The following is a 52,695-nucleotide window of genomic DNA, read 5'->3' as shown; positions in this document are numbered from 1 at the left end:
GGGGGGGGGCCGTGGCGCCGCCCCCCCCGCCCCACCCCCCCCCGGGGGCCCCCCCCCCGGGGGGGGCGGCCCCCCCACCGGCGCCCTATGCTGGCACCGCGCGGGGCCCCGGGCCCCCCCCCCGGGCCCCACGGCCGTTCACCATCGAACTCAGAGCTGCTCGTGCGTGCCGATCAGCGTCGCGCGCCCGATCGCGTTCAGGAACAGATTGAACCCCAGGTACGCCGGGGACGCGTTCTCATCGACCTCGAGCCGCTCCACCCCGACCGCGTGCACGACCACGAAATACCGGTGTGCGCCGTGCCCGGCGGGCGGGAACGCGCCGGTGTACTCGGTCAGCCCCGCGTCGTTGCCCAGGGTGACCGCACCCGCGGGCAGTGTGCCGCCCGCGCTGCCCTGCCCGGTCTCGAGGCTCGTGGTCGTGACCGGGATGTTGGCCACCGCCCAGTGCCAGAATCCCGAGGCGGTCGGAGCGTCGGGATCGAACACCGTCACCGCGAAACTCTTGGTCTCGGCCGGGAATCCGGACCAGCTCAACTGCGGGGAGACATCCTTGCCCCCGGCTCCGCCCAGCGCGCTGACCTGATCCAGGTGCAGCGCCTGACCCTCGGTGATGTCGGTGGAGGTGAGCGTGAACTCGGGCAGCTGCGGCAGCGCGGCGTAGGGGTTGTACGAATAGTCGGGCACGAGAAGTCCTTTCGAGAACAATGGAGGTGCGAGTGATCAGCTGTTCAGCAGGAAGTGTTCCAGCACGCTCGTCCCGAACTCGAGCGATGCCACCGGAACCCGCTCGTCCACCCCGTGGAACAGCGCGGTGAAGTCCAGCTCCGGCGGCAGCTGCAGCGGGGCGAACCCGAAGCAGCGAACACCCAAGCGCGCGAACGCTTTCGCGTCGGTGCCGCCGGAGAGCATGTAGGGCACGGTGCGGCCCTGGGGGTCGTGGGCCAGGATCGCCTCGTTCATGGCATCGACCAGATGGCCGTCGAACGTGGTCTCGTAGGAATCGAGTTTGGTGATCCACTCGCGCTCGACATCGGGGCCGATCAGCTCGTCGACCTCCTTCTCGAACTCGGCCTGGCGCCCCGGCACCACCCGGCAGTCCACCACCGCCTCGGCGGTCTGTGGAATCACATTGGCCTTGTACCCCGCCTGCAACATGGTCGGATTGGCCGTATCGCGCAGGGTCGCGCCGATGATGCGGGAAATGGTGCCCAGCTTGGCGAGCTGGCCCTCGATGTCCGGGCTCGCCGGATCGAACTCGATACCCGACTCCTGCTGCACCGCGGCCAGGAACTCGGCCACCGAATCCGAGACCACCAGCGGGAAGGTATGGGTGCCCAGCCGGGCCACCGCCTGAGCCAGGATCGTCACCGCGTTGTCCTCGTGCAGGAACGAACCGTGACCGGCACGGGCCTTGGCGCGCAAGCGCATCCAGCCCAGTCCCTTCTCCGCGGTCTCCACCAGATACAGCCGGCGTTCGGTGCCGTCCGGGCGCGGCACGGTCAGCGAGAACCCGCCGACCTCACCGACCGCCTCGGTGATCCCCTCGAACAGATCGGGGCGATTGTCCACCAGCCAGTGCGAACCCCACTTCCCGCCGTTCTCCTCATCGGCCAGGAACGCGAACACGATGTCGCGCGGGGGCACCGTGCCCTCGATCTTGAACTGGCGGGCCACCGCCAGCATCATGCCGCACATGTCCTTCATGTCGACCGCGCCGCGGCCCCACACGTAGCCGTCCTGGACCGCCCCGGAGAACGGGTGCACGCTCCAGTCCGCGGCCTGGGCCGGCACCACATCGAGGTGCCCGTGCATCAGCAGCGCGCCCCGGCTCGAATCCGCGCCCGGCAATCGCGCGAAGACATTGCCGCGCCCGGGCGCCCCGGATTCGATGTATTCGGTGGTGTACCCGGCCTGCTGTAATTGCTCGGCCACCCAGAGCGCGCAGTCGCGCTCACCCTTGGTGGTCTCCAATTCGCCGGTGTTGGAGGTGTCGAACCGGATCAGCGCACTGACCAGGTCCACCACCTCGGAAACGGCACGGGATGCGCGAGGTTCGCCAGTTTCGGACACGTCCCCTTTCCTACCACCTCCGCGCGTGCGCGCGGACTCCCGCCACCGCGCCCGCACCCGTGCCGCCCAGGTGATCGCACCCGCGCCCAATTCGAATCAGCCCTCGCCCAAGCGATTCCGGGGGTCACCCGGATACCGCACGGCCGCGGGGACCGTGCGCGCGCCGCTGCTCGTGAGCGATGCGAGCGCGACGCCCGGCGTCCACGACCGAGGCCCGACCCGAACACACTCCCCCGATCAGCGCAGCAGCCGCAGCGTCTCGGTCAAGGTGGTCAGCAGCGATTCCAGGCGCTGATCGGCGATCCGCCGCTCGAGCAGCGGCAGCTCGAGGCGGGTGGCGGTGGCCCACAGCTCACCGATGCGCGCCTGCACATCCACATCGGTCGCCGACAGCACCCACAGCAGCGGCGGCCACAGGCGCGCGGCCTGGGCGATGGCGGGCAGCATGATCAGCGTCGGGGTGTCCAGCTCGGCCAGGCGCAACCCCGCGCGCCGGCGCACCTCGGCGGGCGTGCGCGCCAGCGGCTCGAGCACCCCGCGCCACAGCCCCAGCTCGCTGGTGCCGTCCACGGTCGCCACCAGGATCTCCGCGGTCTCCCCCAGGACCGGATTCAACGCGAGTTTGGTCAGCGCGTGCGGGCTCAGCTGGCCGATGAACCGCAGCATGTCCTCGGTCGCCCCGGCATTGATATAGGTGGCGACCAGATCACCGATCGCCGAGGGCGGCGCGACCTCGAACAGAACATCCCCGACCGCGCCCACCACATCGGGCGCACAGCGCGCGAACACCGACAGCGCCGCCAGCCGCAACTCCTTCGACCCGTCCACCACCGTGCTCAACAGCCGCGGAATCCGCCCGCCCGGACCCGAAAGCAGTTGGCGCACAATCGCGCTGATACTCTCCCCGGAATAGGCGTAGGACGCCGAGCGGATCACGCCCTCGTCGTCCTCCACCCCGCTCTCGACCGCGTCGATCAGCTCGGGGGTCGCGTACGCCAGGAACGGGCCCGCGGTCACGTAGTCGCGACGGCGCAGCAACTCGTTCACGATCTCGATCACCGGCCCCGGCGGGGCGTCGTCGGCGAGCTGGCCGACCGTGCGCGGATCCAGATACGGCGCGCAGTCCGCGGCGTAGGAGACGTTCAGGCGCAAGAGCGCGTCGATGGCCTTCTTGCGATGCAGCACCCCCACCGCCCCCGCCGCGCGCCCGGTCATCGCGGGCGGCACCACCCGCTGCACGATCGGCAGCGAGATGCTCAGCGGCACGATCGGCACCAGCGTGCTGATCCGTTCGAACATCGGCGCGTGCTGATCGAAGAGCGTGCCCGACATTCGCTGCTGCAACTCGTGCAGCCGGTGCGCGCCCAGTCGTTCCAGGTGCGCGATGCGCTCGACGGGAACGCGCAGGGTTCGCGCCAGCAGCGCCAGCTGGGCGCCGGTCACCAGATCGGTCATAGGCCGGTCCGGTTCGAAGGTCTGGAACCGAATCCGACTTCGTCCGTGGCGGACATACGTTCCCCTTTTCTCCGGCGACGCGGCCGAGCACCCCGCGATCGACCGCCCATCATAGAGGCGGGAATATCGCAAAAATCGCAAAAACCCCAGCCGTGCTGACCTTTCACAACGCGGGCCGGCCCGCCGCCGTGCGCGATGACCGCACGGGCATCGAGGGGGGCTCCCCCGGCACAGCGGCCCCTCGGCCGAATACTCCCGGCCGCACCAGGATTCGCCCCCGCCCGCCCAGCAACCGGCCGGGCGGGGCGCTCTATTCCTCCCGCAGCGCTCGCAGCGTGCGCTCGGCGACCTGCTCGACCGTGCCGTCGGCGTCGATGGTGACCACCCGGCCGGCGTAATGCTCGAGGACCGGTTCGGTCTGCGTGCGGTACAGGTGCTGGCGGTGGCGGATCACCGCCTCGGTGTCGTCGCCGCGCCCGCGCGAGAGCAGCCGGGTCAGCGCGATCTCGTCATCGAGGACCAGCTCGAGAACCCGGTCCAGTTCGCGGCCGTGCGCGGCCAGCGCGGTGTCCAGGGCGCGGGCCTGGGTGCGGTTGCGCGGGTAGCCGTCCAGCAGCGAACCCGCGCGCGCGTCCGGCTCGGACAGACGCCGGCGCACGATCTCGTTGGTGATGGTGTCCGGGACCAGGGCCCCGGTGGACAGGACTCCGGCCAGCTCACGGCCCAGCTCGGTGGACGCACCGGCCAGCGCGCGCAGCAGATCGCCGGTGGAGATGTGCGGGACGGCCAGGGTCGCGCTCAACCCCCGTGCCTGGGTGCCCTTGCCCGCCCCCGGCGGGCCCACGAGTACGACGTGCATACGGCGCGACGACCTTTCCGATCAGTGTTGCCCCGATACCCAGTGTCGCAGAACATGTTTGGATACCGGCCCGCTTGGGCCGCAACGGCCCGCGTCCCGGTGGCCGGGACTGACGTTTTCCAGTCCCGGCCGGGGCTGGTTCCGTTCGCACCCGGGGCCAACGGAAAGGACGACGCGGTCATGACCGAAGCGCGATGGGATATCGAAACCGATGTCGTGGTGGTGGGTTTCGGCGGCGCGGGCTGCGCGGCCGCCATCGCCGCGCACGACGCCGGAGCACGGGTACTGATCCTGGAGAAGATGGACGCCGACGCCGCCGGCGGCAGCACCCGGGTCTCGGGCGCGGTGTGGTTCGACAATCAGGATCCCGAACGCGCCGCGGTCTACCTGCGCAGCCTCAGCGCCGGCCTGCCCGTCCCCGAACCGGTGGTCCGGACCTGGGCGCGCGAAACCGCGCGCAACTCGGACTGGATGCGCGGGCTGGGCATCGAGGTCGGCCTGGCCGTGCCCGCGCCACCGGAATATCCGGACCTGGACGGCAGCGACGTCATGCGCGGCTGGATCGGCGTCGAGGGCGTCATGGGCGGCGGAAAGCTCTGGGCCGCACTGGCCGGAGCCGTGCGCGCCCGCGGGATCGAGGTTCGTCTCGGCGCACCCGCGCGCGAACTGATCCAGCACGCCGGTGCGGTCACCGGCATCATCGCCGCAACCGCGGACGGCGCCCTGCGGGTGCGCGCCCGGCGCGGAATCGTCCTGGCCACAGGCGGATTCGAAGGCAACCCGGACATGGTCCGCGACCACCTCGGCCTGCCCGACCCGGTCGTGTGGGGCACCCCCGCCGCCACCGGCGACGGGCACCGCATGGCCATGAAAGCCGGCGCGGACCTGTGGCACATGTCCAACATGATGACCCTGCCCGGCCTGCGCGCCCCCGGCTACACCGCCGGTTTCTACACCGCGTTCCCGCACGCGCGCGGCTACCTCTACCTCGGGCGCGACGGGCGCCGCTGCTGCAACGAAACTGTCGCCCTCGGTCACGGGCACGCCCGCATCCACGGCACCTACCAGCTGTTCCCCGTCGAACCCATGCACATCCTGTTCGACGAGGCCACCCGGCGCGCGGGCCCGATCGTGCCCGGGCGCGACGTGCTGGCGGTGAGCTGGGCCCAGCAGATCGAAGGCTACGACTGGAGCCCGGACAACGCCGTCGAAATCGGTAAGGGCTGGATCCAGCGCGCGGATACCCTCGCCGAACTCGCACCCCTGATCGGGATGGACCCCGGCGCGCTCGAGGACACCGTCGCGCGCTACAACGCCGCCTGCGCCGCGGGCAGCGACCCCGAATTCGGCCGCCACCCCCGCACCCTGATCCCCCTGACCGAGGCGCCCTACTACGCCTTCGCCTCCGCGCCCCTGCTCGCCTGGAGCAACGGCGGCCCCCGCCGCGATGAGAACGCCCGCGTCCTGGATCCTTTCGGCGCACCCATTCCCGGCCTCTACGCCGCGGGCAACATCAGCTCCACCTACTCCCGCTGCAAGGACGGCGGCTTCCACATCGCCGACGCCCTCGCCTTCGGCCGCGTCGCAGGCGCACACGCCGCCACCCACTGACCGCGTGGGGTGCCAAGGCCGAATTCGCCGGGCGCGGGACGGTTCTCAGGCCGGCACGTGCACCCGCTCGGCCCCGATGCGCGCGATCCGGCGCTTACCCCACGCGCCCAGCTCGCGCAGCGCGGCGTTGAGCGCCGCGCCCTCCTCGGTCAGCGAATACTCCACGCGCGGGGGAATTTCGGCGAAGATCTCGCGATGCACCACGCCGTCCTCCTCGAGCTCGCGCAGGTGCTGGGTCAGCATCTTCTCCGACACCCCGGGCAGTCCGCGCCGCAGCTGCCCGAACCGCCGCGTCCCGTGCGCGTCGAGCTCCCAGAGAATGAGCGACTTCCACTTGCCGCCCAGCACGTCCATGGCCGCGTCGATCCCGCAGAAGTATGGCCCGAATCTCTTCTCACCCATCGCTCACCCTCGCTAGCTGGACACACACTTTTCGGTGCGTATCCCTCGGACATAGTGCGTACTTGTCGGCCAACGCGCACACCGGCACTGTCGATTCCACCCCGCTGCACCCGGCGGCGGCAAACGATCGAAGGAGCTCCCGCAATGACGACCACCCCCGTCGGCCCCGTCACCGTGCTGGGCCTGGGCGAGATGGGCCGGGCCCTGGCGTGGACCCTGGTGAAAGCCGGTGCGCCGACCACGGTCTGGAACCGCACCCCCGGCCGCGACACCGATCTCGTGGCAGCGGGCGCACGGGGTGCGAACACCCCGGCCGAGGCCGTGCACGACGGCGGCCTGCTCATCACCGTGCTCCTGGATCACGCCTCGGTCCACGACACCCTCGATCCCATCGCCGGCGCCCTGACCGGCCGCCGGTGGCTCAACCTCACCAGCACCTCCCCCGAGGAGTCACGCGAACTCGCGCGCTGGGCCGCCGACCACGGTATCGACTTCCTCGACGGCGGCATCATGGCCGTCCCGCCGATGATCGGCACCCCCGCCTCGGCCCTGCTGTACAGCGGTTCACGCACGGTCTTCGACGCCCACCGTCCCCTGCTCGAACTCTTCGGCGCCGCCGAATACTTCGACACCGACCCCGGCACCGCCGCCCTGCTCGACTTCGCGCTGCTGGCGAACATGTACCTGATGTTCGCGGGCTTCTTCCAGGGCTCGGCCATGGCCCGCACCGCCGGTTTCACCGCCGCCGACTTCGCCGCCCGCGCCGTGCCCTGGGTCACCGCGATGGCCCAGGGGCTGCCCGAATACGCGCGGGTCATCGACTCCGGCGACTACACCGCCGAGGTCCAGCACCTGGCCTTCCAGAAGGCCGCGCTCGATGCCATTTCCCGCGCGGCCACCGACGCGGGCGTAGGCGACACGCTGATCGCACCCCTGGCGGCCCTGGTGGATCGCCAGGTCGCGAAAGGCAACGGCGCCTCCGCCTTCGCGCGGGTCACCGAGGAATTGCACTGACCGCCATCACCATTGGCGACACCCAACCGCGCTTCCGTGCAGCCGCGACCGACCCCGGCCCCAGCAGACCAGGCAGTCGGTGGCAGCAGGCCCGCTAGCGCGGCAGCCGCAAGGTCGCGGCGAACGAGGTGAGCGCCTCGGCCCGATCGGCCTCGGCGAGCCGCTGTTCCAGCTCCCGCCGTTCGTCCTCGGGCAGCCCCGACCAGACCTGGCCGATCCGCGACTGCGCGTCGGGTTCGGCGGCGGCCAGCACCCGCATCAGCGGCGGCCACAGCGCCGCGGCGCCCAGGGTGGTGGCCAACCGCCGCAGCGTCTCGGGTGCGAAGTGCGAGAGGGTGCCGCCCACTCGCCGGGCCGCCGCGTCCACCCGCTCGGCCAGCGCCAGCAGCCCACGCCAGTCCCCGGCCTCGGCGTCCTCCGCGAGCGCCCCGGTCAGCGTCTCGAAGACCGCCGGATCGGCGAACACCCCGGTGCCCGCGACCGAATCCGCCGCGTCCGCGGTGAAATGCCCGACGAAACGCAGGGTTTCGGCGAACGCGCCCGCGTCCAGGAACGTCGCGAACAGCGACCCGAGCTCGTCACCCGAGGCCACCTCGACCAGCGCGTCCCCGATCCCGGCCGCCACATCCGCGTCACAGCGCGCGAACACCGACAGCGCCGCCAGCCGCAGCTCGGTGGACCCGCCCACGACGGTGCCGAGCAGCCGGGGAATCCGCCGCTCACTGCCCGCGAGCAGCTGCCGCACGATCAGCGACACGCTCTCGCCCGAATACGCGTACGACGCCGAGCGGATCAACCCCTCGTCATCGTGCACGCCCACCTCCACCGCGCGAATCAATTCCGGTGTGGCATAGGCCAGGAACGGTCCCGCGGTCACGTAATCGCCGCGGCGCAGGATCTCGTTCACGATCGCCACCACCGGTGCGGGCGGTGCGATCTCGGCGAGCTGTCCCACCGCGTGCGGATCCATGAACGGCGCGGCCTGCGCGGCGTACGCGGGCTCGAGCATCGTGGTCGCCTCCACGGCCTTGCGCGGATGCTCGACCCCCAGCGCCCCGGCCGCGCGCCCGGCCATGACCGGCGGCACCACCTTCTGCACCAGCGGAATCGAGATGCTCAACGGCACGATCGGCACCAGCAGCGTCAGGCGTGAGAACACCGCGGCGTGCCGGTCGAAAATGACCCGGGCGGCGTTCTCCTGGAGTTCGTGCAGACGCCGCGCACCGAGTTTCTCCAGGTGCCCGAGCCGTTCGACCGGCACGTGCAGGGTGCGCGAGAGCAGGGTGAGCTGCGCCCGGGTGACCAGATCGCTCATCCGAGCTTGTTCCCGAACATGATCTTCTTGGCCGCGGTGCTCAGCGGCCACGGCAGCGCGCCGACCGTCTTGTCCACCGCCTCGACCATGTCCGCGGCCTCGGTGCGCTGGGCCTGGCGGAAGATCTCGAGCAGATCCGCGGTCTCGGCCTCGGACAACCCGTCCAGGGCGGCGACCGGCCCGCCCAGTTCACGCTCGAGTTCGGCTCTGGAATTCACGATTGGCCCCTGTCCCCGAACTGAGTCGGATCACCCCATTTTCTCTCACCAGGTGTACCAAGATCACCGAATCGGCGCCAGCCCCGAAATCGAATGCCGATCGGCGCAGAATCGGTTGCCGCTCAGCGCAGCTCGGCCGCGATCGCCTCGGCCGCCCGCAACGCCATGGCCATGATGGTCACCTGCGGATTGACCCCCAGCGAGGTCGGCACCACCGAACCGTCGGCGATGTATAGCCCGGTTGCGCCGAACACCCGGTGCTCGAAGTCCACCACCGCCGTGCGCGCGTCCACGCCCATGCGCGCCGTCCCCAGCGGATGCGGGCCCATCATGCGGAATCGCCGTGCCCCCACAGGGGTTTCGGCCACCGCCCGCGCCTGCTCCAGGGTCCGGATCGGCGGCATGCCCGCGATCGGCAGCGCCACCGCCTGCGCGCCGCCGTGCAGGAACAACTCCGCCAGCCCCGCGCACGCGTGCTGCAGCGCGGCCCGCACCCGCGGGGTCAGGCTGTACCGGATCAGGGTGCGCCCGCCGGGCCCGATTCCCACGCTGCCCACCCCGGTATCGCGCACCATCGCCCCGAACTGCTCGGTGTGCGCCCACCGGTTCATCCACTCGGTCAGGCGCGCGCCGTGGAACGGCAGCACCCCGGCCGCGAACTGCGGCGGAATCGACACCCCCTCGAACGTGCACAACTCGTCGCCCAGCCCGTGCACGTGATAGCCCTGGGGAATCGCGTTCCAGGGTGTGCCCGGCTCGGCCATCATCGCCACCGCGCCCAGCGACGGATGCACCGACAGATTGCGCCCCAGCGCGGGCAGCTCGATACCGTTGCGGCGCAACAGCAGCGGGGTCATGAGGGTGCCGGTCGCGATCACCACCGCCCGCGCCCGGATCTCGAGGGCGCGCGGCGCGCCGTGCGAGTCCTGGCCCTCGGCCAGCACCCCGGTCGCGCGCCGGTCGTTCAACAGGATCCGGGTCACGCTCAACCCCGTGTACAGCTGCGCGCCGCTCTCGAGCGCGCGCGGCACCCAGCTGACATTGGCGCTGCGCTTGGCATCGGTGGGACACCCGTACACGCACTGTCCCTGCCCGTCGCAGCCCGCGGCGTTGCGCGGCAGCGGACCGTGCTGGGCCCCGAGCGCGTCCGCGCCCCGCCCGATGACCTCGGCGACCCGGCCCAGATATGCGGTCTCGGCGTAGGCGATTCCCAGCTCACCGGACACCTCGTCGAGATAGCCGCGGAACGCGTCCGGCGCGAAATCGGCCGGAAAGCCCAGGTCGAGCCATTCGCCCAGCACCGCGTCCGGGGTGCGGAACGCGGTGCCGGAATTGATCGCCGTGGTGCCCCCGACCAGGCGGCCGGTGCTCACCCCGAGCACCGAGTTGCCGACCGCGAGGTTGTATCCGCCGTCGCGCCAATACTTCTGAGTCCGATCGTGCGGTTCGCCGGTGAACTCCGCGCGCCCGGCGTAATCGCCCTCCTCGACCATGACCACGCCCAGACCTCGCTCGGTCAGGCGTGCCGCGACCGCCGCGCCACCGGCGCCGGTGCCGACCACCACCACGTCGCACTCGATCAGGTCACCGGCCGGCAGCTCGTCCGGGGTGCTGACATTGGCCATCCATCCCGGCCGGCGTTCGAGCACGGGCGCGCCGTAGCGTGGCATGCCGATCGCGTCGAGATAGCGCCGGTCACTGAAATGCGCTATCCGCAAAGGGGTTTCGATCGCGGCGACCGCGTGCTGCAGCGGCGGATTGTGCCGCGCGGACTCGACCACCGCGGCGCGCGCGGGCGCGTCCAGCCCCGCGAGCCCGCGCCCGTGCCGGGTGCGGGCGGCGGCGTCGAGCCCGCGCAGGGCCACCCGCACCCCCGCTTGCATGAGCGGGGTCATATTGCCCACGTACTCGTCGAATCGATCGAGGGTGTCCGCCGCCACCGGCGGCACCACCCCGCCCGGTTCGATCAGCGCCCCGGCCAGTGCGTCCAGGGTGGCGCGCTGGGCCGCGCTCAGCATGCCCGCCGGATGCGATCCGTCCGGCAGATCCGCGCGCAGCGAGGTCCACGGCTGGAACGAACTCAGGAAACTCGGGTAGTCGTTGGCGAAGAATTGCACGGTGCCCGTGGCGATGTCGCGACCCTCGCAGGACAGCACGGTGGCCAGATGAGTCAGGCTCGCGTGCGCGCGCCGCACCCAGCGCACATCCTTGCGCCCGCTCAAGTGCCACGCCCGCCCGCGCTCGTCCCGGAAGTCGATCTCGTAGCTCATCAGCCGCTTGGTCACCGGCAGCGCGATCAGGGTGCCGGTCACCGCGGCCCCGTCCACCCACGGGGTCGCGCGAACGGTGCCGGTGATGCGTGCGCGGCCGTTGGTCACGAAGCCGCGCGCCCGCCCGGATTCGCAGCGCAGATCCAGCGCCACGTGATGGGCGTGCCCGTCGGCGTCGAACAGTTCGCCGCGCATGGTCTCGAAGAAGGTCAAAGGCATATCGGGAAACTCCGCTCAGACGATCGGCTGCACGTCGGCGCGCGGGCGCGGCGCCAGGAACTCCAGCGCGCCACCGTGTTCGCTGCGCAGGGTGAAGGCGTTGCCGTTGACTGGGGCCACGTGCACCGACACCGCCGCGGTCTTGGAATTGAGGCAGTAACTGGTCTCGCGCGCGGGATTGCGGTAGGCCAGGCACACCATCTGCGCCGGATCCGCGCTCATGCGCACCTCGGCGCTGCCGTCACGCCCGCGCATGCGCAGGGTCCAGTGCGGAAAATCCAGCTCCGGGCGCTGACGCCACAGATCCAGCACCCGATCGAACCGGAACTCCTGCGCGCCCCGGCGCACCACCAGCATCGACAGCAGCGGGGACACCCTGCCCCCGACCCGGGTGCGCCCGGAGGCGCCCTCCATCACAGCGAACGGCTCGCCGCTGCCGGAGTCGGTGAAAACGCAATGGCCCCAGGCATATTCGGGACTGTGCTCGGCGCCCCAGTTGTGGCCCTGCATGCCGTGCCAGCCGGTCAGGTCCCAGCGTTCACCGTCCCAGTCCACGAACCCGGTCATCGCGGCCACCGGGAACGGGGTCACCAGCTTGTTGCGCGGAAGCTTGGCCCCGAGGAGCTTGTCGCTGGGCAGCATCGACAGCGGCGCGCCCGCCACCTCGGACCGGGTGAACCCCAGATCCCACAGCACCGTGGAGTGCTCGTCGCACAGGGTGCCCTGCGAATCGCCGCCGCGCCCGTGCAGGGTCATGAACAGCGGACCCACCGCGATCTCCTGACCGAGCGCGTTGTCCTCGAAACGCGCCGCGGGCAAGTCGATGTCGCGGCACCAGGCGCGGGTGCGTTTGCCGTCGAACATGCTGCACCAGGCCTGGGCGATGGCGGTGCCGTCGCGGCCGGTGAGAATGGTGGCCTTGAGCCACAGCGCGCGCGGGGAGTGCGGGTCGTTGGCGCGGATGAACCACGATTCGACGTGATCGGTCCCCGGGCGCAGGCGCGGGGAGTTCTGGGCGGTGGCGATCATGGTGTGGTCCTCAGAGTTTCGGGGTGCGGCTGAGCATGGTGAGCAACTGGTGCCCGGCGCGGCCGTAGCCGCGCAGGCGGGTGCCGAGCCGGGGTTCGGCGATCGCGGCGGCCAGCGCGCGCATCGCGTCCTCGAGTTCGGGGGCGTAGGGATACCACCACGGGCGTTTGGGGCCGAAGGCCGGACCGCGCGGGGTGTCGATGACCTGCACCCAGGCCGCGTCCAGTAGCGCGTCGACGCCGTGTGAGCGCCCGAAGCCCGAGCGTCCGACCCCGCCCCACGGATACTCCGGGGTCGAATACATGGTCGCGGCGACATCGTTGACCGCGACCGACCCCGCGTGCAGCCGCCCGGCCAGGGCGCGGGCCCGGTTCACGTCGGCGGAGAACACGCTCGCGGTCAGCCCGTACTCGGTGTCGTTGTGCAGGGCCACGGCCTGCTCGTCGGTGTCGAAGGGCGCGATCGCGACGACCGGGCCGAAGGTCTCCTCGAGCCACACCGTGGACGCGGTGACGTCGTCGCCGCTGATCAGCGCCGGGGTGATCTTGCGCCCGGGCAGCTCGTCGCCCCCGCGCACCTCGAGCCCGCACTCGCGCGCGGCCCGCACGTGCTGCCGCCAGATCTCGCGCTGCCGGTCATCGATCGCGGGCGCGAGATCCACGCGGGTGTCGACCCGGCGCAGCTTGTCCTCGAGCCGGGCGCGGAACGCCTCGAACAGATCGGTGTGCACCAGCACCCGCTCGATCGAGCAACAGGCTTGTCCCCCATTGAATGTCGCGCCCCACGCCACCGCCGAGGTGGTGAACTCGAGATCCGCGTCCGCCAGCACGATCGCGGCGTCCACCCCGCCCAGCTCCAGGCCCACCGGAATCGGGAACCGCGCCGCGGCCGCCATGACCCGCTGCCCGGTGGCGACCGATCCGGTGAACAGCACCTTGTCCGGGCGGGCCCGCACCAGCGCGGCACCCAGCGAGCCGTCGCCCGCGGCCAGTTGCAGCACACCCTCGGGCAGTCCGCAGTCGGTGATCAGTTCCACCAGCAGCTCGGCCACGCGCGGGGTGAGCTCGGAAGGCTTGAGCACCACACTGTTTCCCGCGATCAACGCGGGCAGCACCTGGCTGAAAGGAATGAGGAACGGCAGGTTCCAGGGGGCGATCGCCACCACCGCGCCGTAGGGGCGATGCGTGCGCACCGCGCTGCGATAGGGCGCGGTCGGGGAGGTGATTCGCGACGGTCCCAGCGTTCTCACCGCGACGTCGAGATGGTGCCGAGCCACCGCGATCGCCGGAACCACCTCGTGCGCAAGGGCTTCGGCGCGCGGCTTGCCGTTCTCGGCCACGATCGCCGCCGCGATGCGGTCGATGTTGTGCAGCAGCACCCCGGGCAGTCCCGCCAGCACCCGAACTCGCTCACCGACCTCGAGCGCACCCCAACCGGCCTGCGCGGCCCGCGCCCGCGCGATCAACGTCGCCGCCACGAGATCGGCGGTCTCGGCCTCGGCCGCACCCGCCACACGCTGCACTTGCTCGAGGGGCATCATCGCCATCCCGCCTGTCCGCATCGAAATCTGGCCAAGTGGCCAAGTGGTCAGACCACTATAGGCACAAGCGGTGGCGAGTCAACAGGGCACGTCCCGCACTTCCCCGCGATCGCTCGACCGCCGAGCGCATCGACAAGCTCGCCGATGAGGTGCTGATCGACTTCGAGGCCCGGACATCCTGGTCGACGACGCGGGCCGCTCGATCCGGCGTTCGGCCGCCGAATCCGGCCCGAACGGGCCGTGGGCGCGTCCCGGGCCGTACGAACGGGCGGTGCGGGTCCACCACCCGACGGTGAGCGCTCGTCCCGGGCGCCGCGACCCGGCCGGGACGAGCGCTCAGGCCGAGACCAGCTTCTCCAGCATGCCCTTGACCGCCGCGGGCCAGGTGAACTGCTCGGCGCGGGTGCGGGCGGCGTGGCGGCGCTGGGTGGGCGGCAGCGCCAGGACGCCGGTGACCGCGTGCGCGAAAGCCGCCGGATGATCGGCCGCGACCGCACCGCAATCGGCGGTGACGATGTCGGCCAGCGCCGAAGATCGACTGGCCACCACCGGGGTGCCCGCGGCCAGCGCCTCGAGCGCGGCCAGCCCGAACGTCTCGTGCGGACCCGGAGCGAGGGAGACATCGGCGCTGGCCAGCAGCGTCGCCAGCGCGGTGCGGTCGTTGATGAACCCGGTGAACCGCACCGCGGGCCGCCCGTCCGCCAGCGCGGGCACGGTGCGCGCCCGGCGCTCGAGCGCCTCGCGGCGCGGCCCGTCCCCGGCCACCACCAGCCGCGCGGGCACCCCGTCACGGCGCAGCGCCGCAACGGTTTCGATGCTGCGATCGACCCGCTTCTCCACCGAGAGCCGCCCGCAGTGCACCAGCAGCGGATACCGCTCCGCGCCCAGATCCGCGCGCAGGCGCCGATCGTGCCGGCGCGGGCTGAACATGTCCAGATCCACCCCGAGCGGCACCAGTGCCACATTCGGCGCGTCGATCCGCTCGAACTCCTGGCGCGCGAATTCGGTTGTGCAGATGACGATGTCGTACTCCCGGGCGGTGCGCCGATTGGCGATGTCGGCCGCACGCCGGGCCGCCGGACCGGGCAGCGCCTGGCCCAGCAGCCGATCCAGGCGCTCGTGCGAGATCATCACCGCGGCCACGTTCCGCCGCCGCGCCCAGCGGCCGAAACCCCTGAGCGTCAAGCGATCCGAGACCTCGAGGGCCTCGGGTCGCACCCCGCGCAGCACATCGGCCACCCGGCGCGGATCCGCCGCCCGGTACCCGCCGGTCCCGGGAATGCGCGGCGCGGGCACCGTGATCCGCAGGACCCCCGAGTCCAGCAGCTCCTCGGCCCGGCGCGCGCCCGGCACGATCAGCACCGTCTCGTGCCCCGCCGCGGCGTACCCCGCGCCCAGATGGTGCAGTGCGGTACGCAGTCCCCCGGAGCGCGGACCATAGAAATTGGCCAACTGAACGATGCGCACCCGGCTGATCGTGCAGGGCGCCGGGTGACCGGCGGCGCCCCGGTGACGAACACCGGGTGAACTCCCCCGGAAGAACCGGCCAACCCCGGCCACTGGTCTGGCCGCTTGACCTCTCGCACACCCGCCCCTAGCGTTCCGATCATGGCAATCAAGCGGATCGACCGCCGAACGGTGCCCGATACCGTCTTCGAACAGCTCGTGGACGAGGTCCTGGACGGCGAATTGCCGCCCGGCTCGGCCCTGCCCGCCGAACGCCAGCTCGCCGAAACCCTCGGCGTCTCCCGCCCGACCGTGCGCGAGGCCCTGCAGCGCCTGGCCCACAGCGGCCTGGTCGAGGTCCGCCAGGGCGGATCGACCACCGTGCGCGACTACCGTCGCCACGCCGGCATGGACATGCTCCCGCGCCTGCTGCTGCGCAAGGGGCAACTCGACCCCGAGGTCATGCGCTCGATCCTCGAGACCCGCCGTCTCATCGGTCGCGAAGCCGCCGGCCTGGCCGCCGAACGCGCCGGCGCCGAACTCGCCGCGCCCCTGACCGAACTCGTGGAAGCCCTTGCCACGACCCAGGACCCGATCGCCCGCCAGCTGCACGCCCTGAATTTCTGGGACCTGCTGGTCGACGCCGCGGACTCGACGGTCTTCCGCCTGCTCTACAACGACCTGCGCGCGGTCTACGAACCCGCCCTGGCCGCGCTCGCGGTCCTGATGGCCGCCGAAGTGGGCCGCGCCGACCTCTACCGCGCCCTGGCCGAGGCCGTCCTGGATGCCGACGCCCCCGCCGCCCGCGACCTGGCCGAATCCCTGCTGAACCTGGCCGCCACCGAGTTCGCCACCGCCCTGTCCGGCGAGTCCGCCTAGCACAGGCGGCACACACGCGCCGGGTGCCGGTCGCGCCGCGCGCCGGGGTCAACGGCCGACTGCGAGCGCCCCGGGGTTCGATGTTCCGGCGGCGCTGCTGCCCTCGGCGTGTCACACCGGTGAGTCCGCGATCGTCCCCGGCCCGCCCCGAATCCGCTGTGCTGCGTTCCTGTTTCACTCTCGCCGTACCGGTGGCACGCGCACCGCCCGGTACCTAGAATTCACTCTTGCGGCCATCTCTGCGAGAAGGGGACAGCCCCAATGGATTCGGTACCGTCACACCCCGCCGTCGCCGCCGCGCTGGCCGTGCTCGCCACCCTCGCCGACGACTTCCGCCCCCTCGCCCTGGTCGAACGCGGTGACGCCGCCGTGGCGATCCTGCTGGAGAGCAGGGACTTTCGTGTCGTCGTCATCGTCGAGCACCGCCCCGCGGGCTGGACCGCGCCGGCCATGATCACCGGCACCCCGCGCCGCCCCGCCCCGGCCCGCCAGTTCCGCACCCTGGAACACCGCCCGCTGCTGCGCATGAGCCGAAAACGCTTCACCCCCACCAACGGCGGCGGCGCACCGGCGTCCACGAGCTGGTTCGCGGTGCTGGGCAACGCCGCCGCCGACGCGGCCACCCTCACCCTGGCCTCGAGCATCGACACCCACACCACCTCGGTGACCGCCTCGGGCCTGGCCTTCGCCCTGGTCCGCACCCCCACCCGCGAACAGCCCCGCATCCACCTGCGCACCCTGGACGGCCGCCTGATCCCGGTCGAACAGTAACCGCACGCGCCGACCACCGGCTCCGCCTCAGCGATCGACGGACCGCGTCCCGAGATGCGAAAGGCCCCCGGCACCGTGCACCGGGGGCCTTCGACAGCGACGAACCGCGTCGCCCGTCAGGCTTTGACGTCGCTCGAATCGTCGGCCGCGTCCACGGTCGGCTCGGGCAGCGGCGCGGTCTGCAGGTCGATCTGTTCCCCGATGTACCGCAGGATCACCGCGACCACCGCGACCACCGGCACCGCCAGGAACGCCCCGACGATCCCGTACAACGACCCGCCGACCGTCACCGCCAGCAGCACCACGACCGCGTGCAACTGCATGCTCCGGCTCTGCAGAACCGGTTGCAGCACATTGCCTTCGAGCTGCTGCACCACCACGATGATGGCCAGCACGATCAGCGCGGTGGTCACGCCGTTGGCGACCAGGGCCACCAGCACCGCCAGCGCGCCGGCCACGAACGCGCCCACGATCGGGACGAATCCGCCCAGGAAGGTCAGCACGGTCAGCACCGCGGCCAGCGGCACGTGCAGGATCACCAGACCGCCGCCGATCAGCACCGCGTCGATCAAACTCACCAGCGCCTGCGTGCGAATGAATCCGCCGAGGGTGACCCACACCCGGTTGAGCACCTCCTCGATGTGCCGGCCGCCCTTGCTGCCGATGATCGAGTGCAGCCACGGCAGCAGCCGGGGGCCGTCCTTGACGAAGAAGAACGCCAGCACCAGCACCAGGAACAGCGTCACGATCGCCGAGGTGGCGGTGCTGACCCCGGTGAACACTCCGCCCGCGATGCGCTCGGCACTGGACTGCAATTTGTCCACGATCGCCGAGACACCCGAATTGAGTTGCTCCTCACCCACATTCAACGGCGGACCCTGCAGCCAGTCCCGCACCCGGTTGACGCCCTCGGTCGAGCGATCGGCCAATTCGGGAGCCTGATCGACCACCGACGGCACGATCAATCCGATGACCCCGGCCAGAATCGCGATGAACCCCAGCACGGTGATCGAGGCCGCCAGCGCGGGCTTCAACCCGCGCTCGGTCAGCCACCGGGTCGGCGGCCACAGCACGGTGGACACCACGATAGCCAGTGCGACCGGCAGCAGAGCCACCCAGAACTTGTCGACCAGGAATCCGAGTACCCACGCGCCCGCGGCGATGGCCACGATCGCCAGCGACCACTTCGCCAGCCACAGCACCCCACGCCCGATGACGGTGCCGCGGTCGGGCTTGCCGCCGGGCCGCTCGGGCTTCTCGGTTTCGGTCACATCGTCTTTCACGTCCACAGTCTGGCATGTAACCCGAAACAAACCCGGCAATCAGGATCCGGGCAATCGATCGTGAGCACGCGTCGCCGCGGGCCACCGGTAACCTTGCTTTTCATGAGTGCAGGCCTGTTCGGACTACTCGACGATGTTGCGGCCCTGGCCCGACTCGCGGCAGCGTCCATCGATGACATCGGCGCGGCGACCGGTAAGGCGACCGCCAAAGCCGCCGGCGTGGTGATCGACGACACCGCGGTGACCCCGCAATACGTACACGGCATCACCGCCGACCGCGAGATTCCGATGATCAAGAAGATCGCCCTGGGCTCGCTGCGCAACAAGCTGCTGTTCATCCTCCCGGCGGCCCTGATCCTGAGCCAGTTCGCGCCCTGGGCGCTGACCCCGATCCTGATGCTGGGCGCGACCTACCTCTGCTTCGAAGGCGCGGAGAAGGTCCTGGGCCGGTTCCTGCACCACGAGAGCGCCGAGTCCGCGGACAAGGGTCCGGCCGACGAGAAGTCGATGACCGCCAGCGCGATTCGCACCGACTTCATCCTCTCGGCCGAGATCATGGTCATCGCCCTGAACGAGGTGGCCGACCAGTCCTTCGTCCCCCGCCTGATCATCCTGATCGCCGTGGCCCTGGTGATCACCGCCGCGGTCTACGGCGTGGTCGGCATCATCGTGAAGATGGACGACGCGGGCCTGGCCCTGGCCCAGCGCTCTTCGAAGTTCGCCCAGTCGGTGGGCCGCGGCCTGGTCTCGGCGATGCCGAAACTCCTGTCGGTCCTGTCGACGGTCGGCACGGTGGCGATGCTCTGGGTAGGCGGCCACATCCTGCTGACCGGCACCGACACCCTCGGCTGGCACACACCCTACGGCTGGGTCCACGACGTAGAGGAGGCGATCCGCGACGCGGTGGCCGGCGTCGGCGGCGTCCTGGCCTGGCTCGCCAACACCACGGTCTCGGCGATCATCGGTTTCGTCGTCGGCACGATCGTGGTCCTGATCGTCCAGTTCCAGCCCTTCGGCACGAAGAAACACTGACAACCGGCCGCCTGTGTGGCGGTCAACGGACGACGAGGCCCGTGGCAATTGCCACGGGCCTCGTCTGTTGTCCGGGTTGTGCCGCCGAGGCCTGCCGGTGTGGTCCGGTCGGATACTTCAGCGAGCCGATCGAGGCGTTCGCCGCGCGAACCACCGGCCCCACCACGGGTACCCAGAAAACCGACTGACCAGCACTAATCTGGTCTTCTGCACGAGAACGGCCCCCAACATCGAGGTGGGAAGGCGGACCCGGTCGAATGTGTACGCGAGTGATGTGGCCCGACGCGGGCGGCGCGGTCCTGGTGGGCAGGAACATGGACTTCGCGCGCGATCTGATGACCAATCTGTGGAAGCAGCCGCGCGGGGTCGAGCGCGACGACGGCGTCACCGGGTCGCTCACGTGGACCTCGAAGTACGGCAGCGTCATCGCCGCGGCGTTCGACATGACCTCGGTGGACGGCATGAACGAGCACGGGCTGGCCGGGCACATCCTGTGGCTGGCCGAGTCCACCTACGGCGACCCGGACAGCTCGCGGACCCAGCTGAGCCAGGCCGTCTGGTTGCAGTACTTCCTCGACAACTTCACCACCGTCGCCGAGGCCGTCGCCTGGATCGCCGAGACCGATGTGCAGGTCGTACAGATGGAAGACCCCACCGGCGGAGTTCCGCCCGGCCTGCACCTGGCGCTGGACGACGCGACCGGCGACTCGGCGATCATCGAGTACCTCGACGGGCGGCCCAGGGTCTACCACAGCGCGGACTACCGGGTGATGACCAATTCCCCCACCTTCGACCAGCAGCTCGAGCTCGTGCGGCGCTTCGAGGGACTCGGCGGCAGCGATCCGCTACCCGGATCGACGCTGGCCACGGACCGCTTCGCCCGCGCCTCCTATTACTCCGGCCGCCTGCCCGCCCCGGCGAGCCAGGTGGCGGCGATCGCGGCGATGTTCTCGGTGATCCGCAACGCCGCCCAGCCCTTCCGCATCCCGGACCCGGGCAAACCCGATGCCTCGCAGACCATTTGGCAGGTGGTCCTGGATCTGACGAACAGGCGCTACGTCTACGAATCCACCACCCGCCCCAACATCGTCTGGACCGACCTGGCGGACCTGGATTTCACCGCCGGCAGCCCGCAGCTGAAACTGGATCTCATCGGCGCGCTGGCCGTGCACGGCGGAATTGCCGGCAACGTCAGCGACAAGTTCGAGGACAGCGGGCCGATGACGTTCCTGTCGGCCCCGAAGACATAGGCGGGCGGGGAGCCCGCAACCGTTCGACCACGGCCGGGACCGACCACCCCCGGCACTGCCCGGACAACAAAAAACTCGCCGGATTCTTTGTCCTGCAAAGAATCCGGCGAGTGTCTGTGTCGAGAGGGGGACTTGAACCCCCACGTCCCTAAGGACACTAGCACCTCAAGCTAGCGCGTCTGCCATTCCGCCACCCCGACCGGTGTGCTCCGCAAGATTATCGGATGGGACCGTCCAGAACAAAATCGGCCCATTTCGGGTGGTCCGCGGTGTTGCGGGCGGTTGCCGCCGGGCTCTGACGCGAGCCCGGTCGGCGACCCCCCATCAACTCAGTTGGTCAACGCCTCCAGCAGAGCGGCGCGCTGGCGAGAGCCCAGACCGCCGATCCGGCGGTCGGCGGGAATCTCCGCCTCATCCATCAGCTTCGCGGCCTTGACGGGGCCGATACCCGGGAGCGCCTTGATCACGGCCGCCACCTTCGTCTTCTTGACCAGGTCTTCCTTGTCTGCGCGCTTGAGCACCTCCGCCAGACTGACCGATCCCTTTTTGACCTGCGCGATCAATTCCGAGCGGGCCTTGCGAACCGCGGCGGCTTTGGCCAGCGCCTCGGAGCGTTGTTCGGGGGTCATTGTGGGCAGAGCCATATGTCCTTACCTTTCACTCGTTCGCTGGTACGTCGGCGTCGAGTAAACATGACGCTTGCGCTGTCGCAGGTACGACACACCGCGTGTTTCGGTGCAACACGTCGAGCGACCTGCTGAAAACTGTCCAACATCCCAGGTCAAGCGTCCAGCCGGTGTGCGTCGAAGACACCTGGCAAATACGGGGTTCATCGGGGCGAATCAGGGCTACGGTGGGCCCGAAACGCACCCGAGCACCGGTGAAAGGCGGGGCAGATGAACACGTCGTTTTCGGATGCCACCTCGACAGTGACCGACACGCTCCCCGCCCTGCCCGACCTACCCCTGGCCGCCCGATACACCGGCGCCGAGCCCGTGACCTGGAACGGAGCCAAGGTCTACCCGGTGCATTCGGTCCCGCTCGGCGTCTCCCCCGCCACCGTCACGCTCACGCTGCGCGCGGCCGGACCCCGCCGCGGGGTGCACGGGCTCGGCGTCGGACTGAGCGTGGAGAGCGGCCACGTGCTGCTGGCGGGCCGGCAGTTGCGGGGGGTTGACGTGTGGAGCGATGCCATGGCCGACGGCGTATCGCTGCGCATTTGCCCCGCCGACGCCACGGCCGCGATCACCCTGACCCCGGTCTGGGTGGACGATCGCGGCGAGATCATCTCCTGGACCGGCAACTACGGCATGCTCATCACCCGCGAACGCGCCTGCACGGTGCTGCACTGCAGCACCGGCGTCGGCCCCGCGGACTTCACCGAGCTGGTCGTGGAGCTGAGCACCGCGCCCACCCCGCCGGACCCGGTCCAGCCCGCGGACGCGGGTCGCTACAGCCGCGCGCTCTACGACCTCGGCGTGGCCATGCACGGTCGCGGCGAAGACGGCCAGGCGTTCGAATTGTGGATCCAGGCAGCCGATCTCGGGCATCCGGCCGCCGCCTACGACCTGGCCGTGGTGCTGCTGCGCCGGGGCGATCTGCCCGAGGCCGAACGCTGGTGGCGCATCGCCGCCGACCACGGGGACACCCGCGCGATGGCCGGGCTCGCCGAGGTCCTCGAACGTCGCGGCAACACGAGCGAGGCGGGCCGCTGGCGTGCCGCGCTGGCCGAACATCACTCGCGCTGAACCGGCGCGAGTGCTGTCCGACGGCCCCGGCGCCGGGGCCGAGTCACCGGTGTGCGGTGGCGCGAATTGCAGTGCGTGCCACCGCACACCGGCCGCTCATCCGCGAACCGCCGCCCCGTCCTTGTACAGCCGCAGGTACTGCCCGGTCAGCGAGTCCGGATCCCGCAGCAGCTGCGCCGGGGTCCCGGTGAACACGATCTCCCCGCCGTTCTTGCCGCCGTCCGGTCCCAGGTCGATGACCCAGTCCGCGTGCGCGACCACGTCGAGATTGTGCTCGATGACGATCACGGTGTTGCCGCGTTCGACCAGTCCGTCCATGAGCCGCAGCAGGGTGTCCACATCGGACATGTGCAGGCCGGTCGTCGGTTCGTCGAGCACGTACACGCTGCCGCTGTTCTGCAGCTGCGTGGCCAGTTTGATGCGCTGGCGCTCACCGCCGGAGAGCGTGCTCATGGCCTGCCCGAGGCTCAGATAGTCGAGCCCGACCTCGATCATGGTGCGCAACTTGGCATTCAGCGCCTTCTCCGGGAAGAACTCGACCGCGGTCTCGGCCGACATCTCCAGTACGTCGGCAATCGACTTGCCGCGCAGGGTGAGTGCGAGCACCCGCTCGGAAAAGCGCCGCCCGTCACAGGATTCGCAGTGCGTGGTCACCGGGTCCATGTAGGCGACCTCGGTGATGATGACCCCGCGTCCCTCGCATTCCTTGCACGCGCCGTCGGAATTGAAGCTGAACAGCCCCGCGGCCTCGCCGGTGGCCTTGGCGAACAGCTTGCGGATGGGATCCATGAGCCCGAGGTAGGTCGCGGGCGTGGACCGCGAGGACGCGGCGATGGCGGACTGGTCCACGAACACCGACTCCGGATACCGCTTCATGAACTCGGCCCGGATCAGGCTGCTCTTGCCGGACCCGGCGACGCCGGTGACGGCGGTCAGTATCCCGGTGGGAATCCGCGCGCTCACGTTCTTGAGATTGTGCGAAGTGGCGTTGTCCACCGCCAGCTCGCCGGTGGCGGCCCGGAAGATCTCCTTGACCGCGAACGGCCGGCGCAGCGCCTGCCCGGTGAGGGTCTCGGCCCGGCGCAGCTCGTCGAAGGTGCCGGTGAACATGATCTCGCCGCCGTGCGCGCCGGCGCGCGGTCCGACATCGACGATATGGTCCGCGATCTGGATGACATCGGGATCGTGCTCGACCACCAGCACGGTATTGCCCTTGTCCCGCAGGGCCTCGAGCATGTGGTTGAGCCTGCCCACATCGCGCGGATGCAGACCGACGCTGGGCTCGTCGAAGATGTAGGTCATCCCGACCAGAGTGCTGCCCAGATGCTTGATCATCTTGAGCCGCTGGCCCTCACCGCCGGACAGGGTCGCCGTCGGCCGGTCCAGGCTCAGGTAGCCGAGCCCGATGTCGACCACCCGGCCCAGTGCCACCCGGGTGGCGTCGATCAGTCCCCGCGCCGCCGGATCGGTGACCTCCCCGAGCACCTCGAGCAGATCGGTGATCTGCAGCCGCGTCCACTCGGCGATATTGCGCCCGCCGATCTCGGTGGCCAGGGCCTTCTCGTTGAGCCGCGCCCCGTTGCACGCCGGGCACACGCCCTCGGTGAGGTACTTCTGGATCTGCTCGCGGGTCTTCTCCGACAGCCCCGAGGTGTCGCGCTTGACCCGCGAACGGGTGAACTTGTCCGCCAGCCCTTCGTAATTCGCCTTCCAGGTGCCCTTGTTGAAGGTCAGTTCCACCTTGCCGCCGGTGCCGTGCAGCAGGTCGTGCCATTCCTCGTCGCTGTAGTCGGCCAGTTTCTTGTTCAGGTCGAAGCGCCCGGAGTTGCCGTAGAGCTGCCAATCTCCGCTGCCCACCGCGTATCCGGTGAGCAGGATCGCGCCTTCGTTCAGCGATTTGCTGCGATCCACGAGCTTGTCCGGGTCGACGGTGACGCTCATACCGAGCCCGTCGCATTCGGGGCACATGCCCTGCGGGGTGTTGAAGGAGTAGTCGTAGACGAGTCCGGTCGAGGGTGATCCGAAGCGCGCGAACAGCGCTCGGATGAGGGCGTAGATGTCGGTCATGGTCCCGACCGTGGATCGCGGGCCGCCGCCGACGGCCTTCTGATCGATGATGACCGGCGCGGTGAGGTTCTCGATCGCCTCGGCGTGCGGTCGTTCGTAGCGCGGCAGGAAGTTGAGGATGAACGCCGGGAACGTGGCGTACAGCTGCCGCTGCGATTCCACGGCGATGGTGTCGAACACGATGGAGGACTTGCCGGAGCCGGAGACGCCGGTGAAAACGGTGATCTTGTTCTTGGGGATCTCGATCGAGATGTTGCGCAGGTTGTGCTCGCGGGCGCCGAGCACCCGAATGATGTCCGTGGCGGGAGTGGGCATACCCACCACCATGCCCTACACACCCCCGAAAACATGGGCACGTGTGTGACGCAAATCACATCGAATCGGACAAATCTCAGGGTCGAGTCCGGATTGCCGATCGATCGCGCCGCTCTACGCTGACGGGCGATCGCGGCGGTCCGAATCCGCCGCGCGCGACAGCGGTAAGCGAAAGAAGGATCGATCATGAAGACCCTGCGATGGACGGCCGGCGCGGCCGCCGCCCTGTTCGCCGTGACGGTGCTGTCCGGCTGTACCGAAGTCGAGCGCGCACTGAACCAGGGCGGCGATACCAAGTGCAGTGAGTACCTGAGCCAGCAGCCGGATTCCCAGCGCATCACCGTCACCAAGTTCATCAAGCAGCAAACCGGCAACGACAACGAACCCACCGGCACCTCAGTCGATTTCACGATGAGCACCGTGCAGGCCCTGTGCCAGGTTCAGGCCAACAGCGAGACCCCCATCAAAAAGGCTGACATCGCAGGCATTTTCATGAATAAGTAGCCCCTGACCAGCCGATTTCTCATCCGGGCGAAGGCTCGGCTACTGTAGTCGAGCACCACCGGTCGGGGTGGCGGAATGGCAGACGCGCTAGCTTGAGGTGCTAGTGTCCTTAGGGACGTGGGGGTTCAAGTCCCCCTCTCGACACAGACTACGAAGGCCCCTGGCAAACGCCAGGGGCCTTCGCTGTATTGCCCTGCCGCACACCTTCTCTCGCGCGCGCAACCGGATCACGGGCCGGGGCGGAAGCCCCTATTTCCTTGGGGTTGAGTCAATTATGCTGCAGCATAATGCTTCTCGGCGACGCCAAGCATTCGCTTGGGCGTTGGGAGAATAGAGAGCGCTAATGACGATGAGAAGATTCGCCGCCGTCGCCGCCCTGCTGGTCGCCGGCCTGGGTGTCGTCGCGGGTCCGTCCGCCACCGAAGCCAACGCCGACAGCAAGTTCGGCTGCAACTACCCGTACGTGTGCTTCTACAAGACGGGCAACGACGTCGCCACCAACCACCCGACGGCGATGTACCAGGACATGAACTACTGGCAGACCCTCGGCCCGAACAGCCGCGGCGCCCTTCGTGTGGTCAACACCAGGAACGACGACGGCGCCCTGCTGAAGTTCTCCGACAACTCGACCCAGTGCATCACCCCGAACTACGCGACCCTGCTCTACAAGACCGTCACCCAGATCAAGATCATGAACAACCCGAACTGCTGAGTGCGTGGCCGGAGGGCAGCCGGCCACGCTGCGACCGGTAGGCGGAATCGCGGCGGCCGATCGCCTGTGCAGTGCTACAGCATCGGCGATCGGTGCCGCGCCCGGGCCGGGTACGGCGCTCCACAACGCGGCAGCGGGGTCAGCCGATCGGCTGACCCCGCCGTCGGCCGAACCGCGAGCGCATTCCATCCGACGCGTCGATGTGCCGTTCGCCCCGAGTCCGCAGCATGGAGTCGACAGTTTTACCCGTCGAACGGAGCAGTGGACATGAGCACTGGACACCGGCGTGGGCTCGCCTACGGCATCGCACTGCTCAGCGGCGCGGTCCTGCTGACCGCGTGCACACCCGACCCCGGCGCCGACCTGGCAGAACGCCGGTCATCGAGCGAGTCGACCACCGGGCCGAACAGCGCATCCCGCGAGTCGCCCGCCACATCCCCCGACCCGCTCGCCATTCCCGTCGCGCAGAACCGCGCCCTGCTCCAGGCCGCGAACGACCACGATCCCGCCGCGGTCCGCGCCGCGCTCACCCGGGGCGCCCAGGTCGACACCCGCGACACCGGCGGCCGCACCCCGCTGATGCTCGCCGTCCTATCCGACGATCTTTCCGTCGCGCAGGTCCTGCTCGAATTCGGGGCCGACCCCGACGCGAAGGACGCTCGCGGCGAAACCCCGTGGGTCAACACGGGTGTCACCGGCAGCGTCCCGATGATGGAGGCCCTGCTCCCGCTCGATCCGGACCTGACCCTGCCCAACCGGTTCGGTGGCAACGCGCTGATCCCCGCCGCCGAGAAGGGGCACCTGAACTACGTCCGGGAGGTGCTCCGGCAAACCGGTATCGACATCGACCATGTCAACGACCTGGGCTGGACCGCGCTGCTGGAAGCCGTCTACTACGGCGATGGCGGTCCGCGCTACCGCGACATCGTCCGCGTCCTGGTCGACAACGGCGCGGACCTCACCATCCGAGACGCCAACGGCCGCACCGCCTTCGACCACGCGGTCCGCCGCGGCTTCACCGACATAGCGGCCCTCGTCGATCCCCGCTGACCCATTCCCTTAGCCTCGATAACTATGCGGATCTTTCTGGCAGGCGCCAGCGGCGTCCTCGGCGCCCACCTCGTCCCCCTACTCGTCGCCGCGGGCCACGAGGTGGCCGGCATGACCCGCTCTGCGGACAAGGCCCGGATCCTGGCCGAAGCGGGCGCTCAACCGGTGATCTGCGACGCCTTCGATCCGGCGGCCCTCACCAGCGCCGTGGTCGCCTTCGCCCCCGACCTGGTCATGCACCAATTGACCGACCTCCCCGACAACGCCGCCGACCTCCCCACGGGTCGCTCCGCCAACGCCCGCATCCGCCGTGAAGGCACCACCAACCTGCTCGCCGCCGCGCACGCCGCCGGCGCCCCCCGGTTCATCGCCCAGAGCGTCGCCTGGACCATGACCGGAGAAAGCCTGTCCGCCAAGGACTTCCTGGAATCCGCCGTCCTGGCGGCCGGTGGCGTAGTCCTGCGCTACGGCCAATTCCACGGCCCCGCAACCTATTACCCCGACACCCTCCCGCCGTCCCCGCGCATAGCCCTCGCCGACGCCGCGATCCGCACCGCCGCATCGCTCGAACTCGCCTCCGGCGTCTACGAACTGACCGACGAAACGAGTTCTCCGTAGAGTCGATATGTGCCCTCCCGAGACCCGCGCAGCTATCGCGACCGCGCGAACGCCGCGCCCGACTCGGCAGCCGGCTCGCACCGGCCCTACGACGCGGTGCTCTGCGATATCGACGGCGTCCTGCGCATCTGGCCACCCGCCGACCACATCGAACGCGAAAACCAGCTCCCCCGAGGCGCACTCGCGGCCAGCGCCTTCGCCCCCGCCCGCCTGCTGCCCGCCATCACCGGCGAGATCACCGACGGTGAGTGGCGCGCGGCGACCGCCGCCGACATAGCGGTCCGCTTCGGGTCCCGCCAGCGCGCCCACGCCGCCGTCACCGCGTGGTCGAATCTGCAGCCGCGCATCGACACCGAAGCGGTCGGCCTCCTGCGCGCCGCCCGCGGGAACGCCCTGGTCGCCCTGGTCTCGAACGGCACGACCCGCCTGGAACAGGACCTCCGCCGCCAAGGCCTGCACGATCTTCCCGACCTCCTGATCAACAGCGCCCGGGTGGGCCTGACAAAACCCGATCCCCGCCTCTACCTCCTGGCCACCGAACGCCTCGCGGTCCCGCCCCGGCGCTGCCTGTTCGTCGACGACACCGAGTCCAACGTCGCCGCGGCCCGCAGTGTCGGCATGACCGCGGTCCACTATCGCGATGTCGAAGATCTCCGCGGCGCTCTCGCTGGGCCGCCACCCCACCTCTAGCCGCGATCTTTACGGTCTACGGATCAGGTCGCGTTCGGCTTTCCGGAGCTGTACCGGCGCTTGTCTTTCCGTGCACTGCAGGAAAGCCGGACTGGCCGAGTGGTCGCGCGCGAGCTCGTGCGCGGCGACCTTAATTCCACCTGCCCCGACAGCGCGACCTTGCCCTGGGGAGATCCCAAGCTCTTCACCCGCCCAGGTCTGCGTGAAGTGCACGATGCGCTGGGAAAGTACACCGACTAACCAGTCGACGCCGCCGATCACAGGCATGTATTTCAGGCCCATATGTATCCGGTACTGTCAGTAACACCAACAGTGGAGGCGGCAATGGACAGCGTCACGAGCATCGAGCGGATCGCCGGGATCATCAACCGGACCGGGGGCCGCAACGGGCGGCCGTTCGACCCGGCCACCTCCATGTCCACGCCGAGCGGGCGGCTGAAGAACTGGGCGCACTACGGCGTCATGGTGCCCGATCTGCCCGCGCCGCACCGATTCTTCGGGGTCATGTCGATTCTCGGCACCCCGGGGGTGGCGATCTTCGCCAACGACCACGCGATCACCTCGACCCCGGCGGACACCGTGTACGTCAGCTCGGCGACCGGGTCGATGACCGACGGCCAGTTCTTCGTCCACGAGATCGTGAAGGACTGTGAATTCCGTTCCGACGGATCGCGTTTGAAGTTCGGTGACGAGCTCCTCATCGAGGGCGCCTACCCGAAGTTCGCGCTGCGTCGCCGGCACCCGGAGGTCGAGGTGGACCTCGAGATCGACGCCACCGACGTGGTGTCGCACTTCGCCCACATCCCGGGGCTGTACGACCACTGGAGCGTGCTCGCCCGCTGCCGCGGCACCATCACCGACCGGCACGGCGTCCTTCCGGTCGACACCCTGTGCACGGTCGAGTACGCCACCGGCGTCGGCCTGCACAGCGTCGCTCCCGGCACGCGGGCCAACATACCGGTGCCGTTCTTCACCTACCACGTGCTGAACATCGACGAGCGGACCCAGGTGCTGCTGGTGCAGGTCCTCGGACCGGCGGGCCTGCCGATCCAGCGACGGGTCTACGTGCGCGGACTCGGCGACCACGGCAGCGTTCACACCCGGGGTTTCGAGTTCACGGTCGGCCGCCACCTGGATCGGACCACACCCACCGGTTCGATCATGCGCCTGCCCGAGCAGCTGAGCTGGCGGGTCGCCGACGATCGGGGAAACCCGCTGATCTCGATCGACGGCGTGAGCAACCACGACTACAGCTACGGCCTCGGGGCCGGTTTCGTCGGGAGCTACGACTACACCGGGACATTCGCCGGGCGGGCGATCGCCGGGACCGCGTACATGGAGTACATCGACCGCCGGTGAGCCCCGCCGAAAACCCTTTGGCCACCCCAACCCCGCACTGCTACCCTTCTGCTCGACCGTGCGAGAGAACAGGGAGGTGATACCCGTGAACGCTGTATCGACATGGGTGCTCCCCTCTCGGGTCATGGTCGGGCGATAGGTCGTCCGGGAGCGCCACGCACTCCCGAAAGGCACGACCATGCACTTCATTTCCGAGAACCGGCTCGACGGCGTCATCGAGCGCGAGTTCACCCTCGGCGAGATCCCCGGCATCCTGTGGACTCCCGAATCCGATTCCACGCCCAGGTCGTTGATTCTCATCGGCCATCCGGGCGGCCTCCGCGCGATGTATCCCCGCGTGGCCGGCCGAGCCCGCGATGCCGTGGCGAACGGCTACGTCGCGGCCACCATCGAGCTGCCCGGCGCCGGCGACCGCCCGCGTTCCGAATCCGCCGACCAGGCTCGCGCCGACCTGCGCACGGCACTCACGGCGGGCGATCCGGTCACCGACGACATCGTCGACCGGCTCGTCCTCCCGCTCGTCGACCAGGCGGTCCCGGAATGGCGGGCCCTGCTGGACGAGCTGCTCGCCCTGCCCGGCATCCAAGGCCCGGTCGGCTATTCCGGCGGGGTGATCGCGCTCGGCCTGCGCCTGGCGGCGGTCGAACCCCGCATCGCCGCCGCACTGCTCTTCGCGGGCAGCTACGTACCGCGTTCGATGTTCGAGGAGGCCGCTCGGGTCAGCATCCCGTTGCAGGTGTTGCTGCAATGGGACGACGAAGGCAACGACCGGCAGATGGCCCTGGACCTGTTCGACGCCTTCGGCTCCAAGGAGAAGACGCTGCACGCCAACATGGGCGGGCACACCGGCGTCCCGGCCTTCGAAGGCGAGGCGGGAAACCGCTTCTTCGCCCGACACCTGAAATGAGAGTGTCAGTGCCGCAAGGTGTCTGATCACTCCGACGGTGGGTGACCCACCCGCGGATTGCCTGCAATCAGCTCGCTGACCCCGGAGGACACCGTACGCGGCTGCGCAGCCGTTCCGATCTGTTCCGACAGGTCGGGACGGCTGCGCGCGGCACCGATCCGAGATCCAGGCACCGGGCGGCAAGGCCCACGCCTATGGCGTGGCATTATGCGCATAGAGGTGCCCGCAACCACACCGAGGTCCTCGACGCCTTCGAACGCCACGCAACCCCCGCCCCGAACCTCGAACCGCCACCTTCCACACACCGGCTCGGGTCGCTTGTTCCCGGAGGTAGCCAGCAACAGAACCTCCTCGAAAGGCGTTGTTCGTGAATCGCTTCGACAGAATTCTCAGAGTGTGAATCGCTTCCCTTTGCCCGCCCAGAGGACTCGCCCACGGTATGTCGCGGACCAGCCCACCCCGACGTCGTACTGAATCAGTCCTCGCGACCGCAGTCGGTTCGTGACGCGACGCGCGGATTCGAGATTCAGCGAAGGGCTCGGACCGGCCTGCGGAAGCGACACGACTCTCACGATTTCGTCGATGCTCAGCGGCGACTCGGACAGGTTCAAAGCGCCGAGTACCGCGAAGTCCGGCATCGTGAGGGGTGTCAGGCCGGCCATGTATGGAACACCCCTCGCGCACGCGTGAAAGTCATTCGGGGAGTGACGACTTCGACATCGCATATGTCCACGACCCGATCGACCGCCGAGCTGTTCAGATGCAGCGGGGACGGCACCAGCACCGCGTCGACGTCTGCGCCACGCGCTTGATCTGCGAGCGCTATCAGTGAATGCCCCGAAGGCCAGACGAGCGCGTATCCGAGTCGAGCCGCGAGACGGCACACCTGCGCCCGGTCCCAGTGCACGGCGCCGCCCGACACATCCTCGTCGACATACCCGAGTGCTGTCGGAAGCATCCTCATCGCGAGTGCCCTCCCGGTCCGAAGTCATCCCCTTGTCGGTTCAAGAAGACCGCGCCCGAGCCATATGCGAGAAGGTGGCAACTAACGGAAAGAGCGACTTGCCACCCCGGCGGATCACCGAGAATGTGGGAATGGACCGCGGTGACGATGAGTGACCCACATGCCGAGTACGAGCGGAGTTCGGCGACCATCGCCGACCGATTGGCGCGCGAAATCAAGACCCGCCGGATCGAGGCGGGTTTGAGCCAGAGGGTGCTCGCAACCCAGATCGGCTACTCGCGTCAGTACGTCTCGATGACCGAATGGGAGGACTCGAACCTCCCCTCCGTCGAATTGATCGCCGCCCTCGATGCCGCGCTGGGAGCACGCGGTGAGTTGGTCGCTATTCGCGCTCAGGCCAACGCGCCACGGCTGTCGTTCGAAAAGCATGTCGTCACAGGGGAAGTCGGGCTTGATGCATGGGACGAGCGTTCGGACGCGGTGCCACTGACGCTCGATCCGGTCGAGTCGCTCGTCCGATCAAAGGCAATCACCGAGCAGACGATCGCGAGCTTCACCGCGGTGACCCGGCTGCTGGCGAGCCAGCGTCAGAGCATCGCGCCCGAGGCTCTGGTCGGCTTGATCGCGACGCACCGAGATTCGGTGGCCGAACTGTTCCGCGCCGCGGGTGACGACCGAACGAGAACTCGACTCGGAACACTTCTGGGCGAGACGTCCATCGTTGCCAGTCGCCTGTGGAGTGCCGTCGGCGATCGGCCGATGGCGTTGGCCAATTGCGTCTATGCACGGCGATTGGCCGACAGACTCGGTCATCGGTTGCTCAGCGGGGTAGCCCGGATCTTCGAAAGCAACCTGCGTTCGGATGCAGCCACGTTGATCGGCGCGGAAGGCGACCTTGTCAGTGGTCTCCAACTGCTCCGGGACGCGGCCAAGTTCAGCGACAGTCTGCCGCCCGCCGCGCGAGCCAGGATCGCTGCCGAACAAGCTCAGCACTACGCGGTTCTCGACCTGCGAAGTGAGTGCGAGAACCGCTTGCGGGTGGCCCGCCGAGCGGTGGACGACATCGACGACACCGCCACATCCGGCCTCTTCAGTGACTGGAATTCCACCCGCCTCAGGGTCTATGAGGGAACCTGCCGGCTGTTCCTCGACGAACCACGCAAGGCGATCGCGGCGTTGGAACCAACGGTTCGAGACACCGACCCCGGAAATCTGAATGTCCGATTGGCGGCGCAGGTCGACCTCGCGAGCGCCTACGCGCTGAACCGTGAACTGGAGGAAGGCTGCCGGTTACTCGGTGAGACGTACGGGAGTCTGGCAGCGATGGGAAATCGACGCGGGTTGGAGCGGGCGCGCCGGGCCGTCGAGCGGTTGGAGCCGTGGCGGACAGAAAGGCCGGTCCGCGAACTTGCACAGCGTGTAGCCACCTACGCGCGACGCTGAGGCCGATGCCTACCCGAAGAGTTCTTCGACAGTCTTGACCACCGTATCCGGTTGCAGCGCTGTAACTATGGCGTCGGGCGCATGGCGAGCAAGGTCCTCCCGGCCGGCCCGGTGCGTCACGACCACAACGTGAAGGCCCGCGTGCCGGGCGCACGCGATGTCGTTCGGCGCATCGCCGATGATGACGGTGCGTGTGGGATCGAACAGGGTTCCGTATTCGGCCGAGTAACGTCCGGCGATGATCGCGGGGAGGTCGAAGCGGTCTCGGGCATCGGATCCGAAGGCTCCGATGCCCAGGTCCAGGTGCGAGTTCAAACCGGTTACGCGGAGTTTGATCTCGGCCGCCGATCGAAGGTTTCCGGTCAACACGGTTTGAATGTGGCCCCTGTCGTGCAGGGCCTGCAGTGTGGCCTCGGCACCGGGATAAGCGGCCTGGTCGCGTGCTAGCTCTCGCTCCCCCGCGGCCATCACCCGAGCCAGTTCGGCCGCGAACCGCTCGATCCCGTTTTCCGCTGCCTCTGGTGAAATGCCGGACGCCACAGCGGTATCCACCACGATCGACTCGTCCGTGTACCCGTGCACGCGGGCGCCGGGGAATACGACATCCGCTTCGGTCAGCCCGTACGTGCCTGCCACGGCTCTGCGGAGCCATCGCAGATCGGCGGGAATGAGGGTGCCATCGACGTCCCACACGATGAGGCCGCCGCCCTGCTCGCTCATGGGATGCATTGTCGCAGAGTCAGGTTTTCGACGCGCACAGGCGGAGGCAGAGGGTTACCGCTATCGGGGCCAGCACGTAGCCGGTGACGAACAGGGCGGCGGAGGGGGTCGTCCAGGTGGGGGCGGGGGTGGTGCGGTGGGTCAGGGTCAGGACCGCGGCGGGGAGGGCGGGCCAGGCGCCGAGGAAGGCCGCGGTGGACAGGGCCTCGGATTTCGCGGCCGAGAGGAACGCCGCGGTGGTCAGGGCGCAGACCAGGACCGCGTAGCCGGCGCTGACGGCCGAACCGGGGGTCAGGGACAGCCAGGACGGCGGCTTCGCGGGGGTGTCCACGAAATAGTGGGTGGCGACGTACATCAGGTAGTTGCCCCAGATCACCGTCGTGACGAGCCAGGCGGCGGGCAGGCACAGCAGGAGGGCGGCGGACAGCAGGCGCAGGGCCGCGCGCAGGCGGCGGGGGCCGGTTCGCAGGGCGGTGACCGTGCTCGTGCCCTGCGTGGCGGCGCGGTGCGTGGCGACGATCAGGATCGTCCAGCTCAGGAGGCCGGCCAGCAGGATCACCCAGGGGTTGTCGCCGAACAGGTCCCGGATCAGACCCCACAGGCCGGGCGAGTTCTCGAAAGTGGGAGGTTGGTCGGTGGCTGCGTTCATGGGTGCTCCCCCGGATGCCACGCGTGCGGACCGGCGGACGCCGTCCCGCCCGTTCAGGATGACAGCTCCCGGGACCGGATCAGGGGCGTTCGGTCCCGATCGCGCGCACCGATACCCCGAGCATGATCACCGGATATGCCGCGAGCCGGCCGCCCCCGAACGGGACGCCCGACTCGCGCGAAAACCGGTACCGCAGCGCAGGAATCGATCCGCCTACCGGGCGGGAGCATTGACCTCCTCACCCACATACGCGGCCCAGAGCCGTTGGTACGGACCGTCTTCGGCGAGCAACTCCGCATGCCGCCCGGTCTGCAGCAACCGCCCCTCGCCCACGACCACGATCAGATCGGCGTCGGCCGCGGTGGCCAGCCGATGCGCCACCACCACCGTGGTGCGCCCGGTGGTCAGCACATCCACCGCCGCCCGCACCCGCGCGTCGGTCGCCAGATCCAGTGACGCCGTGGCCTCGTCGAGAATGAGAATGTCCGGCTCGACCAGCTGGGCCCGGGCCAGCGCCAGGAGCTGGCGCTGCCCGGCCGACAGGCTCGCCCCGTGCGCGCCGATGGGCTGGCGGTACCCGTGCTCGAGCGCCGCGATCATCTCGTGCGCGCCGACCGCCCGTGCCGCCCATTCGATGTCGGCGGGCGTGGCATCGGTCTTGCCGTACGCGATCGCCTCGTGCACCGTGTCGCCGAACAGGAACGGTTCCTGCGGAACGACACCGAGCCGCTTGCGATAGTCGCGCAGCCCGTACCGCCGGATGTCGACGCCGTCGACGAGCACCGCCCCTTCGCTGGTGTCGTACAGGCGCGCAAGCAGTTTCACCAGCGTCGACTTGCCCGCACCGGTCTCACCCACCACCGCCACCTTCTGACCGGGCTCGATCCGCAGGTCGATCCCGGACAGCACCCGCTTGCCCGCGGGGTCGTAAGCGAAACCCACGGAACGGAATTCGATCGCACCGGCCAGCCGTTCCACCGCGACCGGCTCGTCCGCGTCCGGCGTCGCGACCGGCTCCCGCATCAGCACCGCCAGCCGCTCGACCCCCACCACCGCCTGCTGGTAGCTGTCGAACACCTGCGACAGCTGCTGAATCGGCGCGAACAGCAGATCGATGTACAGCAGGAACGCGATGAGCGTCCCCGCGGTGAGCGCGTCGTCCCGCACCTGGTGCACCCCGACCGCCAGCACCGCGACGGTCGCGATCACCGACATGATCTCCACGAACGGGAAGAAGATCGCCATCAGCGTCTGGCTGTGCAGCCGCGCCTGCCGGTACCCCCAGGAGCGCCGCTCGAACTCGCGCTGATTCACCGCCTCCCGGCGGTAGGCCTGGGTGACCGCGATGGTGTCGACGTTCTCCTGCAGATACGCGTTCGCCGCACTGACCTGCTCGCGCGCCAGGTTGTACGCGGGCACCGAGGCCCGCCGGAACCACACGGTCGCCACCACCAGCACCGGCAGCAGCGGCACGACCACCAGCGCCAGCCCGGCATCGATGACCACCAGCGCCACCAGCACCCCGGCTATGGTGAGCGAGCTGGTCAGCGCGACCGCCAGCCCGGTCTGCAGGAACGTGGACAACCCGTCCACGTCGGTGATCATGCGGGTCATGATGCGCCCGGACAGTTCGCGCTCGTAGAACTGCAATCCCAGCCGCTGCAACTGTGCGAACACCTTGACCCGCAGCCCGTACAGCAGCCGCTCCCCGGCCCGCCCGGTGACCCGCACCTGCGCGACCGTGATCGCCCAGTCCACCGCCACCACGACCAGCGCCAGCGCCGCCGTGATCAGCAGCACGTCCCGCGCCCCCGCGAGCACCCCGTGGTCGATGCCGTAGCGCACCAGGAACGGAATCAGAATCTGCGCGAGTGCGTCGAGCGCGACCAGCCCCAGCCCCGCCAGCAGCGGCAGCGCGAACGGCCGCAGCAGACCACGCAGATCGAACCGCGTATCCGGCGTATGCGAAAAATGCTCGGGCACTTCGGGTTCCCCGGACACCGGCGGCAGCCCGTCGATGAGCGCCCGCACGTCCCCGCTCGGCGGCGCGCTCGACATCATCCCACCGCCGACCTGCCCGCCCATCGGCCCGGGCGCACCGGCGGCCCGCTGGGAGAACGCCTTGGCCATCTGCTCCAGGGTCCGCGATTCGTCACCGTCGGCCTCGGTGTGCGCCCACAGCCCGGCGGTCGGCACACCCGCCCGTCCGGTGTCGAGCTCCTCGGCGATGCCGACCGGATCCGGCGGGGTGAACAGCGTGCGGAACAACTCGCCCGAGCGCTGCAGGTCGTGCAGCGTGCCGAGCTCGGCGATCCGCCCGCCGTCGAGCACCGCGACGCGATCGGCCAGCGCGAGCGTCGAAATACGATGCGCCACCACGATGGTGGTGCGCCGGCGCACCTCGGCCGCGATCCGCGCGAAGATCTGCTCCTCGACCTGCGCGTCGATGGCGGAGGTGGCGTCGTCCAGCACCAGGATCGGCGCGTCGGTGATCAGGGCGCGCGCCAGCGCCAGTCGCTGGCGCTGACCGCCGGAAAGCCGTTGCCCGCGTTCGCCGATCATGGTCTCGAGCCCCTCGGGCAGCGCCGCCACGAACTCGTCGGCCGCCGCGAGGCGCAGGGCATGCCAGACCTGCTCCTCGGTCGCGTCCGGCACACCGTAGGCCACGTTGGCCCGCACGGTGTCCGCCATGAGCGCGGGATCCTCGAACACCATGGCGACCTGCGCCCGCAGCTCGGGAATCGCACGAATATCGATGCCGTCCAGCGAAATCCGCCCCGCGTCCGGATCGAACAGGCGCGGCAGCAACTGCACGAGCACCGACTTCCCGGACCCGGCGGTGCCCGCGATCGCCACGGTCTCCCCGGGTTCCACCCTCAGATCCAGCCCGTCCAGCACCGGCGGCTGATCCTCGAATCCGAAACGCACACCGTGGAATTCGATGCGTGGCGCGCCATCGGCCGCCGTGGTCGCTCTCGGCTCCCCCGCCGGCCGCGATTCCGCCGCGACCGGCGTCTCGATCACCTCACGCACCCGATCCAGCGAAGCCTTCCCCTGCTGACTCACCGTCAGCAGCATGGAGAACATGCGAATCGGATGCACGAACGACCCCAGATAGGTCATGAACGCCAGGAACGTGCCCAGCGTGATCGACTGCTGCAACGCCAGCAGCCCGCCGACGATCAGCACCAGCGCCTGCCCGACCGCCGGAATCGTCTGCAGCGCCGGGATGTACCGGCTGGTGATCCGCGTGATCCGCAGCCGCGACCGGTAGAGATCGCGCGCCGAGGCGGCCAGCCCGTCCAGCTCGTGCGATTCCTGCCCGAACCCCTTGACCACCCGCACCCCGGTCACCGCGGCCTCGACCCGCATGGCGACCTCGGCGGCCCGCGCCTGCGCGTCCCAGTTGGCGGGGAACAGTTCGCGCTGGCTGCGCTGGGTGATGAACCACAGCGCCGGTATCACCAGCAGCGCGATGGCGGTCAGCGCCGGGGACATGGTCGCCATCAGGATCAGCGAGGCCGCCAGCAGCACCGCGTTCCCGCCGACCATCGGAACCAGTTGCAGGAACATCTGAATCAGCGTCACGTCGGTGATCGCCCGGCTCACCACCTGCCCGGTGTACAGCCCCGAGCGCTGCCGCCCGTTCAACCGCAGCAGCGCCGCGAACAGATCCCGCCGCAGATCGTGCTGCACATCCAGCGACAGCCGCGACGACCCGGTGCGGCGCGCGTAGCTGGCCGCGAACCGTCCGGCCCCGACCCCGAGCAACAGCAGTGCCCACGGCAGCACCGACGCCGCGCCCACCGTGAGCGTGTCGACCACGTGCCGCACGATCAACGGCAATCCCGCCGTCGCGATCGCGGCCAGCACCGCACCGACGATGGTCGTGACCACGGTCCGCCGATGTTCGGCACACCGCCGCAACAAATACCGAATCCAGCCCGGCCCCTGCGCATTCGCGCCGTCCACTCCGGGCACGCTCAACTCACCGTTCTTCACACCAACCCGCTAACTTCCGCACCCGACCCGGCGCTGCTATCCGATACCGCGCCACCCGGCCCGGCGTTCCTGCTGTCTGACATCGGTGTGCGGCCGGGGGCGTCGCGGGCGCGCGCCGCCGGAAACCGCGGCGGGATCTGCGCGTTCCGTACACCCGGACATCGTTCCGGCGCAGCCGAACTCACCGGCCCCGCGAACGCCGAAGCCGCGGCCTCCAGGACGGAGGCCGCGGTATCGAGACAGTCGGAGTCCGGACTCATCCGGCGACCGCGAGCGGTTCGGCGACCGGCGGCACGACGTCGTACTGGTTCTCGGGCCGTTCCAGCCCGTAGTGCCCGCGCAGCGTCGACGCGCTGTACTCGGTGCGGAACAGCCCGCGCTGCTGCAGGATCGGCACGACCTCGTCCACGAAACGATCCAGTCCCGAGGGCAGCACGGCGGGCATGATGTTGAACCCGTCGGCGGCCCCGCGCGTGAACCACTCCTCGATGATGTCCGCGACCTGCACCGCGGTTCCGGCGAAGGTCTTGTGCCCGCGACCGCCGCCGAGCCGCCCGATCAGCTGGCGCAGCGTGAGGTTCTCGCGCCGAGCGAGATTCACGATCAGCGTGAACCGGCTCTTGGCGCCCTGGATCTCGTCCTCGGACGGCAGATCGTCCGGCAGTTGACTGTCCAGGTCCAGGTTCTCCACCGGAATCCCCCACACCTTGGCCAGCTGCCGCTTGGCGTACTCGGGCGAGATGAGTCGCTCGAGTTCGGCGTCCAGCTCCCGGGCGTGCTCCTCGGTGTCCCCGATGACCGGCACGATTCCGGGCAGGATCTTGATCGACTCGGGATCGCGCCCGAACGCCGCGGCCCGGCGCTTGACGTCGGCGTAGAACTCCAGCCCGTCCTCGAGGGTCTGCTGCGCGGTGAACACCGCCTCGGCGTAGCGGGCGGCGAACTCCTTGCCGTTCTCCGACGAACCCGCCTGCACCAGCACCGGATACCCCTGCGGGGAGCGCGGCAGGTTCAGCGGCCCGGCGACCTTGAAGAACCGGCCCTCGTGCTCGATGGCCCGCACCTTGGCCGAATCGGTGTGGATGCCGGATTCCTTGTCGGCCAGCACCGCGTCGTCGGCCCAGCTGTCCCACAGTTTGGTCGCGACGTCCACGAACTCCGCGGCCTTCTCGTAGCGCAGCTTGTGGTCCGGCACGTCGTCGAGCCCGAAATTACGGGCGGCGTCCGCTCCGGCGGTGGTGACGATGTTCCAGCCGACCCGGCCGTTGGACACCCAGTCGACCGAGGCGAAGCGGCGCGCCAGATTGAACGGGTCGTTGTAGCTGGTGGAGGCGGTGGCGATGAGCCCGATACGCGAGGTCTGCACCGCGATGGCGGTCAGCAGCACCGTGGGCTCGAGCTTGCCGCTGGGCCGGCGGCCGGTGTCGCCGAACAGCACCGGGCTGTCGGCGAAGAAGATCGAATCGAGCTTGCCGCGCTCGGCGATCCGGGCCAGATGCACGTAGTGCTCGATCTTGGTGTTCGAGTGCGGGTCCGATTCCGGGAGCCGCCACGAGGCCTCGTGGTGTCCGGTCGACATCAGGAATGCGTTGAGGTGCAACTGTTTCGACATGTAGGTCCTTTCACACACCGGCCGGGACGACGCCCAGCGCGGTCAGCAGGGTGCGGCGGATGCGCTGGAATTCCGGGTCACCGGGATCGCGGTCGCCGCGCAGTTCGATGGGCAGATCCACGGTGAGTCGGCCCGCGTCCAGCACCAGCACGCGTTCGGCGAGCGTGATCGCCTCGTCCACGTCGTGGGTGACCAGCAGGACCGCCGGGGTGTGCCGGCGCACCAGATCACGCAGCAGCTCGTGCATGCGGATGCGGGTCAGGGCGTCCAGCGCGCCGAAGGGCTCGTCGGCCAGCAGCAGATCGGGTTCGCCGACCAGGGCGCGGGCCAGTGCGACCCGCTGCTGCTCGCCACCGGAGAGCTCGTTCGGCCAGGCCCGTTCCCGGCCCGCCAGCCCGACCTCGCCCAGCAGCGCGGTGGCCGCGGCGCGCCGCGATCGCGGCTGCCCGAACAGCACGTTTGCCAGGACCCGCTGCCAGGGCAGCAGCCGCGAATCCTGGAACACCACAAAGGTTTTCGACGGCACTCGCAGCGATCCCGAGCCGTTCACGTCGTGATCGAGCCCGGCCAGCGCGCGCAGCAGCGTGCTCTTGCCCGACCCGCTGCGCCCCAGCAGGGCCACGAACTGTCCCGGCGGGATGGTCAGCGTGATGTCGTCCAGAATGGTCCGGTCACCGAAGGATCTGGTGAGATCCCGGGTCTGGACGCCTAATTCGCGATCGTTTGACGCCATGACAGCACCTTGCGCTCGAGCAGCCGGATGGCGGCGTCGGAAACGAGTCCGAAGACGCCGTAGATGACCAGGCCGACCAGGATGACATCGGCCTGACCGTAGTTCTGCGCGCTGTACATCATTTTGCCCAATCCGTCTGTGGCATTCACGGATTCGACGACGATGAGCGAGAGCCAGGCCCCGGTGACCGAGAGCCGCAGCCCCAGGAAGAAGCCCGGCAGCGAGCCCGGTATCACCACGCGGACGATGAACTCCGCACGCGAAACACCCTGCACCTCGGACAGTTCCACGAACCGCTTGTCGATGGTGGTGAGCGAGGCGTGCGTCTGGATGTACATGGCCACGATCACCCCGAAGGTGATCAGCACGATCTTGAACGACTCACCGATGCCCAGCCACAGGATCATCAGCGGGATCAGGCCCAGCGTCGGCACCGCGCGCTTGAGCTGCAGCGGCCCGTCGACCAGGGATTCGCCGAACCGGGACAGCCCGGCGATCAATGCCAGCACCGTACCCACGACCACGCCGATGCCCAGCCCGATCAGCGCCCGGCTCAGCGAGGCGGACACGTTCTCGGCCAGGCTGCCGTCGCGGAACAGTTCCCAGCCGGTGGTGAGCACGGTCCACGGCGCGGACAGTTTGCGCTCGTCCAGCAGTTCGAAGTGGGATCCTGCCGCCCACGCGCCGACCAGCACCGCGACCCCGAGCAACCGGGCGAAGGGAACGGCCTTGCGCAGCCCGAGCCGGCGCAGGCGGCGCCGATCGACGAAGCCGTCGCTCGCGGGGGCGGAGGCGATCGAAATCCGGGGAATCGCGAGCGTCATGACCGCACCTTCTCTCGGTAGGTGGCCGGAACGGCGTCGGTGGCGAGACCCTCGAAGCGTCGGTCGAACAGCGTCGCGGCGTCGAAACTCTTACCGAAATAGCCGGAGCCCGTGACGAGGTCGACCGTTTCCTGCTCCCACTTGATGGCGTCATCCCATTTCGCGGGGTAATACGGGCGTTCGATGTTGCCGATGATGCGCTTGGCTTCTTCGGGCGAAACCTTCTGGTCCTTCACGTAATACGCGTCGGCCCATTCTTCGGGATGTTCCCAGGTCCAGATATCCGCGCGTGCCCAGATCTTCACGAATTCGGTGACGGCGGCGAGTTTCGAGGAATCCTGCAGGACCGCGGTCGGGGCCCACAGCACGGTCAGCGCGTCCACGGCGGGAGTGACGACCGCCTTCGCGCCCTGATCACCGTACTGGTTGATGTATTTGGTGAGCTGCGGCTCGAACAGCGGGGCGACATCGATCTGATCGCCCTGCAGCGCGGTGAGGAACTGGGGGCTGTTCAGTTCCACCAGCTGGACGTCCTTGGGGGTGAGCCCGGCGGCCTGCAGGGTGCGCAGTACGACCACGCCCTGGGCCTGGCCGGGCGAGAACCCGATCTTCTTGCCGCGCAGGTCCTGAATCGAGTTGATACCCGACTTGGGCGCGGTGGCCAGCTTGTATGCCGGTGTGGTGCGCACCTTGACGCCGACGATCTTGGCATCGACGCCGGTGGCCCGGGCGTGGATCGGCGGGATGCCCGCGTTGCTGGCCACGTCCACCGAGCCGCCCCGGAAGGCCTGGATCACATCGGGTCCGGCCGAGAGCGCGGGCCAGTCCGACACCGTGAAGGGCAGCGAGCCGAGCTGCCCGGAGGCCTGCAGGGCGATGCGGGTGGTGTTTATCGAGATCGAGAGTTCGGTGTTCGGCGGCACCTGGGTCGGCAGGGCGGCGGTCAGCGCGGTGTCGCCGGTCTCATCGGTGGCGCAACCACTGGCGAGCAGGACCGCGGCGGTCGCCGCCAAACCTATTCTGCGAAAGGTGGTTCGCAATGTTGTCTCCCTGATTGAAATCGCCGGAAAGTTTCGCGGAAATTCGGGCGGCATCGACAATCGAGGAATTCGTATCGACCGGCGGGTGCGTGCATTTCCATGGTGAGACTGTCCTGGAAGACGCTGCGATCGAGCAACATTCGTTCGACTTAAAATTACTCGGAATCAAAGGACGGCCACCTCGGGTGTGGCGACGACGGCCAGCGGATCGCTGTACAACTGCTGCAGAACCACTGCTCCGGCCGCCACTTCCAATACCTTGCCCAGGAACGAGGATTCGGTGACGATCTCCTCGGGCCGCTCGCACGAGGAGTACCGCCGGACGGTGTCCAGATAGGCCGCGCGCACCCCCGGCACCCGCACCAGCGCCGGATCGACGATCACCACCGCGTCCGGATCCAGCAGATCGACCAGCACGGCCACCGCCCGCCCGAGCACCCGCGCCCGCCCCGCGAACAGCTCGCGCGCCACCTCGTGCCGCCCGGCCGCGACGATGAGATCAGGAATGGTCTTGACCGCCAAGCCCTCCCGCTGCGCTCGCGCCACCAGCGCGCGATCGGTGCACTCGGTCAGCGCCTCGGCCACCTCGCCGCCGGCCAGCCGGGTGATCGCGCCCGCCGCCGAACGCGGCCCGTAGTGCACGCGGCCGTGCACGGCGAACGCCACGTCGATGACATTGCCCGCGAACAGCGCCACGGTCGCCGAGGCATGGCGCACCTTGCCGAACAGTTGCTCGGCGTGCAGCAGGGACCGGGTGTGGCTGTCCAGGCTCACCGGCAGGCCGGTGTGGTCGGAGAAGTACTGCCGAACCGCCACATTGCGCCAGCGCAGGAAGCCGTGATCGATCACCGAGCCGGCCGAGCTGTCCACCCACCCGCCGATCGCGACCCCGAGCCCGATCACCCGCTCGCTGAGCTCGCTCAGCAGCCGCCGCACCTCGGCCGCGGCCCCGGCGAGGATCTCCCCGGGATCGAGCCCCGGATGCGGGATACGATGCGAAAGCCGTACCGCCCCCGCGATATCGAGCACCGTGACCGTCGCCTGCTCGGCGGCGATGTGCACCCCGATCACCACGTTGCCCGCGGTGTGCAGGGCCAGCGGCGAATGCGGGCGCCCCATGCCCGCGGGACTGGCGGTCTCGGCCTGCTCCACCAGCAGCCCCGCCTCCACCAGCGCCCGAACCTGCATGGTCACCGTCGCCGGTGACAGCCCCGCCACCTTCGCGACGGCGCTGCGCGGTACCACGCCGCCCTCCAGCACCGCCCGCAGTACCGCCCCCGCACTGGTTCCCCCTGTCGCAACCATCCGAACGCACCTCCGGTCGACCGAAGTCCCCATGGTCTGCCCGGTTCGCTCCCGGCGGAACCGTTGCGCTCGACTTGATTCCTGGACGTGCCGGGGAATCGCGGCGTGTCGGCCGGTGCGCGCCGACGGCAATTTCGATGCGATCTCACGCGGTGCGAATATCGCGGGGTTCGACGCCGAAAGAGTTATCCGAGCGCGGCCGGTTCGACATCGTGTACCGGCGCTCGGGCAAGAGATTATTCGGAACAGTCACGGATCTATCGAATGTATCTGCATGCAGATGGGCTGCATGACAATAGAATTCCGTCGGTCGCGAGAAGGCTGAGATCGAGATGCGCAAGCTTTCCTTGGTTCTGGCTGTGGTTGCCGGTGCGGCGCTGTGCGCCGCTGCGCCCGCGCACAGCGCTCCGGCGGTGAGAAAATATGTGGCCCTGGGGGATTCGTACGCGGCCACCGCGGATGTCACCGACGTGTACGGGCCGGTGCTGTGCCTGCGCTCGCGCGGGAGCTATCCCAACCGGCTGGTGGCGGCGCTCGCCCCGCAGACGTTCGTGGACAACACCTGCAGCGGCGCGGTCGCGCGGGAGTTGGCGGCCAAACAGTTCGACGGCCTGGACGCGCAGACCGATCTGGTGACCGTGACCATGGGCTGGAACGACCTGGACCTGCTCGGCACCCTCGGTCCCTGCCTGGCGGTATCGCTGCTGGAGACCCCGTTCACGCCGGTCGGAAACCCGTGCGAGCGCCAGTTCACCGGAACCGGTGCCGACACCCTCGCGGCCCGAGTGGAGAACGAGGCCCGCCCCGCCGTGGCGGGCGCGCTGCGCGCGATTCGCGACCGCGCCCCGAACGCGGTCATCGTCGCGGTGAACTACCCCTCGGTGCTGCCGGCGACCACCGCCGAATGCGGTTACGCGACCGGCGTGGCCCGCGCCGACGTCCCCTACGTCTACCGGACCCTGCGCCACATCTCGGTCATGCTCCTGGAAGAGGCCGCGAAACTGGGCGCGACGACCGTCGACGCCAACGCGGTGACCGGCCACGACGGCTGCCAACCCGCCGCGCGCCGGTGGGTGGAGCCCCTGATCAGCGCCACGACCACGATCCCCCTGCACCCGAACCCGCGCGGCGCGCAGGCGGTCGCGGATCTGGTTCGCGCGGCCCTGGACGAGTGATCGGTCTCGCCGCGATGCTGCCGGCCGGGCTCTGGTTGGATGGGGCCAGTGACTAGCGTGCCCTTCAAATTGGTCGGCCCCTTCCCGTTCGAGCAGGTCATGCCGGGCTGGGCCGAACTCTTCCCGCGGTACGACCGCGTCGTCGGGTACTCCGATCTCGGGCACGCGTTTCTCATGAGCACCCGGACCGGGGAGTACGGGGTGCTCGACCCCTACAGTGCGGGCACCAAGGCGCTCGGAACCTATTCCGACATCGGGGGTTTCGTCGACCGCGTGCTCTTCGAGCCGGACTTCATCACCTACGTCCTGCAACCGGACCACGTCGCCGCCATTCGCAAGCGGCTCGGCCCGCTCGCCGAGAACGAGGTCTACATCGCGACGCCCTATCCGTTCCTGGGCGGGTCGGAAGCGCCCGAATCGTACGACCGCGGCGGGGTCTGGGTCTTCTTCGACCTGGTCGCGCAGGCCCACGGATTCGAGTAGCGCCGCCCCGGAATTTTCGCCGCGCCGCCCCGGTTGCCGACCGCGAGACACTGCGACAGGACGGGCCGAGATGAGCAGCTTCAACGAGAACGTGATCGAGGAATTCCGCGCCAACGGCGGAAAGGTGGGCGGTCCCTTCGAAGGCCGCACCAACATGGTCCTGATCACCACCACCGGCGCGAAGTCCGGACGGTCCGTCACCAACCCCCTGGTCTACGTCCCCGACGGCGATCGGATCATCCTGATCGCCTCCAACGGCGGCGCCGACAAGAATCCCGCCTGGTTCCACAACCTGCGCGCCGACCAGCGCCTCACGGTGGAGGTCGGGACCGAAACCTACGCGGCGAAGGCGGAGTTCGTCACCGCCCCCGAAAGCGACGAGCTCTACGCCCGCATGGTCGAGCTCATGCCCCAGTTCGCCGACTACAGGGTCAAGACCACCCGGGACATCCCCGTCGTAGCGGTGTACCGCCACACCGCCTGACCGGAACCGCGAGTCCGGCGCGCGAACTAGAGCGTGGTTCGCGCGCTGATGGCCGGGTCGCCCACCGAAGGTCGCAACACGTCCGATCCGAGCCGGCTAGTCGATGACGAGTTGACCGTCGGCGAGCGTTGTCGTTCGCCTGGACAGCGGTTCCCGCGCAGGCCCGTGGAGCGGCGCGCCATCATCGATGCCGAAACGGCTGCCGTGGCAGACGCATTCGATCAGACCGTCGTTGATCTCGCTCACCGAGCAGCCCTGGTGCGGGCAGACCGCGGAGAACGCGTGGAAGGTCCCGGCGACCGGCTGGGTGACGACCAGGCGATGCGCGGCCAGGATCAGCCCGCCGCCGACCGGGATGTCGGTGACGGCGACTCGGACCGGGCCCTGCTGGGCTCGGCCGGATCCGCAGCCGGTGGCCAGGGCCACCGCGGCGAGGCCCGCGCCGGCCAGGACCGTGCGCCGGGTGCATATGGTGCAGCCCGGGGAATCCGTGTCCGCCGGGCCGCCGGGTACCACCGGCCCGCTCACGCGGTCACCAGCAGCCCGGTGGCGTACATGACCAGCACCCCGGCCCCGATGCCCGTCAGGGTCGCGGTATCCATTCGCCCGGTGGTCTTTTCGCGCAGGCCGGGCGCGATCTGCACGATGACCTGCAGGATCGCGCCGACGCCGACACCGAGCAGGAACGCGGACAACTCCGCATTGCGTACCGTCGCGCCGATGACCGCGCCCGCGATCGCCGGTACCCCGGCGATCAGGCCCAGGCCCAGCAGGGTCGGGATCGGCGGGCGCTTGTCGGTGAGCGGGGAGACCACGGCCAGGCCCTCGGTGGTGTTCTGGATCGTGAAGCCGATGACCAGGAACGCGCCGAGCGCCAATTCGCCTATGGCGTAGGCGGATCCGATCGCCAGGCCCTCACCCAGATTGTGCAGCCCGATGCCGATGGCGATCATGAGCGCCAAGCGCAACCCGCTGTCGGCGGGCGCGCCGGAGGTCACCGTGGCGCGTTTCGCGCGCAGCCACTGATCCACGGCGGTGAGCGCCAGAAACGCCAGTCCCGCGCCCAGCATCACCAGCGCCGCGCCCCCGAACGCACCGCCGGACTCCCCCGCCAGTTCGAACCCCTCCGCGGTGCCCTCCCAGGCCAGGAATGCGAGCAGGCCCACCGTCACCGCCAGCAGCACGCGCACGACCCGCCCGCCCGCGGCGCGCATGAACGGCAGGAACAGCATGCCCAGCACCACGGGAATGATCCCGACGTAGGTGCCCAGCAGCGCCATGAGCCCGTAGAACGACGCGGTCGCCCGCGGTGTCGTCACCGCCGCGTCGATGGTGTGCTCGATGACCAGGCCGGTCGAGGTGAGCATCGAGACGGTGTACGGCTGGCCGTCCTGCCAGGGGTAGGTGAGTCGCAGTGTCTCCGAACCCAATCGGGCGATCGGCTCGCGCGCGCCGGTGAAATCCACGTACCCGTCGTTGACGAAGATCTGGCCGATCGAGACCGGATCCGCGCCGGTGTTGCGCACCCGCAGTTCGATCACCCCGGGCTCGAGCACGGCGCGCTCCACGGCGAGCTGTTCGACCGGCGGACCGGTGCGCTCGGGCAGCGAACGCCCGCCCAGCAGCGCGAGCGCGGTCAGCGCCGCGCCCACCACGATGACGGCGAACACCGCGAGCGCCCAGGGCTTTCCGGTGGGAACGAGATTGCTCATGACCTACTCCGAGACCTCGAACAGACCCATCCACCCCAGATCGGCGAACTCGGTCTTGTGGGCGTGGAACATGTACTGCCCGTTGTGCGGGAAACGCATCTCGCAGATCCCGCGCTGACCCTGCCCCTGCACGATGGTGTCGGTGAATTCCGTTGGCTGCAGCCGGGTTCCGGTCGGGTAGTACTCGAAGAAGTTGCCGTGCACGTGGAAACTGTTGATCGGGTCGTACTCGAGCACGTTGACCAGGTAGATGCGCACCAGCTGATTCCGCCGCACCCGGACCGGTTCGACCATGTAGTGGAACGGAATCCCGTTGACCGCGTACAGCTGATTGCCCTCGCCGTCGAAGGTCGTGTTGTACCCGTGCATGACCATCACCAGTTCCTCCGCGGGCGGCCGCGGTTGCGGCGGATCGACGATGAAGGTGCCGTACATGCCGCGCGCGATGTGCTCGGCGAGCGGTCCGACGTGGCAGTGGAACAGGTGCAGCCCGAACGGGGTGGCGTCGAACTCGTAGGTGAATCGCTCCCCCGGGTTGATGATCCCGCGCCCGATCCCGGGCACCCCGTCCATCTCCGCAGGGTGGATTCCGTGAAAGTGCAGGGTGTGCGGATGCGCGGAGCCGTTGGAGAAATGCACCCGCAGCAATTCGCCTTCCCGGCAGCGCAGGGTGGGGCCCGGAATCCGCGAGTTCAGCGTCCAGGCCGGAAAGCGAACGCCCGGAGCGACTTCGATCTCCTCGTCGGCGGCGTACACGTCCCATTCGCGCAGGGTCCGCCCGCCGGGCAGCGCGGAGGTCCGCCCGTAATCGAAGTCGCGCAGAGTCTCGGTGGGGTTGAACCCGTTCCGCTCGTGGTCGACCACCGCGTCCTTGCGGAAGGTGGCCCCGCTCGCCCCGCCGCTGTGGTGACCGCCGTCGTGCCGCTGCGCCGGACCCGTGCCGGGAACCCCGGCGTGACCGGGTGGCGATTCGCGCAGCGCCCAGGATCCGAGGGCGAGACCGGTGGATCCGGCGGCGGCGCCGCCGATCAGGAAGCTGCGACGTGAAGGTGATGTCATCTCTGGCCTGCCGAACTCGAACCGAACGGACCCTAAGTTTGGCAGGCCGAAAATTTCTATTCAAGCTCCCTAAGAAACCGACCAGGTATCTACGAAAACCCCCGGTTTCCCGAATTGAGGGGTGAGTTGTCGACGTCAGGGCGCACGGGGGTATGCTGAAACTCGATTCGCCCCTCGTCCGGGCACACCCTCGCAGTATTTCCAGGGATTCGAAGTATGTGTAACCGACGGTTACATGTAAATTCTGGACGACTCGCCGCGTCCGCCACGGCCGCCCGCGAACCGTCCGGGAACACCCCGGTGCCGCTCCGCAACGCTTTCTCCCGCCCTGGTCAGCCCCTCGAACGCGGGTGACACACCGGCCCGACTGCGCCTGATTGTCGATCTAGTCGGCGCGCCATCACCGTTTTGTACACTCGAAAACGTGTCGGTTCCGGTCAGTTGGATCCTCGCGCAACCCGATCTGTCGATACCGCTTCGCGGCGGTGCGGCGGGCGTCGCACGCACGATCGACCTGGTCATCACCACCGAACTCGAAGACCCCTTCCGCTGGCTCTCCGGCGGTGAACTGGTCCTCACTACCGGTACGAGACTGCCGCACGCACCCGCCGCCCGCGCGGACTATCTCCGCGGACTGCACCGAAGAGGCGTCGCCGCAGTCGGTTTCGGCATCGGCGTCTCGCATCCGGAGGTGCCGGTCGATCTGGTGGCCGCCGCCGACGAGCTCGGCCTGCCGCTGTTCGAGGTACCCCTGCCGACCCCGTTCGCCGTCATCGTCAAACGCGTCGCCGATCGCGCCGCGCAAATCCAGGCCGACGCCGTCCAGCGTGCAGCCCGCGCCCAGCCCCGCATGACCCGGGCCCTGGTGCGCTCGGGCGCGCGGGCCATCGTGCGCGAACTCGCCACCTCCCTGCGCGCGACCGTGCTGGTGCTGGACTCGGCCGGTCGCGTGACCGCCGCACACCCCGACGCGCCCGATGAGGCACTGCTCGAAACCGTGCGCGAGGCCCTTGCCACGGAGTCGGCCGCCACGGCGGACAGTCGCGCCGACAGGCCCGGCAACGGCGTCACCCATCAGCGCATCGGCGTCGGCGGTCGCGCGCACGGCGACCTGGTGGTGGTCGGCTCCGGCCCGCTCGGCCCCGCCGAACAGATCCTGCTCGGTCACGCTAATTCGTTGCTGTCCTTGGCATTCGAAAAGCCGGCCCGGCTGTGGGAGGCGCAGCATCGCCTCAACAGCACCGTGCTGGGCCTGCTGCTCAGCACCGAAACCGATCTCGCCCCGGCCTGGACTCAACTCGCCCAGGCCGCCGACGCCGCCGGGCGAATCCGTGTGCTCGCCGCCGACTGCGAGTCCGCCGAGGCGGTCGAAGACGTGCGCGCCACCGCCGAAACCATGGCCGTGCGCGGCGGGCACCCCCTGTTCCTGCACGTGCGCGATCGCCGGGTGCTGCTCGCCCTGCCCGGGGTGGCCGCGGTGGCCTTCGCCCGGGAACTCGCCGCCGACCTGGCCCCCGGCAGCACCGTGCGCTACGGCCTGAGCGGCGAACACCCCCTCGACGAGCTCGTGGCCGCCGCCGAGGCCGCCGAACTGGCCGCCTCCGCCGCCGAACGCGGTGGCGCACCCGCCGAGTTCGGCGCCCTGACCGGCCGCTCCCTGCTGTCCTTCGACGCCACCCGCCGCGTCCTGGACACGATGGCCCGCACGGTCCTGGCCCCGCTCGCCGACCACGACGCCAGCCATGGCACCGACCTGGTCGAGTCCCTGCGCGCCTACCTCGAAGCCAACGGGCATTGGGAGTCGGCCGCCGCCGACCTCGGCGTGCACCGCCACACCCTGCGCAAACGCGTCGCCACCGCCGCCGACGTCCTGGGCTGCAACCTGGACAGCGCCCGCGTCCGCGCCGAGCTGCTGCTCGCCCTGCTCGCCCGCGGAAAGTCCTGACCGCGCACGGCCCCGAAAGGCCGTGCCGGCCCTGCCCCTGGATCATGGATCGGTACGAGGAGCGCCCCCGTGCGCCCGAAGCAACCGGCAACGCAGTCAGGAGTCGAGGTATGAGCCATGCCGATCTGGTGTTCCTCGGCGGCACCGTGCTCACCATGGACGCCGCCCGCGCGACCGCGACGGCGCTGGCCGTCACCGGCACGCGGATCAGCGCGGTCGGTAATCACGAGGTGCGCGAATTCATCGGCCCGGCAACCGAAGTCGTGGATCTGAACGGCGGAGCGCTGCTCCCCGGATTCCACGACGCGCACATCCACGCGGCGGCGGCCGGCCTGGAGTTGGGCGCCTGCGATCTGACCGGCACCGTCGAGGTCGGCGAATACCTGCGCCGGGTCGCGGCCTACGCCGAGGCGAATCCGCGCCGGGAGTGGATCACCGGCGGCGGCTGGTCCCTGGAAAGTTTCCCCGGCGGCCTGCCGACCCGGGATCTGCTCGACGCGGTAGTCCCCGACCGCCCGGTGTACCTGGTCAATCGTGACCACCACGGCGCGTGGGCAAACACCAGGGCACTCGAGCTGGCGGGCATCACCGCCGACACCCCCGACCCCGCCGACGGCCGGATCGAGCGCGAATCCGGCGGCGCGCCTTCGGGAATGCTCCAGGAGGGTGCGATGACCCTGTTGGAGAAGGTGCTCCCGCCCATCACCCACGCCGAACGGATCGACGGAATCCTGCGCGCCCAGCGGGTACTGCACGCCCTCGGGATCACGGCGTGGCAGGAGGCCATAGTCAGTGTGGACGGCACGTCCTTCGATTGCGCTCCCGCCTACCTCGACGCCGCCGAGCGCGGCCTGCTCACCGCCCGCGTGAGCGGCGCGCAATGGTGGGACCGCGAACGCGGCACCGACCAGATTCCCGATATGCTGCTGCGCCGCAAGCGATTCGCCGCCGACCGCTTCCGGCTCGACACCGTCAAGATCATGCAGGATGGCATCGCGGAGAACTACACCGCCGCGATGACCGAGCCGTACAAGGACCATCGGGGCTGCTGCACCGGCAATGCCGGCATCAGCTTCGTCGATCCGATCGCACTGCGCGAGTACGTGACCGAGTTGGACGCACTCGACTTCCAGGTCCACTTCCACGCGCTGGGCGACCGCGCGGTACGCGAGGTGCTCGACGCGCTCGAGGCCGCGCGCGCCGCCAACGGACCACGCGGCAACCGGCACCACCTGGCTCACCTGCAAGCGCTGCACGCCGCCGACATCGCGCGTTTCCAGCCCCTGGGCGCGGTCGCGAACCTGCAACCGCAGTGGGCCGCACACGAACCCCAGCTGGACGAGCTGACGCTGCCGTTCTTCGGCGGCGACGCCGCCCAGCGGCAGTATCTGTTCGGTGACCTCGCTCGCGCGGGAGCCACGCTGGCGTGTGGCAGCGATTGGCCGGTGAGTTCGCCGGACCCGATCGAGGGCATTCACGTGGCCGTGAATCGGGTGACGCCGGGTTCGAGTTTGCCGCCGCTGCTGCCGGATCAGCGTCTGGATCTCATGACCGCGCTCGCGGCGTACACGGCGGGCTCGGCGTACGTGCTGCGCAGCCCGGATACCGGGGTACTGCGTGCGGGCGCGCTTGCGGACGTGGTAGTGCTGGATCGGAATCCGTTCCAAGGTGGGGCCGAGGAAATCGCGAGTACCACTGTCACGCAGACCTTCGTGGGTGGGGTGCGTGTGCACGGATAGGGACAATTCGATGTGCGGTTTGAATCGCCTGTAGGTCTGAATATTGTTGTATCACAATGGAATTGGGCTATGTCTGCTCGCTATTGAGGCGTAGAATGGGGGTATGAATTCGGGAGGGATGACCGCTATCGCGCAGGGTGTACACGCACTCGATGTCGCGGCGGAATCCT

Annotated in this window: 45 protein-coding genes and 2 tRNA genes; 21 read left to right on the top strand and 26 right to left on the bottom strand. The window is 69.3% G+C overall.

What is annotated here, in order from left to right; all coding sequences use genetic code 11:
- Nucleotides 1-150 precede the first annotated feature (150 nt).
- From ACFVBH_RS18875 to ACFVBH_RS18860, 4 genes are all read right to left on the bottom strand, one after another.
- A complete protein-coding gene (locus ACFVBH_RS18875; protein WP_354991543.1) occupies nt 151-687 on the bottom strand; it encodes a YbhB/YbcL family Raf kinase inhibitor-like protein in 537 nt (178 codons plus the stop codon).
- A gap of 36 nt (nt 688-723) precedes the next feature.
- The gene (locus ACFVBH_RS18870; protein WP_354991544.1) at nt 724-2,073 is read right to left on the bottom strand and encodes a M20/M25/M40 family metallo-hydrolase; all 1,350 of its coding nucleotides are present in this window, start codon (nt 2,071-2,073) and stop codon (nt 724-726) included.
- Nucleotides 2,074-2,310: 237 nt separating this feature from the next.
- Entirely contained in the window at nt 2,311-3,528 is a 1,218-nt protein-coding gene (locus ACFVBH_RS18865) for a hypothetical protein (protein WP_354991545.1), read from the bottom strand.
- A gap of 310 nt (nt 3,529-3,838) precedes the next feature.
- The gene (locus tag ACFVBH_RS18860; RefSeq protein ID WP_379002928.1) at nt 3,839-4,387 is read right to left on the bottom strand and encodes an adenylate kinase; all 549 of its coding nucleotides are present in this window, start codon (nt 4,385-4,387) and stop codon (nt 3,839-3,841) included.
- Between the two features lie 180 nt (nt 4,388-4,567).
- Between ACFVBH_RS18860 and ACFVBH_RS18855 the strand changes: the two genes are divergently transcribed.
- Nucleotides 4,568-5,998 (top strand): FAD-dependent oxidoreductase, encoded by a 1,431-nt coding sequence (locus ACFVBH_RS18855; protein WP_379002926.1) that lies wholly within the window; start codon nt 4,568-4,570, stop codon nt 5,996-5,998.
- A gap of 45 nt (nt 5,999-6,043) precedes the next feature.
- Here the strand turns inward: ACFVBH_RS18855 and ACFVBH_RS18850 are convergent, their stop codons facing one another.
- The gene (locus ACFVBH_RS18850; protein WP_354991548.1) at nt 6,044-6,400 is read right to left on the bottom strand and encodes a helix-turn-helix domain-containing protein; all 357 of its coding nucleotides are present in this window, start codon (nt 6,398-6,400) and stop codon (nt 6,044-6,046) included.
- A gap of 144 nt (nt 6,401-6,544) precedes the next feature.
- Here ACFVBH_RS18850 and ACFVBH_RS18845 point away from each other — a divergent pair, with 144 nt between their 5' ends.
- Nucleotides 6,545-7,414 (top strand): NAD(P)-dependent oxidoreductase, encoded by an 870-nt coding sequence (locus ACFVBH_RS18845; RefSeq protein WP_379002924.1) that lies wholly within the window; start codon nt 6,545-6,547, stop codon nt 7,412-7,414.
- A 94-nt stretch (nt 7,415-7,508) separates the two neighbouring features.
- Here the strand turns inward: ACFVBH_RS18845 and ACFVBH_RS18840 are convergent, their stop codons facing one another.
- The 6 genes from ACFVBH_RS18840 to ACFVBH_RS18815 form a co-directional block, all read right to left on the bottom strand.
- Complete coding sequence (locus ACFVBH_RS18840; protein WP_379002922.1) at nt 7,509-8,729, bottom strand: hypothetical protein; 1,221 nt, start codon at nt 8,727-8,729, stop codon at nt 7,509-7,511.
- Nucleotides 8,726-8,947: a hypothetical protein gene (locus ACFVBH_RS18835; protein ID WP_354991551.1), complete on the bottom strand. Its 222-nt coding sequence runs from the start codon at nt 8,945-8,947 to the stop codon at nt 8,726-8,728. The genes ACFVBH_RS18840 and ACFVBH_RS18835 overlap by 4 nt, the downstream gene beginning before the upstream one ends.
- A gap of 122 nt (nt 8,948-9,069) precedes the next feature.
- Nucleotides 9,070-11,436 carry a GMC family oxidoreductase N-terminal domain-containing protein gene (locus ACFVBH_RS18830; protein ID WP_379002917.1) on the bottom strand — a complete coding sequence of 789 codons (2,367 nt, stop codon included), beginning with the start codon at nt 11,434-11,436 and terminating at the stop codon, nt 9,070-9,072.
- Between the two features lie 15 nt (nt 11,437-11,451).
- The gene (locus tag ACFVBH_RS18825; RefSeq protein ID WP_379002915.1) at nt 11,452-12,465 is read right to left on the bottom strand and encodes a hypothetical protein; all 1,014 of its coding nucleotides are present in this window, start codon (nt 12,463-12,465) and stop codon (nt 11,452-11,454) included.
- Nucleotides 12,466-12,475: 10 nt separating this feature from the next.
- Nucleotides 12,476-14,002: an aldehyde dehydrogenase family protein gene (locus ACFVBH_RS18820; protein ID WP_379002913.1), complete on the bottom strand. Its 1,527-nt coding sequence runs from the start codon at nt 14,000-14,002 to the stop codon at nt 12,476-12,478.
- A gap of 339 nt (nt 14,003-14,341) precedes the next feature.
- Complete coding sequence (locus ACFVBH_RS18815) at nt 14,342-15,472, bottom strand: glycosyltransferase (protein ID WP_354990658.1); 1,131 nt, start codon at nt 15,470-15,472, stop codon at nt 14,342-14,344.
- Between the two features lie 141 nt (nt 15,473-15,613).
- Here ACFVBH_RS18815 and ACFVBH_RS18810 point away from each other — a divergent pair, with 141 nt between their 5' ends.
- Both ACFVBH_RS18810 and ACFVBH_RS18805 read left to right on the top strand, forming a co-directional pair.
- Nucleotides 15,614-16,330, top strand: coding sequence for a FadR/GntR family transcriptional regulator (locus tag ACFVBH_RS18810; protein WP_379002911.1), 717 nt, complete (start codon nt 15,614-15,616; stop codon nt 16,328-16,330).
- 261 nt (nt 16,331-16,591) lie between these two features.
- Nucleotides 16,592-17,101, top strand: coding sequence for a hypothetical protein (locus ACFVBH_RS18805; protein ID WP_379002909.1), 510 nt, complete (start codon nt 16,592-16,594; stop codon nt 17,099-17,101).
- 116 nt (nt 17,102-17,217) lie between these two features.
- On the opposite strand, the gene ACFVBH_RS18800 is transcribed toward ACFVBH_RS18805, so the two are convergent.
- Nucleotides 17,218-18,390 carry an AI-2E family transporter gene (locus ACFVBH_RS18800; protein WP_379002907.1) on the bottom strand — a complete coding sequence of 391 codons (1,173 nt, stop codon included), beginning with the start codon at nt 18,388-18,390 and terminating at the stop codon, nt 17,218-17,220.
- 96 nt (nt 18,391-18,486) lie between these two features.
- Between ACFVBH_RS18800 and ACFVBH_RS18795 the strand changes: the two genes are divergently transcribed.
- Together ACFVBH_RS18795 and ACFVBH_RS18790 are read left to right on the top strand one after the other, a co-directional pair.
- Entirely contained in the window at nt 18,487-19,416 is a 930-nt protein-coding gene (locus ACFVBH_RS18795) for a DUF808 domain-containing protein (RefSeq protein ID WP_379002905.1), read from the top strand.
- Nucleotides 19,417-19,673: 257 nt separating this feature from the next.
- Nucleotides 19,674-20,666 carry a linear amide C-N hydrolase gene (locus tag ACFVBH_RS18790; protein WP_354990664.1) on the top strand — a complete coding sequence of 331 codons (993 nt, stop codon included), beginning with the start codon at nt 19,674-19,676 and terminating at the stop codon, nt 20,664-20,666.
- Between the two features lie 117 nt (nt 20,667-20,783).
- Here ACFVBH_RS18790 and ACFVBH_RS18785 read toward each other — a convergent pair.
- Both ACFVBH_RS18785 and mihF read right to left on the bottom strand, forming a co-directional pair.
- Nucleotides 20,784-20,866: transfer RNA gene (locus tag ACFVBH_RS18785), tRNA-Leu, on the bottom strand.
- A gap of 129 nt (nt 20,867-20,995) precedes the next feature.
- Entirely contained in the window at nt 20,996-21,310 is a 315-nt protein-coding gene (mihF, locus tag ACFVBH_RS18780; protein ID WP_354990665.1) for an integration host factor, actinobacterial type, read from the bottom strand.
- 252 nt (nt 21,311-21,562) lie between these two features.
- Here mihF and ACFVBH_RS18775 point away from each other — a divergent pair, with 252 nt between their 5' ends.
- A complete protein-coding gene (locus ACFVBH_RS18775; RefSeq protein ID WP_354990666.1) occupies nt 21,563-22,414 on the top strand; it encodes a hypothetical protein in 852 nt (283 codons plus the stop codon).
- 96 nt (nt 22,415-22,510) lie between these two features.
- Here ACFVBH_RS18775 and ACFVBH_RS18770 read toward each other — a convergent pair whose 3' ends face one another.
- Nucleotides 22,511-24,796 carry an ATP-binding cassette domain-containing protein gene (locus tag ACFVBH_RS18770; protein WP_379002902.1) on the bottom strand — a complete coding sequence of 762 codons (2,286 nt, stop codon included), beginning with the start codon at nt 24,794-24,796 and terminating at the stop codon, nt 22,511-22,513.
- Nucleotides 24,797-24,982: 186 nt separating this feature from the next.
- Between ACFVBH_RS18770 and ACFVBH_RS18765 the strand changes: the two genes are divergently transcribed.
- The 9 genes from ACFVBH_RS18765 to ACFVBH_RS18725 all read left to right on the top strand — a co-directional run bounded on the left by ACFVBH_RS18765 (nt 24,983) and on the right by ACFVBH_RS18725 (nt 33,043).
- Nucleotides 24,983-25,300: a hypothetical protein gene (locus ACFVBH_RS18765; RefSeq protein ID WP_354990668.1), complete on the top strand. Its 318-nt coding sequence runs from the start codon at nt 24,983-24,985 to the stop codon at nt 25,298-25,300.
- A gap of 61 nt (nt 25,301-25,361) precedes the next feature.
- Nucleotides 25,362-25,444 (top strand) — tRNA-Leu (locus tag ACFVBH_RS18760).
- A 199-nt stretch (nt 25,445-25,643) separates the two neighbouring features.
- Nucleotides 25,644-26,012, top strand: a complete 369-nt coding sequence (locus tag ACFVBH_RS18755) for a hypothetical protein (protein ID WP_379002899.1) — start codon at nt 25,644-25,646, stop codon at nt 26,010-26,012.
- A gap of 267 nt (nt 26,013-26,279) precedes the next feature.
- Nucleotides 26,280-27,062 (top strand): ankyrin repeat domain-containing protein, encoded by a 783-nt coding sequence (locus ACFVBH_RS18750; RefSeq protein WP_379002897.1) that lies wholly within the window; start codon nt 26,280-26,282, stop codon nt 27,060-27,062.
- A 24-nt stretch (nt 27,063-27,086) separates the two neighbouring features.
- Nucleotides 27,087-27,680 carry an NAD(P)H-binding protein gene (locus ACFVBH_RS18745; RefSeq protein WP_354990671.1) on the top strand — a complete coding sequence of 198 codons (594 nt, stop codon included), beginning with the start codon at nt 27,087-27,089 and terminating at the stop codon, nt 27,678-27,680.
- Between the two features lie 9 nt (nt 27,681-27,689).
- The gene (locus ACFVBH_RS18740; protein WP_379002895.1) at nt 27,690-28,370 is read left to right on the top strand and encodes an HAD-IA family hydrolase; all 681 of its coding nucleotides are present in this window, start codon (nt 27,690-27,692) and stop codon (nt 28,368-28,370) included.
- A gap of 324 nt (nt 28,371-28,694) precedes the next feature.
- Entirely contained in the window at nt 28,695-29,729 is a 1,035-nt protein-coding gene (locus tag ACFVBH_RS18735; RefSeq protein WP_379002893.1) for a DUF6670 family protein, read from the top strand.
- A 178-nt stretch (nt 29,730-29,907) separates the two neighbouring features.
- Entirely contained in the window at nt 29,908-30,636 is a 729-nt protein-coding gene (locus ACFVBH_RS18730; protein ID WP_379002891.1) for a dienelactone hydrolase family protein, read from the top strand.
- Between the two features lie 1,087 nt (nt 30,637-31,723).
- Nucleotides 31,724-33,043 (top strand): helix-turn-helix transcriptional regulator, encoded by a 1,320-nt coding sequence (locus ACFVBH_RS18725; RefSeq protein ID WP_379002889.1) that lies wholly within the window; start codon nt 31,724-31,726, stop codon nt 33,041-33,043.
- 9 nt (nt 33,044-33,052) lie between these two features.
- Here ACFVBH_RS18725 and ACFVBH_RS18720 read toward each other — a convergent pair whose 3' ends face one another.
- The 8 genes from ACFVBH_RS18720 to ACFVBH_RS18685 all read right to left on the bottom strand — a co-directional run bounded on the left by ACFVBH_RS18720 (nt 33,053) and on the right by ACFVBH_RS18685 (nt 43,928).
- Complete coding sequence (locus ACFVBH_RS18720; protein WP_379002887.1) at nt 33,053-33,763, bottom strand: HAD family hydrolase; 711 nt, start codon at nt 33,761-33,763, stop codon at nt 33,053-33,055.
- Nucleotides 33,764-33,782: 19 nt separating this feature from the next.
- Entirely contained in the window at nt 33,783-34,412 is a 630-nt protein-coding gene (locus ACFVBH_RS18715; protein ID WP_379002885.1) for a hypothetical protein, read from the bottom strand.
- Between the two features lie 213 nt (nt 34,413-34,625).
- Nucleotides 34,626-38,414 (bottom strand): ABC transporter ATP-binding protein, encoded by a 3,789-nt coding sequence (locus tag ACFVBH_RS18710; protein ID WP_379002883.1) that lies wholly within the window; start codon nt 38,412-38,414, stop codon nt 34,626-34,628.
- Between the two features lie 256 nt (nt 38,415-38,670).
- A complete protein-coding gene (locus tag ACFVBH_RS18705; protein ID WP_379002881.1) occupies nt 38,671-40,026 on the bottom strand; it encodes an LLM class flavin-dependent oxidoreductase in 1,356 nt (451 codons plus the stop codon).
- 10 nt (nt 40,027-40,036) lie between these two features.
- On the bottom strand, nt 40,037-40,759 hold the full coding sequence (locus tag ACFVBH_RS18700; RefSeq protein WP_379002879.1) for an ABC transporter ATP-binding protein: 723 nt from the start codon (nt 40,757-40,759) through the stop codon (nt 40,037-40,039).
- A complete protein-coding gene (locus ACFVBH_RS18695) occupies nt 40,735-41,583 on the bottom strand; it encodes an ABC transporter permease (protein WP_379002876.1) in 849 nt (282 codons plus the stop codon). The genes ACFVBH_RS18700 and ACFVBH_RS18695 overlap by 25 nt, the downstream gene beginning before the upstream one ends.
- A complete protein-coding gene (locus ACFVBH_RS18690; RefSeq protein WP_379002873.1) occupies nt 41,580-42,623 on the bottom strand; it encodes an ABC transporter substrate-binding protein in 1,044 nt (347 codons plus the stop codon). Before ACFVBH_RS18690 ends, ACFVBH_RS18695 begins: the two co-directional genes overlap by 4 nt.
- 165 nt (nt 42,624-42,788) lie before the next feature.
- On the bottom strand, nt 42,789-43,928 hold the full coding sequence (locus ACFVBH_RS18685) for an ROK family protein (RefSeq protein WP_379002870.1): 1,140 nt from the start codon (nt 43,926-43,928) through the stop codon (nt 42,789-42,791).
- Nucleotides 43,929-44,260: 332 nt separating this feature from the next.
- Between ACFVBH_RS18685 and ACFVBH_RS18680 the strand changes: the two genes are divergently transcribed.
- The 3 genes from ACFVBH_RS18680 to ACFVBH_RS18670 all read left to right on the top strand — a co-directional run bounded on the left by ACFVBH_RS18680 (nt 44,261) and on the right by ACFVBH_RS18670 (nt 46,070).
- On the top strand, nt 44,261-45,103 hold the full coding sequence (locus ACFVBH_RS18680) for an SGNH/GDSL hydrolase family protein (protein WP_379002868.1): 843 nt from the start codon (nt 44,261-44,263) through the stop codon (nt 45,101-45,103).
- A gap of 48 nt (nt 45,104-45,151) precedes the next feature.
- On the top strand, nt 45,152-45,586 hold the full coding sequence (locus ACFVBH_RS18675) for a T6SS immunity protein Tdi1 domain-containing protein (protein ID WP_354988496.1): 435 nt from the start codon (nt 45,152-45,154) through the stop codon (nt 45,584-45,586).
- A gap of 70 nt (nt 45,587-45,656) precedes the next feature.
- The gene (locus ACFVBH_RS18670) at nt 45,657-46,070 is read left to right on the top strand and encodes a nitroreductase family deazaflavin-dependent oxidoreductase (RefSeq protein ID WP_379002866.1); all 414 of its coding nucleotides are present in this window, start codon (nt 45,657-45,659) and stop codon (nt 46,068-46,070) included.
- Nucleotides 46,071-46,166: 96 nt separating this feature from the next.
- Here ACFVBH_RS18670 and ACFVBH_RS18665 read toward each other — a convergent pair whose 3' ends face one another.
- From ACFVBH_RS18665 to ACFVBH_RS18655, 3 genes are read right to left on the bottom strand one after another with little or no spacing between them, the layout of a single operon-like run.
- Nucleotides 46,167-46,598, bottom strand: a complete 432-nt coding sequence (locus ACFVBH_RS18665) for a Rieske (2Fe-2S) protein (protein WP_379002864.1) — start codon at nt 46,596-46,598, stop codon at nt 46,167-46,169.
- Nucleotides 46,595-47,782, bottom strand: coding sequence for a ZIP family metal transporter (locus ACFVBH_RS18660; RefSeq protein ID WP_379002862.1), 1,188 nt, complete (start codon nt 47,780-47,782; stop codon nt 46,595-46,597). The genes ACFVBH_RS18665 and ACFVBH_RS18660 overlap by 4 nt, the downstream gene beginning before the upstream one ends.
- 3 nt (nt 47,783-47,785) lie before the next feature.
- Nucleotides 47,786-48,841: a multicopper oxidase domain-containing protein gene (locus ACFVBH_RS18655; protein ID WP_379002860.1), complete on the bottom strand. Its 1,056-nt coding sequence runs from the start codon at nt 48,839-48,841 to the stop codon at nt 47,786-47,788.
- 424 nt (nt 48,842-49,265) lie between these two features.
- On the opposite strand from ACFVBH_RS18655, the gene ACFVBH_RS18650 reads away from it, so the two are divergent.
- Together ACFVBH_RS18650 and ACFVBH_RS18645 are read left to right on the top strand one after the other, a co-directional pair.
- Nucleotides 49,266-50,786, top strand: a complete 1,521-nt coding sequence (locus ACFVBH_RS18650; protein ID WP_354988491.1) for a PucR family transcriptional regulator ligand-binding domain-containing protein — start codon at nt 49,266-49,268, stop codon at nt 50,784-50,786.
- Nucleotides 50,787-50,896: 110 nt separating this feature from the next.
- Nucleotides 50,897-52,525, top strand: coding sequence for an amidohydrolase (locus tag ACFVBH_RS18645; protein ID WP_379002857.1), 1,629 nt, complete (start codon nt 50,897-50,899; stop codon nt 52,523-52,525).
- Nucleotides 52,526-52,695 lie beyond the last annotated feature (170 nt).

This window comes from Nocardia sp. NPDC057668 (assembly GCF_042799795.1).
Taxonomy (GTDB): Bacteria; Actinomycetota; Actinomycetes; order Mycobacteriales; family Mycobacteriaceae; genus Nocardia.
This window is presented reverse-complemented; position numbering and strand designations above follow the sequence as displayed.

Excerpts from the sequence above, each read along its gene's own strand:
- ACFVBH_RS18865 (WP_354991545.1), bottom strand. The coding sequence starts at position 3,528 with ATGACCGATCTGGTGACCGGCGCCCAGCTGGCGCTGCTGGCGCGAACC.
- ACFVBH_RS18860 (WP_379002928.1), bottom strand. The coding sequence starts at position 4,387 with ATGCACGTCGTACTCGTGGGCCCGCCGGGGGCGGGCAAGGGCACCCAG.
- ACFVBH_RS18855 (WP_379002926.1), top strand. The coding sequence starts at position 4,568 with ATGACCGAAGCGCGATGGGATATCGAAACCGATGTCGTGGTGGTGGGT.
- ACFVBH_RS18850 (WP_354991548.1), bottom strand. The coding sequence starts at position 6,400 with ATGGGTGAGAAGAGATTCGGGCCATACTTCTGCGGGATCGACGCGGCC.
- ACFVBH_RS18845 (WP_379002924.1), top strand. The coding sequence starts at position 6,545 with ATGACGACCACCCCCGTCGGCCCCGTCACCGTGCTGGGCCTGGGCGAG.
- ACFVBH_RS18840 (WP_379002922.1), bottom strand. The coding sequence starts at position 8,729 with ATGAGCGATCTGGTCACCCGGGCGCAGCTCACCCTGCTCTCGCGCACC.
- ACFVBH_RS18830 (WP_379002917.1), bottom strand. The coding sequence starts at position 11,436 with ATGCCTTTGACCTTCTTCGAGACCATGCGCGGCGAACTGTTCGACGCC.
- ACFVBH_RS18825 (WP_379002915.1), bottom strand. The coding sequence starts at position 12,465 with ATGATCGCCACCGCCCAGAACTCCCCGCGCCTGCGCCCGGGGACCGAT.
- ACFVBH_RS18820 (WP_379002913.1), bottom strand. The coding sequence starts at position 14,002 with ATGCCCCTCGAGCAAGTGCAGCGTGTGGCGGGTGCGGCCGAGGCCGAG.
- ACFVBH_RS18810 (WP_379002911.1), top strand. The coding sequence starts at position 15,614 with ATGGCAATCAAGCGGATCGACCGCCGAACGGTGCCCGATACCGTCTTC.
- ACFVBH_RS18805 (WP_379002909.1), top strand. The coding sequence starts at position 16,592 with ATGGATTCGGTACCGTCACACCCCGCCGTCGCCGCCGCGCTGGCCGTG.
- ACFVBH_RS18795 (WP_379002905.1), top strand. The coding sequence starts at position 18,487 with ATGAGTGCAGGCCTGTTCGGACTACTCGACGATGTTGCGGCCCTGGCC.
- ACFVBH_RS18790 (WP_354990664.1), top strand. The coding sequence starts at position 19,674 with ATGTGTACGCGAGTGATGTGGCCCGACGCGGGCGGCGCGGTCCTGGTG.
- mihF (WP_354990665.1), bottom strand. The coding sequence starts at position 21,310 with ATGGCTCTGCCCACAATGACCCCCGAACAACGCTCCGAGGCGCTGGCC.
- ACFVBH_RS18775 (WP_354990666.1), top strand. The coding sequence starts at position 21,563 with ATGAACACGTCGTTTTCGGATGCCACCTCGACAGTGACCGACACGCTC.
- ACFVBH_RS18770 (WP_379002902.1), bottom strand. The coding sequence starts at position 24,796 with ATGCCCACTCCCGCCACGGACATCATTCGGGTGCTCGGCGCCCGCGAG.
- ACFVBH_RS18765 (WP_354990668.1), top strand. The coding sequence starts at position 24,983 with ATGAAGACCCTGCGATGGACGGCCGGCGCGGCCGCCGCCCTGTTCGCC.
- ACFVBH_RS18755 (WP_379002899.1), top strand. The coding sequence starts at position 25,644 with ATGACGATGAGAAGATTCGCCGCCGTCGCCGCCCTGCTGGTCGCCGGC.
- ACFVBH_RS18750 (WP_379002897.1), top strand. The coding sequence starts at position 26,280 with ATGAGCACTGGACACCGGCGTGGGCTCGCCTACGGCATCGCACTGCTC.
- ACFVBH_RS18745 (WP_354990671.1), top strand. The coding sequence starts at position 27,087 with ATGCGGATCTTTCTGGCAGGCGCCAGCGGCGTCCTCGGCGCCCACCTC.
- ACFVBH_RS18735 (WP_379002893.1), top strand. The coding sequence starts at position 28,695 with ATGGACAGCGTCACGAGCATCGAGCGGATCGCCGGGATCATCAACCGG.
- ACFVBH_RS18730 (WP_379002891.1), top strand. The coding sequence starts at position 29,908 with ATGCACTTCATTTCCGAGAACCGGCTCGACGGCGTCATCGAGCGCGAG.
- ACFVBH_RS18725 (WP_379002889.1), top strand. The coding sequence starts at position 31,724 with ATGTGGGAATGGACCGCGGTGACGATGAGTGACCCACATGCCGAGTAC.
- ACFVBH_RS18720 (WP_379002887.1), bottom strand. The coding sequence starts at position 33,763 with ATGAGCGAGCAGGGCGGCGGCCTCATCGTGTGGGACGTCGATGGCACC.
- ACFVBH_RS18715 (WP_379002885.1), bottom strand. The coding sequence starts at position 34,412 with ATGAACGCAGCCACCGACCAACCTCCCACTTTCGAGAACTCGCCCGGC.
- ACFVBH_RS18705 (WP_379002881.1), bottom strand. The coding sequence starts at position 40,026 with ATGTCGAAACAGTTGCACCTCAACGCATTCCTGATGTCGACCGGACAC.
- ACFVBH_RS18700 (WP_379002879.1), bottom strand. The coding sequence starts at position 40,759 with ATGGCGTCAAACGATCGCGAATTAGGCGTCCAGACCCGGGATCTCACC.
- ACFVBH_RS18695 (WP_379002876.1), bottom strand. The coding sequence starts at position 41,583 with ATGACGCTCGCGATTCCCCGGATTTCGATCGCCTCCGCCCCCGCGAGC.
- ACFVBH_RS18685 (WP_379002870.1), bottom strand. The coding sequence starts at position 43,928 with ATGGTTGCGACAGGGGGAACCAGTGCGGGGGCGGTACTGCGGGCGGTG.
- ACFVBH_RS18680 (WP_379002868.1), top strand. The coding sequence starts at position 44,261 with ATGCGCAAGCTTTCCTTGGTTCTGGCTGTGGTTGCCGGTGCGGCGCTG.
- ACFVBH_RS18670 (WP_379002866.1), top strand. The coding sequence starts at position 45,657 with ATGAGCAGCTTCAACGAGAACGTGATCGAGGAATTCCGCGCCAACGGC.
- ACFVBH_RS18660 (WP_379002862.1), bottom strand. The coding sequence starts at position 47,782 with ATGAGCAATCTCGTTCCCACCGGAAAGCCCTGGGCGCTCGCGGTGTTC.
- ACFVBH_RS18655 (WP_379002860.1), bottom strand. The coding sequence starts at position 48,841 with ATGACATCACCTTCACGTCGCAGCTTCCTGATCGGCGGCGCCGCCGCC.
- ACFVBH_RS18645 (WP_379002857.1), top strand. The coding sequence starts at position 50,897 with ATGAGCCATGCCGATCTGGTGTTCCTCGGCGGCACCGTGCTCACCATG.